Consider the following 57671-nt stretch of genomic DNA (forward strand, 5'->3'; position numbering starts at 1 on the left):
GTCGGTGCCCTGGCGGGGGTGGCCGAGGGCGATACCCGCATCGAGGATGTCTTTGCTTCCGGCAGCGTGGCCGGCGGGGACGACGTGGGCGGCCTTGTGGGTGTGGCCCGGGGCTCCACCGATCTCGAGCGCGTGCACGCCACCACGGAAGTGACGGGCGATGGGAACACCGGCGGCCTCCTGGGACGGGCCGCCGACGAGGTCTCGATCCGGGATGCCTATGCCTCGAACACCGTGAACGGTGGCACGCATACCGGCGGTGTGGCGGGTGCCACTGGCGGAGACGTTGTCGTGGATAACGTGTTCTATGACGCCGAAACCAATGTCGGTGAAATGGATGACGACCATCGGGGTGTCAGCCGGCAGGCTATCCGCCGGGCCCTGGAAGACGTGGGTGGCTGGGACGGTCAGGACTACGACGGCGATGGCGCCGAATGGGAGGGGTATCGTGCGGGCTCGCTACCATCGTTGAGTGCTGTCGATGATGATGACTATGCCATGTCACTGCCGATGGCCACACTGTTTGGCGGAGGCTTTGGCGGCACCGAACATGGCGACGAGACGGCGTACGAGATCGCCCGTACGGATCATCTGCGCAACATCCACGAAGTAGTCGGTGACGGGTATGCGTTCGAATTGGCGAATGACCTGGATCTCGCCGATGAGGCCAACTGGGATCCGATCGGTGACTCCGACGCGCCGTTTGTGGGCCGGTTTGATGGCCAGGGGTATGCGATCCGGAACCTGACCATTGACCGGCCCGACCCGTATGACCTGAAGGCCGGTGGCCTGTTCGGGGTGGCCCTCAACGCCATCCTGCGAGATCTCGTGCTGGAAGGCGTTGATGTCGTTGGAGACTGGCGCGTGGGCGCGCTGGTGGGACGTGCTCGCGCCAGGGACGGAGGCACGATGACGATCTCCGATGTGGTCGTATCCGGAGAGGTGGCAGGCGAGGAGATGATCGGCGGGCTCGTTGGTGAGACCGCTGCGGGCAAGGGCAATGAAGAAGGCGCCAGCGTTGAGTTCGTGAACGTGGAATCGGACGTGAACGTCACCGGTAGTAGTGGCCACGTCGGCGGTTTGCTGGGCATCGTGATTGGTGACGGTGAGGGTGAACAGTCCATTACGGTTACGGATGCCACTGTCAACGGGGACGTCGAGGGGGTATTCTCGAATATCGGGGGCCTCATCGGCGGCATTCATGCGAACGACGCCGGCAACATGATCGCCATCGAGAAAGCACAGGCCTCGGGACAGGTCGCGGGACGTAGCAAGATTGGTGGCCTGGTGGGCCAGGCAAACAATACGGTCGTCAAACATTCCTATGCGAACGGCCCGGTTACGGCGGGGGCCTCGGCCATCGCCGGCGGGCTGATCGGAACGGCCACGGACACCAACCTCACGGAAGTCTACGCCACCGGCTCGGTGGAAGCGGGGGACGACGCCATTGCCGGCGGTCTGCTGGGTGTCATGGAAGATTCCGGCATCGATCGGGCCTACGCCACCGGTGCCGTGACGGTGGGTGATGGCACGGACGCGCATGCCGGAGGTTTCGTGGGTCGTCTCGCCGGGGGTGCCGCTGTGAGTGAAGCCTACTCCGCCGGGCGTGTGGAGGCTGGCGAGGAGGCCGGTATCGGCGGTTTCGCCGGCGATGAGGCCGGCGACGGAAATGATGTCGAGCACAGCTACTGGGACACCGACGCCTCCGGGGTAACCGAGGACGAGGACAGCAGTGGCATCGCCAACGGCCGCAGCACCGAAGCGTTGCAGGACCGGGATACCTTTACCGAGTGGTCGCTCAGCTCCGAGGCCGGCGACGACACCGCCTGGCGGCTGTACGACGGCGCGGCCCGACCGCTGCTGCGGGCCTTCTTCAAGGACGAGGCGGTCATCGAATTTGCCCCCGAGGAAGGCCGGGAGTACGACGGCAGTGCCGTGGTGGAACTGGGGGAAGAGACCCCGTGGAGCGTGGCCGAGGGCGTGGACGAAGGCCTGATCTCGGTCGAGGCGCTGGAGTTGATCCTCGCGGGTGCCGACGCGGGTGAGCGGGATGTGCAGCGCATTCTGGGCGTTGCCTCCCCGCAGCAGGGCTACGACCTGAATATCCAGGGGCTGGAACAGTATCGGGTTGACCCTCGCAGCGTGACCCTGGCGGGTGATTTCGCCGTTGAGGACAAGATCTACGATAGCGCTACTGACGCCCCCGTGGCCGGGCCCGATGGGCTGACACTGGAGAACCTGGTAGCCGGGGAAGATCTCGAGTTGACGGAGCTGGCGGCGGCGTTCGCGAACGCCGACGTCGGAGACAATATCGAAGTGAGCCTGACCGACGGAACGCTGGCGGACGGTGACAATGGTGCCGCCGCCAATTACCGCCTGACCCTGGATGGCGCCCCGACCACTACGGCGACCATCGACCCGCGTGAGCTGACCCTTGGCGGTGAGTTCAGCGTCGAGGATCGGGAGTATGACGGCAGTGTGGAAGCGACGCTGTCCGGCACCGAAGGTTTGACCCTCGAGAATCTGGTAAACGGGGAGGACCTCGCGCTGACGGATCTGGCGGCGGCGTTTGCCGACGCCAATGCCGGTGAGGCCATCACGGTGAACCTCACCGAGGCCGCGCTGGCCGACGGAGACGAAGGCCTGGCCAGCAACTACACCCTGTTAACCACCGACTGGCCGACCACCACGGCGAGTATTGATCCGCGTACCGTGACGCTGGGTGGTGACTTCGGCGCCGAGGACAAGGTCTACGACGGTAGTGCGGAAGCGACGCTGACCGGGGCGGGTGGGCTGACCCTCGAGAGCCTGGTGGACGGGGAAGATCTCGAGTTGACGGATCTGGCGGCGGCCTTCGCGGACGCCGGTGTCGGCGAAGGCATCACGGTGAATCTTGTCGACGGGTCTCTGGCTGACGGCGCCAGCGGTGACGCCGGAAACTACCGCCTGAGTCTGGAGGATGCACCCGTGACCACGGCGACCATTGACCCGCGTGAGCTGACGCTGGGTGGTGAATTCAGCGCCGAGGATAAGGCCTACGATGGCACGGACGTTGCCACCATCGACACCACCGACCTCAGCCTCAACAACCTGGTTGAGGGCGAAGCGCTGAATCTGGAGAGCCTGACGGCGTCTTTCGAGCAATCGGATGTGGGTGAGAATCTGGCCGTCAGTCTCAGCGGCGAGGGGCTCGCGGACGGAGAGGGCGGCAGTGCTGACAACTACATCCTGAGTCTGGATGGCGCGCCGACGACCACGGCGACCATTGATCCGCGTGCCGTGGCGCTGGGTGGTGACTTCGGCGCCGAGGACAAGCTCTACGACGGCCGCGCGGAAGCGACACTGACCGGGACGGGTGGCCTGACCCTCGAGAACCTGGTGGACGGGGAAGACCTCGGGCTGGCGGATCTGGCGGCGGCGTTTGCAGGTGCGGATGCCGGAGACGACATCGAGGTGAGCCTGACCGACGGGTCCCTGACTGACGGCGCCAACGGTGACGCCGCAAACTACCGCCTGAGTCTGGACGGTGCGCCGACCACCACGGCGACCATTGACCCGCGTGAGCTGACGCTGGGTGGCGAGTTCAGCGCCGAGGACAAGGTCTACGACGGCAGTGCGGAAGCGACGCTGACCGGGTCGGGAGATCTGACCCTCGAGAACCTGGTGGCCGGAGAAGATCTGGCGTTGACGGATCTGGCGGCGGCGTTTGCCGGTGCGGATGCCGGAGACGACATCGAGGTGAACCTGACCGACGGGTCCCTGACTGACGGCGCCAACGGTGACGCCGCAAACTACCGCCTGGGCCTGGACGGTGCGCCGACCACCACGGCGACGATTGATCCGCGCACCGTGACGCTGGGTGGCGAGTTCAGCGTCGAGGACAGGGAGTACGACGGTACGACCGAAGCGGCCCTCGACGAGACCGAAGGCCTGATCCTCGAGAACCTGGTGGATGGGGAGGACCTGGGCCTGACGGCATTGAAGGCGGCGTTTGCCGACGCCAATGCTGGCGAGGCCATCACGGTGAACCTCACCGAGGCTGTGCTGGCCGACGGAGATGAAGGTCTGGCCAGCAACTACACCTTGTTGACCACGGACTGGCCGACCACCACGGCGACCATTGATCCGCGTACCGTGACGCCGGGTGGCGACTTCGGCGCCGAGGACAAGGTCTACGACGGTAGTGCGGAAGCGACGCTGACCGGGACGGGAGATCTGACCCTCGAGAACCTGGTGGCCGGAGAAGATCTGGCGTTGACGGATCTGGCGGCGGCGTTTGCCGGTGCGGATGCCGGAGACGACATCGAGGTGAACCTGACCGACGGGTCCCTGACTGACGGCGCCAACGGTGACGCCGCAAACTATCGCCTGGGCCTGGACGGTGCGCCGACCACCACGGCGACCATCGACCCGCGCACCGTGACGCTGGGCGGCGAGTTCAGCGCCGAGGACCGGGAGTACGACGGTACGACCGAAGCGGCCCTTGATGAGACGGATGGCCTGAGCCTCGAGAACCTGGTTGACGGGGAGGACCTGGAGCTGACGGATCTGGCGGCGGCGTTCGCCGAAGCTGGGCCTGGCGAGGACATCGAGGTGTCGCTGACCAATGCGGAACTGGGGGATGGGCAGAACGGCGAGGCCAGTAACTACGTCCTCTCCCCCGAGGACTGGCCCATGACTCACGCGTCCATCGAGCCCGAATCCGAACCTGAGCCCGAGCAGGGGGATGTGTCAGCCGGAGATGCGGGGAGCGTGCTGCGGCGTGCGGATGATTCTGCCGGTGGTGATACGGCCATCGATAACGAAGGACGCGCGGACCCGGCTGCGCCGGACATGGCGGTGGGTCCCATCAGCGGAAGTGCCACGCTGAGCGCGCTCATGCAGAGCGAGATCCTGGTGGATGAGCGCGACCTTTCCGGCCCGGTGGAGTTGGTCGATGATGACGACAGCGAAGAAGGCCAGTGAGGGTCCGGCTGTACCTGCGGTGATGCGATCAGTGCTTCCTTAAGGGGCCGGCCCGTCGGCACGGCCCCGATCCATGTGATGGCAAAACCTCACCTCGATCACCACCTGACCCTGGCCGAGAAGCGGGCGGCGCGTGGTGTGTAATGCGCGAGGATGGAGGCTGTCGCGGGGGGGCCCGTTCCTGCCTCGGTGACCGGGAGCGAAGCTAACAGGATGTCCGGACGCTAACAAAAAAAATGTTAGCGATAGAGAATTATGTTAGCGTTGCCCGACGATGACGCTTGGAAAGGCATTTGCGCGCTACTTCGAGCAGGAGACGGGGCTGCCCGTGACCTGGGGGCGGGCTTTGCCTGCCAATCTGCCCACGTACCTGCGCCAACTGTTCGAGCTGCACGAATGCACGATTGACGGCGAGCGCGTGGTGGCGTTGCTGCTGCGCGACGAGGGCCGAATTCGAGGCACCCGCGCCTTTGTCGCGCAGATTGAGAAGGCCATGGAATTGGCGGGCGAGGCAGACTCGGCGTACTGCCTGGTGGCCGATGCATTGCCCAGCTATCTGCGACGGCGGCTGGTGGGTGTGCGGGTGCCCTTCGTGGTGGTCGGCGAGCAGATCTACTGGCCGCGCCTGGGCCATCTGATGACCAACCAGCGCTCTCAGCGGCGGGGCGCGGCACCCACGGAGCGGCTGAGCCCGGCTACGCAGGCGGTCTTCGTGGCCATGTTGCTCGGCCAGATCGCCATGCCTGCCAGCGCGACCGCGATGGCTGAGCCACTGGGCTATACCGCCATGAGTATGAGCCGTGCAATCAAGGAGCTGGAAGGCAATGGGCTGGTGCGCACCGAGCTCCATGGGCGGGAGCGCGTTGTTGAGCTCGCCGAGCCGCCGAAGGATCTATGGCAGAAGGCGCAGCCCTGGTTGCGCAGCCCGGTACGCGAGACGGTGCGGGTGATGGCGGCGGATATTGCGGAATGGTCGCTGCCGCGTGCGGGCGAGTCGGCGTTGGCTGAGTACTCCCTGCTCGGACCGCCCGCGGAGCCGGTCTATGCCCTGGCCAGCCGCGCCTGGCGGCGGCTTGGTCAGGGCCTGGAGCTGATTCCCGTGCAGGACGACGGCACTTGCCTGGTGGAGCTATGGCGCTATCCGCCGGAAGCGAGTGCGCGCGAGGGCTGTGTGGACCCGCTCTCGCTGGATCTGAGCCTGCGTGACCGCACCGACGAGCGTGTGGAGCAGGCGGTGGCGGAAATGCTGGAAGCCTTGCCATGGTGAGAGGGCTGGAATGGTTCGCCAAGCGCTTTGCCGGCTTCGAAGATTGCTACGTGCTGATCGGCGGGGCAGCGGCTTATCTGGTGCAGGAGGAAGCTGGCCTGGAGCCCCGCGCTACGCGGGATCTCGACATCGTGCTGTGCGTGGAGTCGTTGACTGCCGAGTTCGGACAGCGCATGTGGGATTTCATCGAAGAGGGGGGCTACGAGGTGCGCCAGGCGGGAGAGGCGCCGCGCACGTTCTATCGCTTCAGCAAGCCGAGCGATCCGCATTTCCCGACGATGCTCGAATTTTTCGCCCGCGAGCCGGGGCATCTTCCGCTCGTCGAGGACAGCCACCTGACGCCGGTGCCGATTGACGAGGCGGTAGTCAGCCTGTCGGCTATCCTGCTGGACTCTGACTATTACACGCTCATCCACGCCCAAAAGCGCGAGCTTCTGGGGGTGCCGGTGATCACCGAGTACGCGCTGATCCCGCTGAAGGCGCGCGCCTGGCTGGACTTGAGCAAGCGCAGGGCCGAGGGTGAGCCCATCGATTCCAGGGACGTGAAGAAGCACCGTAGCGATATCCTCCGGCTGTACCGCATGCTCGTGCCAGGCCAGACGGTTGAACTGCCCGAGACCGCGCGGCGTGATCTGCACGAGTTTCTGGATGCGCAGCGAGGGCAACTGGATGCGGGTTACCTGAAAACCCTTGATATCACCGATGAGAGCGGTGACGAGATCCTCGATCGACTGGGGCAGATGTTCGGAGTGCAGGTATGAGTGAGCAGCAGGCCGGTCAACAGTCGCAGACGGTGGCGGAAGCGCTGGTGGCTGCCGTGCGGCGCAGCGCACGTTATAACCCGGATGTGGAGAGCGCGCCGCATTGCATCCTCTGGACGGATCGCGAGCAGCAATGGCAAAGCGTGATCCCGGCACTGCAGGGCGATTTCCCGGACCTGGACCACGATCGCTTCCTGTTCCGCCGTGAGCGTCGTGTGCATCGTCTTCAAACAGGGGTGCCTTCTCTCGCGGTATGCAATCAGGCGAGACCTGGCAAGGTGGTTAGAGCACTACCTCGCCGTGGTCGTTGATGGCCACCGAGGCGTCATCGACATAGCGGAAATCCGAATCGTTCATGCGCCAGGGGCCGCGCCAGGCCTCGCCACGCGCAACTTCGACCGATTCCTCCCAGACTACCGTCGCCGCGCCATCGTCTGCCGGGGCGGGCAGCCCCCACAGGGCCAGGGCCAGTACGCAAAGCGTCCCCAGGGTCTGTCGGTATCGGGCCTGCAGCATGTGACCTCCGGTAACCGTTGTTCCGGGTCGATTCCCGTAAGACCACGTACGGCCGGGCCAGGATCCGTACCCATGTCCCGGCGGGCTGCCGGGGACAGCGGATACCCGTAACATCGGGGCCGGGTGCGTGCCGGGAGCCGCGGATGGATTTCGAAGAATATCGGCGAATGGATGCGATGGCCATGGCGGCGGCCGTCGCTGACGGGCAGACCACGGCGCGGGAACTGCTGGAGTGCGCCCTGGCTCGCACGGATGCCGTGAACCCGGAGCTCAATGCGGTGGTGGCCCGCCGCGATGCCAGAGCTCGCGAGGAGGCGGCCGGTCCGCCGGCCGGGCCGTTCGCCGGCGTTCCGTTCCTGGTGAAGGACCTGTTTCAGGAGCTGGCCGGCGAAGGCAGCGACCGGGGCTGCCGAGCGCTGCGGGATGCCGGCGCGAGTGCGGAGGTCGAAGCCGAAATTACCCGCCGCTGGCGGGCTGCGGGGCTGGTGGTGTTCGGCCGGACCAACACCCCGGAGTTCGGCGCGCGGTCGGTGACGGAGCCCGTGATCCACGGCCCGGCCCGCAACCCGTGGGATCCGGCGCTTTCGCCGGGCGGTTCCAGCGGAGGCGCGGCCGCGGCCGTGGCGGCCGGAATCGTTCCCGTGGCCGGGGCCAACGATGGCGGTGGTTCGATCCGCATCCCCGCCTCGCATTGCGGGCTGTTCGGGTTCAAGCCGGGGCGGGGGCGTACCCCGGCGGGTCCGGCGTTTTCCGAATGGATGCACGGCGCCGCGGTGCATCATGTGATCTCCCGCAGCGTGCGCGACAGCGCGGCACTGCTGGATGCCGCGCTCGGGGGCTCGCCCGCACGGCCGTTTTCCGAGGCGGTGGCGGCCGCACCCGGTTCCTTGCGGATCGGGTATGCGACCCGTTCGCCGATCGGGACGGAGGTGCATCCCGAATGCCGTGCGGCCGTGGAGGGGACGGCCCGCCTGCTGGAGGGGCTGGGTCACCATGTCGAGGAGGCGGAACCGGCGATCGACGGTCAGCAGCTGGCGCGCGACTGGCTGACCCTGTGGTTCGGCCAGGTGGCCGCGATGGTGGAGCGGGTGCGCCAGCGTACCGGTGCGGGTGCCGCGGGTTTCGAGCTCGAGACCCGGGTGATGGCGGCGCTGGGGCGGTCGCTGTCCGCGGCGGATTACGTTGCCGCGCACGAGCGCTGGAACCGGTACCGCCACGCGATGCACGACTTTCACCAGCAATACGACCTGTACCTGACGCCCACGGTCGCACGGCCGCCGCCCCGCATCGGGGAGACCGCACTGCCCGGGTGGCAGCGAACGGCCCTGGAGTTCGTACTGCGGTCGAGGACGCTCCCGCTGCTGTGGGCCTCCGGGCTGGTCGAGCGCCTGGTTCGCGACGAGCTGGGACGGGTCCCGTTCACCCAGCTGGCCAATCTGACCGGCGCCCCGGCGATGTCGGTGCCCCTGCACTGGACCCCGCACAATCTGCCCGGGGGCGTGCAGTTCGTCGCCCCGGTGACCGGCGAGGCGAGGCTGTTCAGCCTTGCCGGTCAGCTCGAGACCGCGTCTCCCTGGTTCGACCGCGTGCCGGCCTTGCCCTGACCGTGCGGGTCGAACCCGTGGCGGCGCAGGATGGTTTTCTCGATCTCGACCAGCACGAACAGGATCACGCCGAAGGCGAGGATGCGCAGCCATTCCTCGAGGCCGATGGCGGCGGTGCCGAACAGGAACTGCAGCGGCGGGGCATAGGTGAACAGGCCCTGCAGCAGGATCAGCACGGCCACCGCGATCAGCACCGCGCGGCTGCCCAGCAGCCCGGCGCGGTTGAACACCGGCTCGAGGATGTAGCGGCTGTTGAACAGGAAGAACAGCTGACCCATGACCAGGGTGTTGATCGCCACCGTGCGGGCGAAGTCGTCGGGGACCCCCTGATGCTCCAGCCACAGGAAGTGGCCGAAGGTACCGGCGACCAGCAGCACGGAGACGAAGGCCACCCGCCACAGCAGGAATCCGGACAGCAGAGGCGTACCCGGCGGTCGAGGCCGGCGCTGCATGACCCCCGGCTCGGTGGGCTCGAAGGCCAGCGCGAGGGCGAGGGTCACCGCGGTGACCATGTTGACCCACAGCACCTGCACCGGGGTCAGGGGCAGGGTCAGTCCGAGCAGGATGGCGGCGACGATGGTGAAGGCCTGGCCGCCGTTGGTGGGGAGCAGGAACAGGATGGCCTTCTTCAGGTTGTCGTAGACCGTGCGGCCTTCCTCCACCGCGTTGGCGATGGAGGCGAAGTTGTCGTCCGCCAGCACCATCTCGGAGGCCTCGCGCGAGGCCTCGGTGCCCTTGATGCCCATGGCCACGCCGACATCGGCGCGCTTGAGCGCCGGGGCGTCATTCACGCCGTCGCCGGTCATCGCGACCACCTGGCCGTTGGCCTGGATGGCGGTGACCAGGCGCAGCTTGTGTTCCGGTGTGGCGCGCGAGAACACGTCCACGTCGCGCACCTGTCGGCGCAGTTCCTCGTCGGAGGCGGCCTCGATCTGTTGCCCGTCCATCGCGCCGCCACGGGCGCGGATGCCCAGCTCGGCGGCGATGGCCTTCGCCGTCACCGCGTGGTCGCCGGTGATCATCTTGACCCGGATGCCGGCGTCGCGGCACTTGCGCACCGCCTCGATCGCCTCGTCGCGGGGCGGATCGATGATGCCGAAGATCCCCACCAGGATCAGTCGCTGGTCTTCCAGATCCGAGTCCTGCAGTGCGGTCTGGCTGGCGTCAGTGGAACGGATCGCCACCGCCAGCAGGCGCTGCCCGCCGCGCGCGATGGCGTCGATCCGTTCGCGCCAGGCACGTTCGTCCAGCGGGCGTTCACCCTCCGGCCCCAGCTCCTTGCCGCACATGGTCAACAGCTTTTCCGGGGCCCCCTTGACGAAGATGCAGCCATTGCCGTGATGGTCGTGATGCAGACTGGCCATGTATTTGTAGGCGGAGTCGAAGGGGATGACGTCGGCACGCGGGTGTTCGGCGCGATGCGACGCCGGGTCCAGTCCGGCCTTGGCCGCCAGGGTCACGAGCGCGCCTTCGGTGGGCGCCCCCTCCATGAACCACTGGCCGTCGCGATGATGGAGTTCGGCGTCGTTACACAAAAGCCCCGCATGGATCGCCCGCGACAGCACCGCGTCCTCCTGCGGGTCGATCTCGGCTTCGTCGCGCGAGAAACCGCCGTCCGGGGCATAGCCGGTGCCGGAGACCGAGGTCACGCTGGTGGTGGTCACGATGGTGCGCACCGTCATCTCGTTGCGCGTGAGGGTCCCGGTCTTGTCCGAGCAGATGGTGGTGACCGATCCCAGGGTCTCCACCGCGGGCAGGCGGCGGATGATGGCGTTGCGCATGGCCATGCGCTGCACGCCGATCGCCAGGGTGATGGTCATGATCGCCGGCAGGCCCTCGGGGATCGCGGCCACCGCCAGGCTGACCGCCGCCAGGAAGGTCTCCACCAGGGCGTAGTCCCGCACCCAGTAGCCGAAGGCGAAGGTCAGCGCCGCGAGGCCCACGATGCCGACCGACAGCCACCGCCCGAACTGCGCGATCTGAGCCAGCAGCGGGGTCGTCAGCTTTTCGACCTCGCCCAGCATGGTGGTGATGTGGCCGATCTCGGTGCGTTCGCCGGTGGCCACCACCACGCCACGGCCCTGCCCGTAGGCGACCATGGTTCCGGAGAAGGCCATGTTGCGGCGATCCCCGAGGTCCGACTTTTCCGGGCCGGGCTCGGTCTCCTTGTCCACCGGCAGGGACTCGCCGGTCAGCACGGCTTCGTCGACACGCAGGTTGTGCACGGAGAACAGGCGGAGGTCCGCCGGCACGCGGTCACCCGCGTTGAGCAGCACGATATCGCCCGGGACCAGCTCCTCGGCGGGGATGGTGCGCCGCTGGCCGTCGCGCAGCACCACCGCCTGAGGCGAGAGCATGTCGCGGATGGCATCCAGGGCCTTTTCCGCCTTGCCCTCCTGCACGAAGCCGATGATGGCGTTGATCAGGACCACCCCGAGGATCACCCAGGTGTCCAGCCAGTGATCCAGCAGCGCAGTGCCCACGGCCGCCGCGATCAGGATATAGATCAGGACATTGTGGAACTGGAGCAGGAAGCGCTTGAGCGGTCCGGTCTGCTCCGCTTCGGGCAGACGATTGGGGCCGTGTTTCTGCAGCCGCTCGCCGGCCTGATCCTGCGACAGCCCGTGGTCCGTGTGGCTCTTCAGCTCATCCGCGACGTCCCGCGCTTCGCGGGCATGCCAGTTCGAGGGCGACTGCTCCGGCTGGTCTTCCAATGCACTTCCCCTGTATGGCCCGTATCTGACCCGGCTCTCATCCTGCCGCGACGCGGGCGGGATGTCACCCGTGCCGGGCCGGCCGCGTCAGCGGAAGTGACGCACCAGTTCAAGCCCGAGGTAACCCCCGGAATCGCCACCGTCGCGGATCTGCTTGTGTCCGGTCTTCACGACCATGTCGAGGCCGGGGCGGACCTCGCGCATCTGCAGGGCCAGTCCGCGATGGACGGCGTCGTAGTCGCGGTCCCCGTGGAACAGTACCTCCGGCCCGAGGTAGTAGCGGCTGTCGCCCAGCCGCCGCATCGCCCGGCCGCGGGTCCAGTAGGCACGGTCGGCCGGGGTGATGCTGACCCCGCCGGTGACGATCCAGCGCTCGTCGATGATGCGCCCGGCATCCATGTCCAGGACCGCGCGCAGCCGTCCGCCGACCACGTCGCTGTCATCGGGCTCGGGGTCCAGTCGGGTGTGGTACCAGGCCGCCCCGACATAGGTACTGAGCCAGCCATCCTGTACCGGGAACTGGTAGCCCAGCGCGGCCGAGGCCCCGGTGGCCCGGCCTTTCACGGTGGTGTCGTTGTCGGGGTATTCGTACTGCGAATAGTCCACGCGATAGCGCTGCGCCCAGCCGTTGCCGAGCTCGCCGTCGTTGGGAATGATCGCCGCGGTATACGCATAGCCGCCGTCGAACAGGCCCTCCACGCCGGCCAGACCCAGCCAGTCGGCCCGTACGGGCAGGGCGAAAATGGCCAGCGGGAGGACCAGGGCAGCGGCCCCGGTCAGGCCGAGACGGCGCTGGTTTCGGCGGGTTGCGGGCATGGAGTGGCTTCCTTTTCGGTCTGGAGCTGATAGAGGTGAACCGGGCCGTCGGCGGTGGCCAGCAGGCGCGAAGGCCCGATGGTGGCCCGCAGTATGCCGGCTCCGGTCTGGTACGGGCGCGTATGGATCTCGATGGCACCGCCCGCGATCAGGGGGCGGTTGACCAGCAGGTACGGGTCGGCCCCCGGCGCGGGGTTCACGGTGACCACGCCGTAGAAGGCCTCCGTGTCGTACTGCACCGGGAACCGACAGGTACAGGCCGTCCAGTAATGCACCGCGGCCAGGTGGCGGGCGAACTCGGCCACCGGCGTTCGTGTTGCGTCGCGGCGCTCGGCCAGGCGCATCAGCGGGGTGCGGGCCTGCTCGCTGTAGCCCTGTACGTGCCACTGCAGGTCGTTGCCATGCAGGAAGGCTTCCAGGCGCTGGTGTGCCGTCTCGTCCGGTGCCTCGAAATGCAGGCCGTGGACCCGGCTGTAGTGTTCGCCGTCGGGGGCGGTCTCGGTGCGAGAGAACCGTACCCGTGCGGTCAGCGCCAGCGGGCCGCCCGGCAGATGCAGGTTGACCTCGAGCGGGGTGTCCTCGTCGGTGCCCGGGGGCAGCGCCCCGTAGGCACGGCAGCCGCCGGGTGACAGGTCGTCCACGGTCAACAGACGCGGGGCCCGGTCCGGGGTGGCGACCGACATCGCCACCGGGATCGGAAAGCGGTAGTCGGCGCGACGGAAACGCTCGTTGCGCGCGGTGTAGCGGAACAATGCCACGGCGATCAGGATCAGCACGCCGGCCCACAGCACGTTGGCGATCAGGGCGTCACCCGGCAGGTGCCCGTACGCCAGGTACAGCGCGATGCCGGTCGGGATCGCGAGGGCGTTGAAGGCCAGGATGAACCATTGCGCCCGCAGCGGCTGCGGGCGATCGTTCCCCGTATGCCGGCTCTTGGGCGTGACGCGGAAGGCAAGGTGCCGGCGGAACAGCCCGAGTGTCGCGCGGGCGAAGATCGCGAAGCGGGCGAAGTTGTACTGCTCGATGATGGTCGTGCGACCGTACCCGCGGGTCAGTTCCTCGAAGGCCCAGAAACTCAGCAGCATGTACGGGATGAACACCATCAGAAACTGCGTCACGGTCACGCTGATGGGCAGCACGCCGGTGACCAGAACGATCGCCGGGATGGTGTAGAAGATCAGGCGCTGCCAGCCGTCAAAGTAGGTGAGCATGCTGGCGAAGTAGTTCATGCGCTGCGGCCAGGTCAGGCCCGGGTTGGTCAGCACCCGCTCCTGACGCCACACCTGCATGGCGCCCTGGCCCCAGCGCAGGCGCTGTTTGAGGAAGCCTTCCGGGTCGATGGCCGCGATGCCGAAGGCCAGCGGCTCCGCGTGATAGATCGAGCGGTAGCCCCGTTCGTGCAGCCGGATCGAGGTGTGCAGGTCCTCGGTGACCGTGCCGGTGGCGAATCCGCCGATCTCGTCCAGGCAGCGACGGCGGGCGATGGCGCAGCTGCCACAGAAAAACGCTGCATTCCAGTAGTCCTTCCCGCGCAGGATGACGCGGAAGAACAGGGACTGTTCGGTCCACAGCTGCTTGCGGTCGGGGTCCAGGCGATGCTGGTACGAATCCAGATTGTAGAAGTCCTGCGGGGTCTGGACGAAGGCCACGCCCTCGTCGGTGAAGTACCCCAGGGTGTTGGTGAGGAAGTGACGGTGCGGTGCATGGTCGGCGTCGAAGATCGCGACGAAGTCGCCCTGCGCGTGGGCCAGGGCATTGTTCAGGTTGCCGGCCTTGGCATCTTCGCGGCTTTCGCGCACGAGATAGCGACAGCCAAGGCGCTCCGCCAGGGTCTTCATCTCCGGTCGGTTGCCGTCGTCCAGCAACCAGGTCTCGTGCGGGTAATCCATGCGCACGCAGGCCAGCAGGGTGCGCCGGACAACGGCCTCGGGCTCGTTGTAGGTCGGGACGAACACGTCCACCTTGAGCCCTTCCGGCGCGGGGGGTGGCGTTCGCACGGTCAGACGCCAGTTCATGATCACGTGCATGACTATGGTCAGCACACCGTAGATCTCGGCGCCGTAGACCAGCCAGGAGAAGGTCAGGGCTTCGGGGTTGAGCGTGGTGAAACGCCAGATCAGGTAGAAGGCGGCAACCGCCAGGTAGAAAAGAATCAGACCCCGCTGCGGGAAAGTCAGCGGTTCGAATTCGCGGGAACGCGGCATGACGTGCCTCAATGCTGTCGGAAGTGCGCGACTGTTGCCCGCGAACGGCCACCCTGGTCGTCCGCCCAACCGCGGTGGATGTCCAACAGCCCTGCATCCGCCTGCCGAGGTTACTGCAATTCCCCGCAGGGAACCCTGGATTCCAGTATCCGCGCTTTACCCCCGGGGTCAATACTTCGTGGCCAACATTGCACGGAATATTTGCATGGTTCACGCGGTCTTCCTGCAAAGGCCCTGCGCCCCGTGTTTCCCGACCATCCCGTTCGACCCATGGAGGCCGTACGCATGCGCAAGAATGTACTCCCGACCCTGACCGCACTGGCCGTTGCCATCGGTCTTTCCCTCCCGGCTGCCGCCGCCGAACGCGTGACCCTGGAACACGACGGCCTGAACCTGGTGGGGCATCTCGCCGAGGGCAGCGGCGCCGCGCCGGAGGACGGCGTGGTGCTGATGCTGCACGGCACCCTGGCCCACGGGCGCATGGAGGTGATGACCGCGGTGCAGGACCTGCTGGCCGAACAGCACGGACTCAACACCCTGTCGATCAATCTCAGCTTCGGCATCGACGAGCGCGAGGGGATGTTCGAATGTGACGCCCCCGTGACCCATGGTCCCGAGGAACACATGGACGAACTGGGGGCGTGGCAGGACTGGCTGGCCGGCCAGGGCTACGGACCGGTCACCCTGATGGGGCACTCCCGCGGCGGCAATCAGATCGCGCGTTATCTGACCGAGCGGGAACCGGACAACATCGCCGGGCTGACCCTGCTGGCACCGGCCACTTTCGACGCCGATGAAACCGCGGCGCAGTTCCTCGAGCAGACCGGCACCAAGCTGGACGAGGCCCTGGAAGCCGCGCGCGAAAAGGCCGGAGCGAACGGGGGCATGCTGGAGGATCACCGCTTCCTGCAGTGCGAGGCGCTGGAGGTCGCGCCGCGGGCATTCATCGGCTACTACGAGCCCGGCCCGCAGCACGACACGCCGAGCGTGATCGACGGCATCGCGACCGAGACCCAGGTGATCATCGGCGAGGAAGACGACGTGGTGCCGGATCTGCCCGAACGCATGGCGGCGCTGGAGGATGATGGTCAAATCCGCGTGGATACGGTGCCCGGTGCCGGGCACTTCTTCCGCGATTTCTTCGCCGACGATGCCGCCGACCTGATCGCGGAGTTCGTGCGCCGCTGACCGGGGCGCAGCCCCGTGCGGCACCGGTCAGGGCGGGAACGCCATGGCCGTGTACAGCCCCAGTAACGACAGAGCGAACAGAAACGCCAGACGTCCCCATCGGGTCATGCGTCGTTCGGCCCATTCCAGCTCATGCCGGGCGATCCTTTGCGCCCGGCGCCACCGGGCCCGCAGGCGCGGGTGGAGGCGAATCTCGCGCAGCGGACTGACCCGGGCATGCAGGCCCTGCGCTGCATGGATCAGCACATTCGCCAGGATCGCCACGTCCCCTTCCGGGACGTGACGGGCCATCCATTCGCGCAGAACCATGCCCCCCAGTGCGCCCAGGGCCAGCCCGGCCAGGACGGGCCACAGCAGGGAAACAGTCGCGAGCTCGGGGAGCGGTACCTCGGGCGAGGCCAGGGCCGTCAGTGCGGCCACTGCGGGCAGGATCAGGGACATCGCCGCAAGCAGCGCCCAGGGCAGCCAGCGCCCCGTAGGCAGCGGGCGTGTCGTCAGCGCCAGATCCTGGCGCAGGCGCCACAGGAAACGCAGCACCAGCAGGGTAGTCCCGATGGCCGCCAGGGTCAGCAGGTTGTAGACCAGTCCCGTGCCGTTCGCGGTCAGCGGCGCCTTCAGCAGGTCCTTGGCCATTGCCCCGCTGGTGAACGGCAGCCCGGCCAGGGAGAAGCCCGGCAGGGCGATCAGGCCGAGCACCGCGTAGCGGTACCGCCACGAGCGGGGGAGCTGTCCGGCGATATCCACCGCGAGAAACAGCGAACCCTTGGCCAGCCCGTGGTGCAGGGCGTACATCGCCACCGCGAACAGCAGCGGTTCGCGCATCGCGGGCAGCAGCAGCGCGAGCCCGACCCCGGTGGTCATCAGGCCCATCTGGCTGATCGACGAATAGGCCAGGATGGTCTTGGGCCGCGCCTGGAAGAGCCCCGCCAGTGCGCCCAGGAACGCCGCCGCCAGCCCCAGGGCGACCAGCACCTCGCCGAGCACGGCGTGGCCCGTGGCATCCAGCGGCAGCAGGCGCAGCCAGCCCAGCAGCCCGGCCTCGATCATGGCTCCTGAAAGCACCGCGCTGGCGGGGATCGGTGCGGCAGGATGGGCCAGTGGCAGCCAGAAGTGCACCCCGAGCATGCCGGCCTTGATGCCCAGTCCCAGCACCAGCAGCACCATCGCCGCGCCCTCGGGCCGTGCCGCAGCGATGGCCGCCAGCGTGGTCTCGCCGCCCGCCTGGTGGATGGCGAGCATAAGACCAGCGAACAGTGCGACCTCGCCGAACACCGACAGCACCAGATACAGCCGTGCGGCCATCCAGGCCTCGGTGCTGCGCTTGTGCACCACCAGGCCCCAGGCCGACAGGCTCATCAGCGAGAAGAACAGGTAGAACGACGCGGCGTCCTGCGCGAGGATCAGCCCCAGGTTGCCCGCCATCGACAGCAGGAAGAACACGAAGAAGCGCTGCCGCGCGGGATCCTCGCCGCGTTCGTGCAGCGCGTGCAGTCCGGCCGCCAGCCACAGCCCGGCAGTCAGCGCGAGGAAAACCCGGCCGATCGGGTCCAGCCCGAGCTCCACCCCGGTCAGCAGCCACGGTAGCGAGGCCTGCTTGCCCTCCGGGCCCAGCGCGGCCAGCAGCAGGGCGGGCAGCGCGGCCCAGGGCACCAGACGCAGTGGCGCGCGGCCCGGCCGCAGCGACAGCGCCGCGGCCAGCAGCAGCGGAAGCAGCGGCACCCCGAGCAGGATGAACGCGTTCATGGCGTCACCCCCGTGCCGTTGTCCATGTCACCGGCTGGCACCAGCACGTAGCCGCGTTCCACGATCAGCTCCACCCAGCCCAGCGGGCTCAGTTCCAGCCCGGCCAGCAGCCCCGGCAGCAGCGCCAGCACCGCCACGAACAGGGTCGGGAACAGCAGCATCCAGTGGGCCTCGAAGCGGGTCTTGTGCGCCGGCGGTCGGGTCACCTCCGGCTCGGCCATCCAGCCGGCGATGATGGGCGGCAGGAAGTAGGCCGCGTTGAGCAGGCTGCTCAGCGCCAGCACGCCCAGGATCCACGCCGCATCGCCCTCCAGCGCGCCCAGCCCCAGATACCACTTGGAGATAAACCCGGCCAGCGGCGGCAGCCCGATCATGCCCAGTCCGCCGACCGTAAACGCGGCCATGGTCAGCGGCATGCGCCGGCCGACCCCGCGCATCTCGCGGATCTCGTGGATGCCCAGGGTCTCGGCGAAGTTGCCGGCACAGAAGAACAGCGTGATCTTGGTCAGGCCCTGATGCACCAGATGTACCAGTCCGCCAATCACGCCCAGCGGTCCGGCGAGCGCCACGCCCAGCGCGATGTAGGAGACCTGACTGACGGTGGAGAAGGCCAGCCGCTGCTTGATGTCCTGAGCCCGGAGCGCCTGGATGGAGCCGTAGATGATGGTCAGCGCGGCCAGCACCAGCAGCACGTCGGTTAGGTGCAGGGTCGCGGCCAGCTCCAGGCCGAACACGTCGTTTAACGTGCGCACGAGACCGAACGCCCCCGCCTTGACCACCGCCACCGCGTGCAGCAGCGCACTGACCGGGGCCGGCGCGACCATGGCCCGCGGCAGCCAGGAATGCAGCGGGATCAGCGCCGCCTTCACCGCGAAGCCGGCGATCAGCGCCAGGCCGATGATCTGCAGGAGACCGTGCAGCTCGCCCGGCAGATGCTGCAGGTAGCCGCCCGACGCGAACGGCTGCGAACCCGCCAGCAGGTTCAGCGCGATCACCGCAAGCAGCAGCACCAGCCCGCTGGTGATCGTGTAGCCCAGATACAGCCGGCCCGCGCGCAGCGCCTCCGGCGTGCCGCGGTGGACCACCAGCGGCCAGGTGGCCAGGGTCAGGATCTCGTAGAAGATCACGAAGGTGATCAGGTTGCCCGACAGGGCGATGCCCACGGTCGCGCTCACGCACAGCGAGAAGAAGCCGAAGAAGCGGCTGCGCCGCGGCGACCCCTCCAGATAGCCGATCGCATACAGGGTGGTCACGAACCACAGGATCGAGGACAGGGTCGCGAACAGCAGTGACAGGGCGTCGGCCGCGAGTACGAAATCCACGCCCGGCAGCAATGTCAGCCCGAACTCGAAGGTCTCGCCCTGCTGCACCCCGAGGAGCAGCACCCCGACCAGTACGAGCTTGATCCCCGCCGCGGTCAGATTCAGCAGGGTGCGCAGCCCGTGGCGCTCTTCCGGCAGGAAGAAGATCACCAGTCCCGGTACCAGCGAGCTGGCCAGGATCGCGAGCAGGAGCAGGCCGCCGTCGGCGTTCATGACACCCCCGCCGTGTGGCCGAGCAGATGCAACAGCGGTGCCCCGGCCAGGCCCATGGCCGCCGCGCCCACGGCCAGTGCCAGCGGCATCCATTCCATGCCGGCGGAGACCGGGACGCCCGGATCACGCTCACCGCGGGCGAAAGCCGGTGCCACCATGCGCAGGATGTACGCAGTGGCCAGCAGGGAGCCCAGCGCGACCATCACCAGCCACAGCGAGGTCCAGATCTGCATGATGGCGGTGGTCTCCGCCGCGCCGTGCAGCCCCGCTTCCAGCAGCAGATACTTGGCCAGGAAGCCGCCGGTCAGCGGCAGCCCCATCAGCGAGATGCCGCCCAGGCCCAGGGCAAACACCGTGCGCCCGCGCGCCCGCAGCACCGGTCCCAGGGCATTCATCCGGTCGTGTCCCGCAGCCTTCTGGAGCGTTCCGGCGCCCATCAGCACCGCGGCCTTGGCCAGACCGTGGGCGAAGGCGAAGAACACCACCACCGGCCAGGCCGCCGGCTGCAGGATCAGGATGGGGAAGGCCAGCGCGATGTAGCCCATCTGCGCCACCGTCGAGTAGGCCGCCACGATCTTGAGTCGGGGCGCGCGCAGTGCCTGCAGCGAGCCCCAGAGGAGAGCCGCGCTGCCCAGCAGTCCCAGCAGCACGGCCAGCGCGGGGGTGCCCAGCGGCGCGAAGATCAGCAGCCACAGCCGCAGGATCAGGTAGAACATCGCCGCCACCACCATGCCCGAGAGCATGCCGCTGACCGGCGCCGGCGCGCTGGCATGCGCGGTGGCCAGCCACACGTGCAGCGGGAACACCGCGGCCTTCATCAGCAGTCCGCCCAGCATCAGCACGGCGGCCATGCGCTCGGTGGGGCCGTCTCCGGCCAGCTCGCCCAGCAGCGTCAGGTCCAGCACGCCGAACTTGCCGTACAGCAGTGCGGCCCCCAGCAGGAACGACAGCGAGCCGAGCAGGTTGATCAGCAGGTATCGCATCGCCCCGGTCACCGCGTCGGTATCGCCGGTAAGGGCCACCAGCGCCACCGCGGAGATGCTGGCGATCTCCAGGGTGATGTACAGGTTGAAGGCATCACCCGACAGCACCAGCAGGTTGAGCCCGCCCCACAGCCACAGCCACAGCGGCCAGAACTGGCGCTCTCCCGCGGTCGAGCGGATGTAGCCGCGGGCGTACAGGCTGCCGGCGAGGGCCACCAGCGCGTTCAGCAGCATCATCGCCAGCGCCAGCCCGTCGAGGTGCAGGGTGACGCCCAGGGGGGCCTCCCAGCCGCCCAGCCCGACCCGCACTGCGGGGCCATCCATTTCCGGCACGGCGTCGAGGAACAGCCCGAGGGTCGCCAGCAGCCCGAGGATCGCCAGCGGCAGACCCAGCAGCCCGATGCGCCGGGCCTGCCACGCCCAGGCGGAGGCGATCAGCGGCAGCCCCAGCGAGACCGCCGCCAGGGCCCCGGTGGCGAACACCAGGGACTCGGGCGTGGCCGCGTTCACGGGTCTTCGGGACGGTCGCCGCGGTGGGTTTTCAGCGGCCCGGGGAGCAGCACCGCATGCCCGGTCAGGCGCGCCAGATGCACGGTCAGCGCGAGGGCGAACGCGGTCGCGCTCACCGCCACCACGATCCCGGTGAGCGTCAGCGCCTGGGCCACCGGATCCGGCGGGGCATCGCTACGCGCGGCGATGCCCAGGAACACCATGAACACCCCGGAGCCCATTATGTTCACTGCCAGGATGCGCAGGATCAGGTGACGCCGGCGGATCAGTCCGTGCAGGCCCAGCGCGAACAGCGCGGCGCCGCCGAAGGGATACAGGGTTCCGGGATCCAGGGATTCGATCATGCATCCTCCCGCGGGGAGCGTCCGCCGATGAACAGGGCGACCAGGGTCAGCGCGATGGACAGGGTCGCGCCGGTCTCGATGATCAGGATCAGGGGATAGGCCAGTTCGCGCGGCCAGCTCAGCAGCGCAGGGCCGGCGAACAGCCCCCAAAGCCCGATGGCGAGGAACAGCAGCGCCCCGGCCGTCACGCCGATACGCAGCAGCCGCGGGTCCGGGTCGGGCAGCGAGTGCGGACGCGCGAGGCTCATCAGTATCCCCGCCGCGCCCAGCACCGCGCCGGCCTGAAAGGCGCCGCCCGGGGCATGGCTCCCGGCCCACAGGAGATACACCCCGGTAACGATGGCCACCGGCAGCAGCAGCCGCACCGCCCCCGGCAGGACCGGGCCCGGCGCCGGGCGGGCGGGCAGCGCGTCATGGCGCCCCAGCGACCAGGCCCCCAGCCCGGCCAGCAGGACCATGGCCAGTTCCAGCAGGGTGTCCCAGGCGCGGAAATTCAGCAGCACCGCAGTGATGCCGTGGTCCACCCCGGAGACGTCCATGTGTGCGGCCACCGCGGGCTGCAGGCCGGAGCCGTGTTCCTGCGTGGCCAGCGTTGCCATCAGCAGCAGGGCCAGGCCGACGGTCACCGCCAGCGTGATCCAGCGTCCGCGTGCCGGGGTCGGGGCACAGCTCAGCGCCACACTGCCGGCACCCGGGTCGCGGGCGTCGCGGGCCTCCGCATCCGCGTTGCCCGTGTCGGATGCCACCGGATCCGGGGGCGGGCTCGGGCCCGCGTCCCCGCGGTGCGGGTTCATGATGTGCTTCAGCCGTTCCAGCGTGACCAGCAGCAGCGCCCCGGTGATGCCGGCCCCGATGGCGGCCTCGGCCAGCGCGATGTCCGGGGCCTCGAGCCGGACCCAGGCGATCGCCAGCAGCAGGCCGAAGGTGATGAACAGCACCACCGCGCGGAACAGGTCGGTGCTCGCCAGGCAGCGCCAGGCCACGCCCAGCAGCCCGGCCAGCAGGACGATGTCGAAGGCCAGCAGTGCCGCGTTCATTCGCGCCGCTCGAACTCGCCGTGGGTCCAGGTGCGCTGGGCGACCATGTGCGCTGCGGTGGCCCCGGCGGCCAGCACCAGCACCCAGATCAGCGCCAGCTTGAGGATCATCGCCGGGCCGTCGGCCTGCAGCATCAGCCCCAGCACCACCAGACCCAGGCCGAGGTTGTCGGCCTTGGTGAGTGCGTGCAGACGGGTATAGACATCGGGAAAACGCAGCAGCCCCAGGGTGCCGGCGGCGAAGAACGCGAGCCCCGCGAGCACCAGCACGGCGGTCAGCAGATCAGCGATCATGCGTCTTCTCCGTCGGGTTATGCCCCGGGTGATGCCCCGGGTCGTGCGGCGGCTCTTCTTCTACCGGGGTTTCGTGCATCGGCGTGCCCGCCGGCTCCGGCAGCCCGTGCTGGCGCACGAACGCGACGGCCGCCACCACCGCCAGCAGGGCGAACACCAGCGCCACGTCCACCAGCGCCGACTGGTCCAGGGCAAAGCCGAGCAGTAGCAGGATGCCGACCCCCGAGGTGCCGAACAGCTGGGCAGTGAGCATCCGATCACCTGAGCCCGGGCCACGCAGCACGCGGATCAGCCCGAACAGGATGGTCAGCAGCAGGAACCCGGCGGCGGTGACCAGCAGCAGGTTCATCGGGCGCTCCCCGGAGAGTCAGGGTCGAGCCCGTAGAGCCGTGCGATGCGCCGCTCGAGTTCCATCAGCGTGGCTGCATTGTCGCTGCGGCCGTCCAGCACGTGCAGGGTCATGCGGCGGCCCTCCAGGCGGACCGCCAGGGTGCCCGGCAGCAGGCTGAGCATGGACATGAACAGGGTCAGCGGCGGTCCGTGCGGCAATTGCACGAAATACGCCTCGAAGTCCGGTTGCAGCGGCAGGCGCGGGTGTACCGCCCGCCAGGCGACATCGACCCCGCCCTGCACCGAGGTGCGCAGGAAGAAACCGAGCAGGCCGGGCAGGGCGGTCGGGTTCAGGCGCAGGGCGCGCCCCGCGGGCAGCGCGAGCACGGCCCCCCCGGTCAGCGCGATGGCGAGCCAGGCGAACGGGTGCGCCAGCGCTGCGCCCCCGGCCAGCACCGCCCACAGCGCGGCCGCGGCAAGCATCGCCAGCAGCGCACGCAGCCACCCGGGCCGGCGGGCGCGCCGTACGGGCGGGTTCGAGCTGGACTGGCGGGTGTCGTTCACGCCGTCATTGTAACGGCGCAGGGCGGCACCGCCAGAAGGTCGTCTCAGAGCCGATTACTGGCCGCAGTGAAGCCCATCAGGGAGACGTCAAAGACCAGCACCTGTTCCGACTGCAGCGGGCGGAAGCCCACGTTGAGTTCGCGGCCCCCGCGCAGTTCAGCCAGCATCTCGTCGGTCAGCTCGGTGGCCGCCACGCAGCCCTGCTGGATGCAGGTGACGAAGCCGGCATTGCGTTCTTCGCCCTCGTCGACCTGCATGACGATGCCCGGACGCAGATCCACGCCCAGCGGCAGCAGCAGTTCCATCACGTGTCGGTCGCCCTCGCGCCGCACCGTGGTCTGCAGATACGGCCCCTGCTGGCCCTGGTCCTCCACCTGCAGGGTCTGCTGCATCTGGCAGAACTCGCCGCCGTCATCCAGTTCCCAGCAAAGGCTTTCCCAGTCCTGGTGGGTGGTCACCTCCGGTTCCTGCTGTACCGGCTGCGGCGCCTGGGCCGGTGCCTGGCCCGGCGCCGGGGCCGGCTGCTGGGCCTGCTGCCCCGTGGCGATGGCGGGCGCCAGTGTCACCAGCGCGCCGAGCATCACTGCGGGGCGAACAAAGGAAAAGAACAACGAAGGATGCGAGGTCGATAACATGCAACGGCTCCTGATTGATTAAGAGGATTTTACGTCATCCAGTAAGGGGCGGCCCGGGCTCATTCCACGGCGAGGGTCATGGAGCCGGCCAGCACCAGGGCGACCAGTTCCGCCTGGCGATGGGTGTCGGTCTTCTGGAACAGGTTGCGCAGGTGGAAGGTGACGGTGGTATTCGACACGTCCATGCGCCGGGCGATGTCGGCGGTGCGCCAGCCGTCCGCCAGGGCCAGGGCGATGCGGGCCTCGGTGGGGGTCAGGTCGAACAGGCGGGCCAGGACGTCTTCCGGCAGGCGGGCGCGCCGTTCGGGGTCGGACAGGAGGATCACGGCCGCGGGTTCCTCCTCCCCGGCCTCCCGCCCGGCCTGATCGCCGCTCCCGGGCAGGGGATAGATCATGACCAGGAGTTCGCGCCGGTGGTCGTCGCTCGGCAGGCGCATGCACTCAATGGCGTCATCGGCGGCCGGGTCCTCGGCAAGGACCCGGCGCAGGGCCTCGCGCAGGCGTCGGTCGTCCTCGGAGTGTACCGGCTCCGGCGGGCGTCCTTCCTGCAAGGTCAGTGCGTCGCCGGCCATGCGCCGCGCCGCGCGGTTGGCCAGCAGCACGCGGTTGCCGTGGTCGAGCAGGACGACCCCGGGAGCGACCGGATCCAGGGCGCGCGCCGCGAACTCCAGGCTGCGGCGTCCCTGATCCCGGCTCTGGCCGAGTCCACCGAGGGTACGGCGCAGTTCGGCGAACTCGTCCTCTTTCTTCTGGCGCATGCGCCGCACCTGGCGCAGGCGGGCCTCCACGGTCGCCAGCAGCAGGTCGAAGTCCACCGGCTTGACCAGATAGTCGTCGGCGCCCGCGCGCTTGCCATCGACCACCTCGCGCGGGTCGGACAGCGCGGTGAGGAACACGAACGGGGTGTCCGCCAGTTCCGGGCCACGTTCGCGCACCGCGGCCAGCAGTTCGTAGCCATTCATGCCCGGCATGTTGATGTCGCACAGGATCAGGTCGGGGTGTACGGCGTCGATCTGCTCCAGGGCTTCGTCGCCATGGGCCGCCTCGATGGCGACATGACCCGCCTCGCTCAGTTCTTCGCAGATGTCCCGGCGCAGCAGGGCTTCATCCTCGGCGCAGAGGATGCGTGCGGCCGGGACGGCGGCATCATTCGGTGTGCTGTGGTTCATCCGGATCCTGTCCTCGCGGGAGTTCCAGCGTGAATGTAGACCCTTCCCCTTCGCGGGAACGGACGGTCAGGTCGCCGCCCTGGGTGCGCGCGAGCTGGCGGGCGATGCCCAGGCCCAGACCGATGCCGGTATGGCGGGCGGCATTGCGGGCACGGAAGAAGCGGTCGAACAGCCGCGCCTGGTCTTCCTCGGGGATGCCGATCCCGTGGTCCGTGACGTGGCAGGTGATCTTCTCCGGTTCGGCGCGCAGCTCAACCTCGATGGACGCGGTCTCGGACGAGTATTTTCCCGCATTCGACAGCAGGTTGGCGAGGATCTGCTCGACCAGCGCGCGATCGCAGCGCGCCATGACCGGTCCATCCGGGGTGACGCTCAGATGCATCGGATTGTCCGGGGTGATCTGCCGCTGGGTTTCGATCGCCTGCTCCACCAGCGGGCGCAGGTCGCAGGGACGGGTGGATGCCGATACGTGGCCGCCCTCGAGGCGTGCCGAGGTCAGCGCGTTCTCGATCAGCCGGGTCATGTGGGCGACGGTGTCGCGCAGCTGACGGTAGCGCCCCTCGCGGGTTTCGCGGTCCATGGACTCCCCGCGCCGCAGCAGGCGCTGCAGGCCCGAGTCGATGATCGCCAGCGGGGTGCGGAACTGGTGCGAGGCCATGGCCGCAAAGCTGCGGTAGAACTCGCTGACGCCGCGTTCGCGCTCCAGCGAATGCTCGAGACTGCGCGCGGCGTCCTTGTAGCTGGTGATGTCGGCCAGACGCAGCACCTGGCCACCGTCATCGGTGCGGCGCAGGGTCATCTGGACCCAGCCGCGGCCGGGGACCTCCAGATCGTACTGCGCACCGTCGTCCGCGGTGATCTCCTCCGGGTTGCCGTGTTCGGTGTCCGGTCGCGTGACGGCGCGGATGCGGTCGAGCAGGGTGTCCAGCGTCTGCCCCTCGTCCAGGGCCCCGTCCGGCAGCGGCAGCAGGCCGGCGAACTGCGGGTTGACCAGGATCAGGCGGTCATCGGAATCGAACGCGGCAAAGCCGTCGGGTGCGGTGTCGATGGCGTCCACCACGCGCCGGCGCTCGGCTTCCAGGTCGCGGGTGCGGTTGCGGACCTCGATCTCCAGCCGGTCGCGGTGTGCGGCCAGCGCCTCCTGTGCGTGGCGCCGCTGCCGCAGGGCATTCATCAGGAGGGCGGTCAGCAGGATCCCGGTGACCAGGATGCCGATCATCATCACAATGGCCTGGATCAGGCTGGCGCGGTGTTGATCCAGGCGTTCCCCCGTGCTCTCCCATTCCTCGATCATCACCGCGTTGGCGATGCGGTTGAGTGCCGACATCAGGGGCTTGAGTTCGGCATGGATCGCGTGGGCCGCCTCGACGTTGTCGGGGGCGACGTCGTCGATCATCGGCTCGATGCGCTCCAGCTGCTCGAAGGTGCCGTCCAGTGTTTCTTCCAGCCCGATGTCCTTGACGTAGCGCCGCTGTGGCCCGGCATCCAGCAGGACCAGGCGGCTGGTGAGGACGTCGTAACGCAGGCCGGGTCGGGCATCCGCGTCCCCCAGGGTCCGTCGGTGGACTTCCTCGTCCAGACGGTGACTGGCGACCTGCGCCTGGGCGGTGACCCACAGCATGTTCTCGTCCACATTGCTGCGCATGTCCTGTTCCACGTCGTGCAGGCGCATCAGCGACACCGTCAGGAAGATCGCGAAGGTAAGGACCGCGAGCACCGGCAGGACATACGTCGAGACGCGGCGCAGGCTGGGGACGGCCGAGGGATCCGGGGCATGGCCACGCTCGGGTGCGGACTCGCGGGTCGGGCGCGCGATCATCGCACCTCCAGGTGCTCCAGCTGCCAGACCCAGCGGTAGTCGTAGCGGATGTCGTCCAGCTCCGCGTGATCGTCCCGCGGGTAGACGATCCACAGCGGACCCTTGTCGCGCGGGGTCAGGGCCTCGCCATCCCGGGTATGCGCGACGACCACGTCATAGTCGTGGAAGTCCTCCATCGGGATGTCGACGATGTAGTCGTTCAGGGCCGTGGCCACCACCTCGTCACCCTCCGCACCGAGAGCCTCCAGCAGGTCGCGCATCAAAAAGCCCTCGAAGTGGTTGACCCCGTCGGTGACCACCGTGGAGGTCTCCAGTTCACGCTCCGGGAGGCGGTCCAGCATCGCCCGGTCCAGCAGGGCCCGGTCTCCGTCGTTCGCATGTTCGATGGCCCCCTCGACCCGCAGAATCACCTCGCCCTCGGGTTCGGCTCCCGGATCGAACCCCGGAGCGGAATCCCCGGGAGCCGCAGCAGTCGCACTGAAGGGCAGGGTCAGCAGCATGGCCACCAGGGCGGCAAGAAGGCCGGGCGCATGCGCGCCGGGCGGATGAATTCGGACGACGGACATGACAAACCTCCGGACGGATGGTAACCACCAGTTCGAAGGCAGTGTCGCGCGAAATCCTGCCCCATGGAAGAAGGGGGAAATCGCGCGCTGGAAACAGTGTGCCGGAACGTGGCCCGGGACACCCCCTCCGGATGGAGGGGGTGCGGCCTGCGGGGACCTTACCAGTTGCGCCGGAAGGTCAGGCCAATGGCGTGGAGATCGTCGGACGAGGCGATTTCGCCCTGGTAGCCGACGTTGAGGAAGGAATCCTCGTTGAGGCGGGCGTCCAGACCGGCGGCGACCCGCACGCGATCCCGGCTGAGGCGCGGGCCCTCGATGGTGAAGCGCGTGGACGTATCGGCCGCGAAGGCGGTGTCCATGCGGCTGGAGCGGTCGCCGTGCTCGTGCACCCAGGCGGCTTCGGCGTAGGGGGCGACCCAGCCGCCGGTGGTCTCGAACGCCTGATCGAAGCGCACGCCGGCCTGGCTTCGCAGCGAGTACTCGCTTTCGCGGTTCACATCCAGGTTGGCGGCCCCGGCTCCGGATTCCGAGAACCCGCTGCGGCGCAGGTGTTCGTAGTCCAGCCCGCCGAACGGGGTCAGTCGTGCCGTGTCCCCGACCTCGAAGGCGTACCCACCCTCGGCCCGCATGCCCACGCCGCGTGCGGAGTAATCGGCCTCGGCATTGCGCTCGACCGTGTCGACGAAGCGTTCGGTATCGATGCTGTGATAGGCCAAGCCGACGCTGCCGCGGGCGTAGAGTGCATCGCGCTGCCAACCGCCGTAAGCAGCCAGATGGTAGGAATCTACGTCGATGTCTCCGCTGGCGGAGTCGCCGCGGTTGCGGGTGTAACCCACGGCCGCGCCGAGATGGAACTCGTTCGAAACCGGGGCATCAAAGCCGATCGTCAGCCCGGTGAAGCGATAGTCGGCGCCGGTGGCGTTGGTGGTGTCGTCGATGTCACCACGACCGCCCTCGGCGTTGACCCACCAACCGCGGGAGGCGTCCGCGGCCTCGTCGAGCAGTCCGCGAGGTTGCCCGGCGGAGGCGAGCTGGAGACCGGCGAGCTGTTCCAGGCTGGCGGTTTCGCGCGGCGCCTGTGCGCCCCCGGGCCCGGGCATCCGGCCGGTGAGGCCGGCGCGGAAACGCTGGGCGCCGCGCAGCCCGATCTGCTGGGTATGGGTATGGTCCACACCCGAAAGATCGTCCAGCGCTGCCCGGGCGTTGTCCTCGTCCATCATCACGACCGCGCCGGTGATATCACTCAGGGCCTCACCGTCCACCTGCTCGTCCAGCGTGCTGGCCACCGCCCGCTGGTTGGAGGTTTGGGCGACATTGGCAAGGTCGGCGACCTGTGTGAGGGTCAGGAATACAGCGTCCTCGCCGTAATCCAGGGAGGTGGACAGGAAGGCGAAATCGTCGGTCACTTCGCCGAACTCGCCTTCCACCCCACCGTTTTCTGCGCTGAGGATGGTGTAAGTGGTTTCTGGCGCAAAGGTTGACCCGTCATCGGTGTCGTGTTCCGAGGTTACGTGGAGGGAGGCTTGCTCCTCAATGTCGATGTTGCCCCCAACCGAGACGTGATCGTTATTTACCCCTGCCTCGTCGCCACCGTCATTAACCTCGACGCGGTAGATAGAGCCATCTTCCAGAGTGAGATCGCTGAGATCGCCGTCATCTTCTATCGCAAGGCTGCCGATCGAGTTCCCCGGGGCGAGTGTTCCCTGCACGGAAACGTCCCCTCGTACCACGCCATCACCGGCAAGAACGCCTCCCGAACCCACTTCGACGCCACCACCGCTGCGCAACTCACCATTGACCACCACGGTGCCTGACGAACCATCATTTTCCGCGATGGAGGTGGTTCCACTCACATCGACTTTGCCGCCTTTGTCAATATGCAGCAGGCCAGAGCCTTGCCCGCCTCCAATTGCGCTCGACCGTCCCCCGCCTACGTTCAAGCGTCCGACGTCGTCGACGGTTGCACCGTCACCGATGAGCAACTCGCCAGTGCCGCGTTTGCCGACCGTAATACCACCAAAGCTATCCAGACTGGACTCGTTGCCTTCCAAGACCACGGAGCCCGATGAGGAGTGTTCTTCAGCTATGGTAAGTGTTCGGTTGCCGTTTATGCTGCCGTCAAAAACGCGCCCGCCGTCTTCGATCCTGAGCGTGGCTTGTCCCTCTTCCCCCACGACCGCGTCTCTAACAATCCTCCAGCGGCTGTTGTCACCGGTCACTATAACAGTGCCTTGGGAGCTTGAATCCCCTGCGCCGATACGAGCGCCAGTTTCTGCTGATGTTGTGCTATTGACGAATCCGCCATCCCGGATCTCGAGCTTCCCAATGCCTTCCTCATTAAGTCCAATAGTAATTCCCAGCGAATTTTGGAGCTCGGAGTCGTTCCCTTCTACTAGAATCCTGGCCGCTTCCTTGTCCGGGGTGTCCAGTCGGTTGCTGATGGTGGTGACGCCACTGCGGACTTCCCCGCCATCGAGTATCTCCAGGTCGGCTCGACCGCGCAGGTTCGCGCCGAAGGATGTTTCCAACCGGGAATCTTCACCGGAGACTACGACCCTGGCTGAGGATCCTTCCTCTTCCAGGTCCGTGAGGCCGAGTACCGATTCGATGTTCATTGTGGCACCGTCAAGGACGTGAAGCTCGCCATCACCGGCCACACCAATTTCGGCGCTGCCGCCAACGTCGACTTCGGAATCCTCACCCTCGATGCGAATCACACCCGATGCGCCTGGGTTACCGGCAACCTCCAGGTCGTTATCCATCGAAGCCTCGCCGCCGGAATCCACGATGAGGTCACCATCGCCGTTCCAGCCCACCGTGAGGTTGTTAGAGTCCCAACGACTCTCTGGGCCCGAAACGCGTACGGCGCCGTCTCCAAGGTCGTTGAAACCGATCCAGCCATCGGTACTGCTGACCGATCCGCCGTCCGTGATCTCCAGGTCGGCCTCCCCGGAGTTGCCGATACGCAGGCTGCCGCTGATCAGGCGGGAGTCATTGCCGTCAACGGTGATCGAGACTTTGGAGCCCTCTTGCACGGCGGCGAATGCAAGTCCGTCACTCTCTACCCGGGCGCCTTCCAGAATGTTGAGTTCCGCGTCCCCCCGGTTGCCAATGCGCAAGGTCTCGGACTCCCAGGAGGACTCGTCGCCGGTGACCGTGACGATTCCGGCACCGAACTGTTCACGACCGAGGTAGGAGTCGCCACTGGTCGCGAGTCCTCCATCTTGAATAGTCAGTTCACCGGAGCCTTCTCCCCCAACCTCGAGTTCGCCCTCAATGTCCAGAGTTGAGTCGGACCCCGCCACCGTGACTTCGCCATCCGATGCTGGCTCTCCCCCTGATTCACCCAGCTCGCCGATTACTCCGTCCCCGCCGACCATGACCGAGGCGCCGTCTTCGATCTGCATGAGGCCATCGCCATTGTCGCCACCAACGGTCATATCTCCGTCAACATCGATCTCAGAGTCTGATCCTGAGACTTCAACAAAACCATCTGCGCGTCCTGTCAGAAATCCGTCATTGCCACCAACGAGCAGGTCATTTGTCACAAAGGTTCCGCCGTCACTGACCGTCAGAGTTCCCTCACTTTGTTGACCGATGACCGCGTCGCCGGAGGTCACATTCAGGCTGCTGTCCTCACCGGTCACATTTACCGTTCCTTCCCCAGATTCCGTTGCAACACCTGCAACACGCAATCCGGTAGATCCACCGATCTCTGCTGTGCCTCCATCCTCAATGATGAGTTCGCCGGCATTGAAGGTCCCGACAGTCACTCCGAGAGCACCGGTATGGTTCCAGCTTGCATTCCCGCCAGAAACCTGGAGGCGCCCTCCGTTGGTGCCGTCGGCGATTCGCACTCGGCCGTTGGAGGTGAGGCTCCCATCCCCTTCAACCAATAATTCGCTGAAGAAGCTGTTGGAGTCGTTAATCGTCAGATTGCCGGTTACAGCTGATCCCTCGTCTACAACGGCGTTTGATTTTCCCGAATTCTCACGGCGAATGACCACTTCCGTATTGGCTTCTGGAAGGCCTTCGTCCCAGTTGTCTGCGTCAAACCAGTCACTGTTTTCTTCACCCGTCCAGGTAGTCGAGTCATTGGCACCAACACCATGTGCGCCGACCAGCAGGATGGCTGGTGCGAGCATGCCGCCTGCTAGCCACCGTCGTGATAGCGGTCCCGCATTGCGTCGAACGTGACGAAGGGCCAGGTAAATGGGGTTACGGCGAAAGGCGGTCATACGGTTACTCCTCGAGAAAGCCAGGGCTTGGGTAATGGTTCCAGTGACCCCCTGGAGGGGATGCCGGGCTTGAAGATGCCATTGGCAATCGCAGGATGCCCCCTCCAAATAGACGGGGAAGCCAAAAAAGGATGGCCGGGTGGGGAGCTAGTGGTTCGCGGAAGTTGCGTAGCGCTCGCGGAAGGCGCAGCGGCCTTCGGGGAGCCAGGCGGGGATGTCGTAGTAGCGTTCGCGGACCGGGCGCAGGACGTCCTCGTGGTAGGCGGCGTAGTCGAAGCCGTGGCCTTCGGCGACCTGCCAGGGGATGCCGCTGGCCTCGCCGGTGCGGATCTCGACGCGGTCGAAGAACGGTGCCAGTTCTTCGCGGTCGATCTCGCCACGGCGCGGGATGAACACGAAGTTCTCGCCGTCGAGGGCACGGAAATCGGTGATCAGGTCGTCCTGGCGGCCGTAGTGCGAGCCTTCGCCGAAGACCCCGAAGTAATGCCCGGAGTAATGGCTCAGCAAGGCCGAGCGCGAGTAGCTGCGGGTGAAGAAATGCCAGTCTTCCTCGGACCGGTCCGCGTCGGCGTAGGGCTCGGTCAGCGCGGCGACCTCCTCGGGCGCGAGGTAGAACACCGCACTGGCGTGGTCGCCGTGGCCGCGCAGCCAGTCCACCGGCAGGGTGGCGATGGCCAGCAGCAACAGCGCGTGCAGCAGGGCCAGCAGGCCGGAGAGCCAGACCGAGATCCGCAGGGCGCGGGTGGTGAGGAACAGCGCGGGCACCAGCAGCAGCGGGGCGAACACTGCCAGCCAGTGCAGCCCGATCCCGGCGAACGGCGAGAGCAGGGCGAACAGGCCCAGCGGGATCAGCCCGGCGGAGACGAACACCCCCAGGCGGTGTTCGCGCACCCCCTGCACCACGGCCCGGCGCTGGCGTGCGAGGAACCACAGCAGCCAGGGCGTGAACAGGTACACCAGCAGGGCGGCATAGGTCAGGGTGCCGCCGGGGTCGAAGCCGTCCCCGCCGTGGCGGTTCACCACGTTGAACATCACGTTGTACCAGCAGTTGTCCCAGTTCCAGTACAGGTTGAGGGCCACCGCCGGCAGCACGCCGAGGATGATCAGCAGCAGGCCGCGCCAGTGCTCGCGGGCGAACAGCAGGATGTGCAGGCCGATGGCCACGCCCAGCAGCACGGCGAAGTATTTCGACAGGAACGCCAGCCCCAGCGCGACCCCGCCGAGGAAGAAGGCCAGCGCCGCCACGCCCGGGCGCGGTTCCCGCAGCGCGTACCACACCAGGCCGGTGGCCAGCAGGCCGAACAGGATCAGCGGGGTGTCGGTGGCCACCAGCACGGCGATGAACAGCAGCGGCATGAACAGTGCCAGCAGCGAGACCAGGCGCGCCCGCACCGGGTCGTGCCGGTGCCACAGGGCGAGGATCAGCAGCGCCGGGGCCACGGACACCAGGATGCCGGGGATGCGGATCACCAGCGGGTGTTCGGACACTGCGGTGACCGCGCTCAGCCACCAGCCGATCATCGGCGGGTGGTCGTAGTAGCCGAGATCCGGATGGGCGGCCCATATCAGGAAATAGGCCTCGTCGCCGGTGATCGGCAGCAGCGTGGCGATCAGCGCCTTCAGCGCGATCACCGCGAGCAGCACCGCCGGGTAGTGGCGGGCGGGCCAGGGGGCGTCGGCGGGCAGGCTCACAGCCGCAGATGCCGGAACAGCGGGTCGGGGATGGCGCGGATGATCGTCATGATCACCCGCCAGAACCACGGCAGATAGGCCACCGCGCGGCCCCGGCGCAGCGCGCGCAGGATGCCGCGGGCCACGGTGTCGGGCGAGACCCAGAGCGGTCCCGAGCGGTCGAAGCCCTCGGTCATCGGGGTGTTCACGAAGCCCGGCTTGAGGGTGACCACGTCGACGCCGGCCGGTGCGAGGCGATGGCGCAGGCCCTGCAGATAGGTGGCCAGCATGCCTTTGGCGGTGCCGTAGACGTAGTTGCTCTGGCGGCCGCGGTCGCCGGCGACCGAGCCGATGGCGCCGATCACGCCATGGCCCTGCGCCTCGAAGTCGGGGGCGATGCGGGTGAGCAGGGCGACGGCGCTGGTGCCGTTGATGCGCAGCGCCTCCTGGGTGGCCTCCACCGAGTCGTGGCAGGTGGCGGGATCGGGCAGGCTGCCCCAGGCCAGCAGCGCGGCATCCACCTCGCCCAGGTGTTCGCGGGCGGCGGTCCAGGCGTTCTCGTGGGTGGCCGGGTCGGCGGGATCGGCGGCCAGGCCGCGGATGCGCTCGCCCGCCGGGTCGTCGCCGCGCACCCGCAGGTCGGCCAGCAGGCTTTCCAGCCGTTCGGCATTGCGCGCCACGCAGAACAGGTGCGCGCCATCGGCGGCCAGGCGGCGGGCGACGGCGGTGGCGATGGCGGAGGTCGCTCCGAAGATCACGACGTGGTTGAGCGGATTCATGCGGTCACCCGGCGCCAGAAGCTGGAGGAGAATTGAGGGTCGGTCAACTTAGCGAACTCGATCCATTCAGGAAACCCGGCACGGAACATCGCGCCGGACATGCGCGCGTCCTTGGCCGGGTACAGCGCCCCGTGCGCCTCGCGCACCACACGATCCAGTCGCTCGAACAGCGCATGGGTCGCCGCCCCGCGATCGGGGAAATCCAGCGCCAGGGTGGTGCCCGGGCGCGGGAACGACAGCATCCCGGCCGGCGACTGGCGGCCGAAGGTCTTGAGCACCGCGAGGAACGAGCCCTGGCCGCTGCGCGCGATCTGGCGCAGCAGCTCGGCGACGGCGTCGCGCGCGGTGCGTTCGGGGAGCACGCACTGGTACTGGTAGAAGCCCCGGCGGCCGTAGATGCGGTTCCAGTCGCGGATCCCGTCCAGCGGGAACAGCCAGCCGCGATGATGCGCCGGATGCGGACTGCGGCGCAGCGGCTGGCGGAAATACAGCTCGTTGAACGCGCGCAGGCCGGGGCCGTTGATCAGCGAGAACGGCGGGTCCACCGGCACCCGCCGCCGGGATTCGCGGAAGCGGGCGCGCGGGGGAGGGGTGACCGCGTGGCGCCCGGCGGAATAGATCCCGCGTCCGGCGGGCTGGCGGTGCCCGTCGGCCAGGCAGTCGATCCAGGCCACGGTGTAGGGCCATTCGCGGCGCGCGCGGGCATCCAGGGCCCAGAAATCGTCCAGGCTGTGAAAGCGTTCCGACCATACCGACATCCAGGCCGAGGACACCGGCACGAGCTGCAGGGTCACGGTCTCGATCAGCCCGGTCAGACCCAGCCCGCCGATGGTGGCGGCGAACCAGCGCGGGTTGTGCTCGGGGCTGGCCTCGACGCGGCCGGCATCGCTGCGGTGCAGGGTCAGGCGCTGCACGTGCGCACCGAAGCTGCCGGCGACGTGATGGTTCTTGCCGTGCACGTCGTTGGCCACCGCGCCGCCCAGGGTCACGAAGCGGGTCCCGGGGACCACCGGCGGGAACCAGCCGCGCGGCACGCTCAGTTCCAGCAGTTCGTCCAGCGTGACCCCGGCCTCGGCGGTGATTGCTCCAGTGTCGGTGTCGAACTCGACGAAGCGGTCCAGCCCGCGGGTGTGCAGCAGATGGCCGCCGGCGTTGAGGCAGCAGTCGCCGTAGGAACGCCCCATGCCGTGGGCCAGCAGCGGCCCGTCCGGCAGCCGGTCCGGGCGGAACGCCGGTGCGCTGTGCGCAGCGTGTTCCACCCGGGGAATCCGGTTCCAGCCGCTGGTCGTCATGCCGGTCTCCCGGTGCCCTTTCCGTCCTCGTCATTGCGAGGCCCCGCAGGGGCCGTGGCAATCGCCGAGGGCCGCCCGGGGTTCGGAGCGTGCGGCTGGGTCGCGAGATTGCTTCGCTGCGCTCGCAATGACGGGGTGATATGTGACGTGTTGTTGTTCGGGTCGGGCATGGAACGCCTACGCATGGTGCTCGTCCGGGAGTTCGCGGCCACGGGCTTCGGGGTTGGTGCTCAGCGCGATCAGGCCCAGCAGCACCGCGAACCACAGGGTGGTCAGGCGGATCAGCGTGGTCGCCGCCACCGCGTCCGCCGCCGGCATGTCGTGCAGCAGGAGCAGGCCGATCATTACCGCCTCGGTGCCGCCCAGCCCGCCGGGCAGGAAGCTCAGCGCCCCGGCCAGCATGGCGAGGGCGAACACGAAGGCGGCAAACGCGAATCCGGCCTCGAAGCCCATCGCATTGAGGATCCACCAGAAGGCCAGCGCCTCGGCGCTCCAGGCCACCACGCTGAGGGCCGTCGCGCCGGCGAGCAGGCCCGGTGCGTGGCAGCGCCGCGCCTGCAGCAGGATGGTGGCGGCGTGATGCAGGCCGCGCCACAGCCGCCGGCCGGGGCGGTCCGCGTGGCGTTGCAGGGCCTCCAGCGGTCGGCGTTGCGACAGCACCAGCAGGCCCGTGGCGACGGCCGCCACGCCGGCCAGGATCAGCGAGGTCCCTTGAGTCACCAGCGTGAGCCCCAGCAGCGACAGCAGCACGACCGCCACCAGATCCGACAGCCGTTCGCTGACGAACGCAGCGAAGCTGTCCGGATAGGGGACACCCCGGCGCTTGAGCAGTACGCCGCGCAGGGCCTCGCCGGCCTTGCCCGGGGTGGTGGTCAGGGCAAAGCCGGCGAGGTAGATGTGCAGGCTGGCGGGCGCGGCGACGTGATGCGCCAGCGCCCGCAGGTACAGCTGCCAGCGGGCGAACCGCAGGCTGTAGTTGACCAGCGACAGCGACAGGGCCAGCAGCAGGCCGAACGGGCCGACCTGCACCAGCGCGTGCCAGACCTCTTCCGCACCGGCCCAGATGGCGATGCCCAGATACGCCGCGGCGGCCACGATCACCGACAGGATCAGCCCGCGCAGGCGCCAGCCGGTCAGGACCGGGTTCCCGCTCACGACAGCACCGCGAGAGTCACGCCCAGCCAGGCCACCACCGTCACCAGCAGATGGGCATCGGTGAACAGGTCGCGCGAGGTGTCGCCGCCGCGCCCGCGAAAATGCAGCAGGTACAGGTAGCGGAAGATCCCGTAGATCACGAACGGCAGGGTGTAGATCAGCTCATCGGTGCCGTGCAGGGCGATGACCTCCGGGCTGACGGTGTACAGCCCGTAGGCGATCACCGTGCAGGCCGCGCTGATGGCGATGAACTGGTCCAGCAGCGCGGTGGAATAGTCGTCCAGCACGCGCCGCGTGTCGCCCCGCGTGTCGCCCCGAGTGTCGCCCCGGCTGTCGTCCCGGGATTCGGGGGCGGGGTCCGCGGGAGCCGGGCCGGCGGTCACGGCGGTTTCCGCCAGCTCCGAGCGGCGCTTGGCGAAGCCCAGGAACAGGGTCAGCATCAGGCCGCACAGCAGCAGCCACTGCGAGGGTTCGATTCCCAGGCCCAGGGTTCCGGCCAGGATGCGCAGCATGAAGCCGCCGGCGATGCTGAAGACGTCCAGGATGACGACATGCTTGAGCGCCGCCGAATAGGCGATGTTCAGCGCCAGATAGCCCGCCAGCAGGCCGGTGACCCAGGCGCTGACCAGCAGGCCCAGGGCCAGCGCCAGCACCACCAGCACGCTCAGGATGACCCGCGCAGCCGGGATGCCGATGGCCCCGCTGGCCAGCGGGCGGCGGCACTTGGTCGGGTGCCGGCGGTCGGCTTCGACGTCGAGGATGTCGTTGAGCACGTACACCGCGCTCGCCATCGCGCAGAAGGCGAGGAAAGCGAGCGTGGCCGCCAGCAGGGTCTCGCCCTCCCAGGCATGCGCGAACACCGGTCCGAGGAACACGAACCCGTTCTTGATGTACTGGTGCGGACGCAGCAGTTTGAAAATCGGCTGGAGCATCGGTGCGTGCGGAAAGGCCGGCGGAACGGGCTGGCAGTGTAGGCAAATGCGCCGTCCGGTGCACCCGCGAAGATGGGCACGTGCCCGGTTTCGCAGTGTGCGCGGGTGCGATCGGTTACCATCCGGGACGTTTCTTCGATCAATCCGCTGTCACCGGGAGTCTGTCATGCAAGCACTGTCCGTCCTGAAGAAAACCGTGGTCCTGTCCGCCGGCCTGGGTCTGCTGCTGGCCGCCGCGCCGGGGGCCGCCGATCTGTCCGAGGGCGACGCCTTCCCCGACGTCACCCTCAACGACCAGCACGGGGAGCCGCTGGAGCTGCCCGGCGATGCGCGCGTGGTGCTGATGACCGTGGAGATGGCCCCGGCCGACATCACCAATGATGTCCTCGGGGACATGGGGCCCGAGGCGATCGAGGAGGCCGGCATCCGCTACGTAGCCGATACCCACGGCATGCCGCCGTTCGTGCTGGAGAACGTGGTCATGCCGCGCATGCAGGAGCGTCCCTATCGCACCGGTGTGACCGAGGGACCCGATGACATGGGCTTCATGCCGCATCAGCGCGATCACGTGAGCGTGGTGTTCCTGGATGGCGAGGGAACGGTGACCGGCACCGGCGCGGCCGCCAGCGAGGCCGCCCTGCGGCAGATGCTGGAGGGCGCCGGCGACTGACATGGCCTTTTTGCTGGGCCTGCTGACCGCGCTGGGGTACGGCGCGGGGGATTTTCTCGGCGGCCTGGCCTCGCGGCGGGTTTCGGCGCTGGTGGTGGCATGCTATTCGCAGCTGCTGGTCACCGCGCCGCTGCTGGTGCTGGCATTGCTGGTGGCGGGGTTGCCCGGGGAAGCGGCCCTGTTGTGGGGCGGCGGCTCCGGCGTGGCGATGGCGCTGGGCCTGCTGGCCTATTACCGCGGACTGGCCGAAGGCTACATGGGGCTGGTCGCGGCGGTGACCGGGGTGCTCTCGGCGCTGGTGCCGCTGGCGGCGGGGCTGGCCCTTGGCGAACGCCCGGGATGGTTGTCGCTGGCGGGGATCGTGGCCATCGTGGTCGCGATCGCGCTGGTGTCGGGCGGGGCCCGGGAGGCCAGTCCGCGTGACCCGGACGCGCCGGTGCGGGGGGCGGATGGCCACGGTCACCGCGGGCCGCATCCGCTGCTGGGGGTGTTCGACGGCGTGCTTGCCGGGGTCGCCTTCGGCCTGGTGTTCGTGTTCCTTGACCAGGCCAGCGAGGGGTCGGCCCTGTGGCCGGTGGTCATGGCCGGCGGCGTGGGCGGTCTGGTGCTGCTGGGCGTGATGCTGCTGCATCGCCCCGAGCGACACATGGCCCGCAGCACGCTGGTGCTGGTCGCGCTGGCGGGCCTGCTGCAGGGGCTCGCCACCCTGGCCTTCGTGGTGGCCGTACGCATCGGGCTGTTGTCGGTGATCGCGGTGGCCGGGGCCCTGTCGCCGGCGCCCACCGCACTGCTGGCGCGGTTCTTTCAGGCCGAGCGCATGAGCCGCTTGCAGCTGGCCGGGTTCGGCTTTGCGCTGGCCGGCATCGTACTGATCGTGCTGGGCGGGGCAGGGTGAGCCGGGAAGGCATGGGGGCTTCGGCAAGCGCCGTATTCGCGTGCAAGCACGCTCCCACAATCAGGCACCGGGATGACCCGCAGGAGCGCGCTCGCGCGCGAATGCAGCAATCGGAGAAGGAGAGAGGCATGGAAACGGAACTGGCGAATGAACCCCGCACCGAGCGCACGTTCGTGACGATCATCTACGTGCTGTACTTCGTTGGCTTCTTTGTCGCCATCACGGCCCTGGTCGGGGTGATCATGGCGCATGTGAAGCGCAGCGATGCGGATGCGATCAGCGAGACCCACCTGCAGTATCAGATCCGGACCTTCTGGATCGGTCTGCTGATGGCCGTGCTGGCGACCCTGACCGCGGCGATCGGGATCGGCCTGATCATCGGGCTGCTGTTCCTGGTGTGGGTGCTGGTGCGGTGCATCAAGGGCGTGATCCGCAACAGCGACGACCGGGCCATCGAGGACCCGGCCACCTGGCTCTGGTAAGCCCCGTAGTGCGGGGCTCCGGGCGGGGTCTCAGCGCTCCAGGTACTGCAGCTTGCCCTCGACGCCGTCCCACTCTTCCGCGTCTTCCGGCGGGTCCTTGCGCGCGGTGATCACCGGCCAGGTGCGCGCCAGTTCGGCATTGAGCTCGATCATGTGCACCTGATCCTCGGGCACGTCATCCTCGGGGACGATCGCCTCGGCCGGGCACTCCGGCTCGCACAGGGTGCAGTCGATGCATTCGTCGGGGTCGATGGTGAGGAAGTTGGGCCCCTCGTGGAAGCAGTCCACCGGGCAGACTTCGACGCAATCGGTGTACTTGCACCGGATGCAGTTCTCCAGAACGATGAAAGCCATTGCGCTTCTCCATTGGTCGTGTTGCGACGCCACGGCTCCTGTGTGCCGTCGCTCGGTCCGTTCGGCGTATTGTAACCGCTCCTCCCGAGCGGCCGGGAATCCCGGCTGCTGCGGCTGTTATTCCGCGACTCCCCGTTCCAGCGTGTCCTTGAGCCGGTAGAGCGCGTCCAGCGCCTCGCGCGGGGTCAGGCCGTCCGGATCGAGTTCCGCCAGGGCCCGCGCGACGTCCCGCGCCGGCTCGGGTACTTCGGGTGCCGGCGGGGCGGGTTCTTCCGGCGCCGCGGGTGCGGGCGGCTCCGGCGGGAACAGCCCCAGCTGGGGCGAGTCGCTGTCCCGGGCGCGGCTTTCCAGATCGGCCAGGTGGGTGCGGGCACGCTGCAGCACGTCGGCCGGCACCCCCGCCAGCGAGGCTACCTGCAGCCCGTAGCTCTGGTTGGCCGGCCCCTCACGGACCTGATGCAGGAACACGATGTCGTGGCCGTGTTCCACCGCGTCGGTGTGGATGTTGGCCACCGCCGGTTCGCGTTCGGCCAGCGCGGTCAGCTCGAAGTAGTGCGTGGCGAACAGGGTCAGCGCGCGGTTCTCCCGCGCCAGGCGCTCGGCACAGGCCAGCGCCAGCGCCAGGCCGTCGAAGGTGGAGGTGCCGCGCCCGATCTCGTCCATCAGCACCAGGCTGCGCTCGCCGGCGTTGTGCAGGATGCTGGCGGCCTCGGTCATCTCCACCATGAAGGTCGAGCGCCCGGAGGTCAGGTCGTCGGAGGCGCCGATGCGGGTGAAGATGCGGTCCACCGGCCCGATGCGGGCCACGTCCGCGGGCACGAAACTGCCCATGCAGGCCAGCAGCACGATCAGCGCGGTCTGGCGCATGTAGGTGGACTTGCCCCCCATATTGGGCCCGGTGATGACCAGCAGCCGGCGGCTCTCGGGATCCAGTCGGGTGTCGTTGGCCACGAACGGGGTGTCCAGGCTGGCCTCCACCACCGGGTGGCGACCCTGCTCGATGTGGACGCCGGTCTCGGGCACCAGTTCGGGGCGGCTCCAGTCGAGCCGTCGGGCGCGTTCGGCGAGGGTGGCCAGCACGTCCAGCCGGGCCACCGCGTCGGCGATCGCGCGCAGGCGGTCGGCGTGCCCCTGCAGGCCGGCGAGCAGGTCGTCGAACAGCTGGCGTTCGCGCGCCAGGGCCTGTTCCCGTGCGGACAGGATCTCGTCCTCGAAGCGCTTGAGTTCCTCGGTGGTGTAGCGCTCGGCGTTCTTCAGGGTCTGGCGGCGCATGAAGCGCCCGGGCAGCTCCTCCGATCGCGAGCGGCCCACCTCGATGTAGTAGCCGTGCACCCGGTTGTAGGCGACCTTGAGCGTGGCGATGCCGGTGGCCTCGCGTTCGCGCGCCTCCAGGTCTCGCAGGAAGCCGTCGGCGTTGTGTTCCAGATCGCGCAGGCGGTCGAGTTCGGGGTCGAAGCCGGGACGGATCAGGCCGCCGTCGGTGACCCGGATCGGCGGCTCGTCGACCAGCGCGCGGGCCAGGGTTTCGCTCAGTTCCGTCTCCGGCGCGAGTTCGTCGCGCAGGGCGGCGAGGGTGTCGGCCTCGTCTGCGGCGGGCTGCAGTGCCGCGTGCAGGCCGGGCAGGCGTTCCAGCGCCGCCTGCAGCGCGACCAGATCGCGCGGCCGTGCGGAGCCCAGGCTGATACGCGAGACGATGCGTTCGACGTCGGCCATGCCGGTCAGGGCCTCGCGCAGGCCTTGTTCGGCCGCGTGGTCCAGCAGCGTGGCGATGCCCTGCTGGCGTTCGCGCAGCAGGGCGCGGTCGGCCAGCGGCTGGTGCAGCCACTGCGAAAGCAGCCGGGCGCCCATGGGTGTGCGGCTGGTGTCCAGCAGGTCGAACAGCGAGCCGCGGCGCTCCCCGCTCAGGGTGCGGGTCAGCTCCAGGTTGCGCCGGGTCGCCGGGTCCAGCATCAGCATCTGGCCGCGGTGTTCGCGCCCGAGCCCGGTGATATGGGCAAGGTTGCCGCGATGCTGCGCCTGCACGTAGGCCAGCAGCGCGCCCGCGGCGGCCAGGCCCAGCACCAGGTCGTCGCAGCCGAAGCCGGCCAGGTCGGTGGTGCCGAAATGCCGGGTCAGGGTGCGCTGCGCGGAGATCGCGTCGAAATGCCAGTCGGCATGATGCCGCGGGGCCCAGGCCTCGATCCCGGGGATCGCCGGGGCCGGGTCGGGGACCAGGCATTCCACCGGGTCGAGACGCGCCAGTTCGGCCTCCAGTTCGGTCGCGTCGGCGACCTCCAGCACCCGGAAACGGCCGCTGGCGAACTCCAGGCTGGCGATGCCGTAGCCTTCGTTGCGGCCGCGCACGGCGGCGCTGGCGGCCGGGCACACGGCGACCATGCGATTGACCTGGCGCGCCTCCAGCAGGGCGTCTTCGGTGACCGTGCCCGGGGTCACGATGCGCACCACTTCGCGTTGCACCGGTCCCTTGTTCTCGCCCACCTGTCCGGTCTGTTCGCAGATCGCCGCGCTCTCGCCCAGCTTCAGCAGCCGCGCGAGGTAGCTCTCCAGGGTGTGCACCGGGATCCCGGCCATGGGGATCGGCTCGCCGGCCGACTCGCCGCGGCGGGTGAGGGTGATGTCCAGCAGCCCGGCGGCGCGCTCGGCGTCGTCGTAGAACAGCTCGTAGAAATCCCCCATGCGGTAGAGCAGCAGGGTCTGCGGGTACTCCGCCTTGATCCGCAGGTATTGCTGCATCATGGGGGTATGTTTTGACAGGGCGTCCGCGTCGCTCACTGGCCGTTCCTGCTGTTCGGGGGGCGTCGGTGGCCGGATTGTAACGGGTCCGGCGGGGGGTGCGGGGGGTTATGTGACGCAATCGCCGGAATGTACGGGGGCCGCGGGACTTCCCTTGCTCAAGGATAAGAGGGTGCTTATATTAGAAAACACTAAATAACAGGAAAGGAGAGCCCGCATGATTCGGAAGAACCTCGGGGAAGAATACAGCCCGATGTATTTCCTGGGCGCACTGGGGGCCGGTGGCACGGCCGTTACGTTTTTCATGTTCCTGATGTTCATGACGCCCTATGACACCCCGATCCCCACATACGAGGCCATGATGGCGCTGATGGCGGGCGAGGGCCCGCTGATCGCCGTGCTGGTGGGTGCGGCCATGGCCGGCATCCTGTTCTTCGTGGCGCTGCATCTGCGCCTGCTGGTGTGGAACATCCGCGAATACCGGCAGTTTCGCCGGACCGAGGCCTTCACCCGGCTGCGCCGTTCCAACCAGGAAGTGGCCCTGATGGCGATCCCGCTGACCCTGGCCATGACCATCAACGCCGGCTTCATCGTCGGCGCGGTGTTCGTGCCGGGGCTGTGGAACGTGGTCGAGTACCTGTTCCCGCTGGCCATGCTGGCCTTCCTGGCGGTTGGCGCCTTCGCGCTGGTGATCTATTCGCGCTTCCTGGCACGGCTGTTCACCGAGGGGGATTTCGATTTCACCGGCAACAACAACCTCAGCCAGCTGCTGGCGGTGTTCGCGTTCGCGATGATCGCCGTGGGTCTGGCGGCGCCGGGCGCGATGAGCGAGAACCTGGCGATCAACGCCGCGGGGATCTTCTTCTCGCTGACGTTTGCCGCGCTGGCGCTGGTGCTGGGGCTGGTGATGTTCGTGCTGGGCTTCAAATCGACGCTGCGCTACGGCATCGCGGAGGCGGCCAGCCCGAGCCTGTGGATCGCGATCCCGATCCTGACCCTGCTGGGCATTGCCTTCATCCGTCATCAGATGGGGCTGCACCACGGTTTTGGCGCTCCGCTGAACGAAGCGATGCTGTTCGTGTTCACCTCGCTGGTGCTGGGCGCTCAGCTGGTGTTCGGCCTGATCGGCTACGTGGTGATGAAGAAGCTGGGCTACTTCCGTGACTACATCCACGGCGAGAAGAAGAGCCCGGTCAGCTACGCGCTGATCTGCCCGGGGGTGGCCCTGGTGGTCTTCTCCTGGTTCTTCATCAATCTGGGACTGGTGTCCAACGGGGTCGTCGAGCAGTTCAGCGTGGCGTATTTCGCCCTGCTGGCCCCGGTGGTCTATCTGCAGGTGGTGACGATCGCCACGCTGTTCCGGCTGAACCGCAAGCTGCTGCGGGCGGAACCGGCGACCGAGGGCGCCTCCCAGCAGGCGTGATCGCGCCGCTCGTTCGGTGCCAGACGGGCGGTGTCCGGGGTTTCCCGGGCGCCGCCTTTTTTTGTCCGGTCAGGCGGTGGCGGCGGGGCGTTCTTCGCGGCCCTCGCGCGACCCGGTATACCGCCAGGCCTTGCGGAAGGTGGTGCGCAGGGGCGATTCGAGATGCGCGCGGGCGCGTGCCGGGGCGATGCCGTGGTCGCGGCAGAACAGGGCCAGGGCCCAGGCGAGTTCGTCGCGGCCGAGGTCGGCGTCGCGATCGGCCGACGGGCCCTTGCACGCCCCGCAGCCGTTGACCCGCACGCGGAACGCGGTGTTGGCCAGAAAGATGCCGAAGCCCATGCGCGTGGCCACCAGCTCGGCAATGGCGTCGGCATTGCCCTCGGCGGCCGGGGCGGGTTCGCGGATGCCCTCCACCCACCAGGCCGCCAGTTCCTGCGCGAAGGTGCCGACCAGGGCCTGGCGATTCCCGATCAGCTGCGGGTCGTAATGGAAGATGCGCTCGCCGCCGGTGCTGGCCGCGCCCAGCGCGATGACCGGCTGCGGTGCCAGTCCTCCGGGTTCGGCCAGGCGGGCCGCGCGCTGCTCCAGGCCCGCATGCCGGCGGACGCTGGCGAACACCTGCTCGGCCATGCCGTGCGGGCTGTCCGCCTCGCCCGGGAAGTGTTCACGGATGGGCTGCACCAGGGTCGGCGGGTCGAAGGGCCGGTCGGCGGCGGGCTGACGGTCCACCCACGCAAACACCGCGCGGATCCACTCGCGGGTGTCGACATCAAGGACCGGATCGGGCTGGAACAGGCGTGCAAGCATGGCGGGCGCGTTTCTGGAGGTGGTTGATCCATGGTATGCCATTCCGTCCCGTCGCGGCAGCCCCTGCTGCAAGCGCACCGGAATGTGTCAGACTCGGAGTCCGAATCCCCAGGGGCAAGGATGGAGACATGTTTGGCGAGGAGGACCGGCGACGGGATCGTCGCATCCCCGTGGGCGTGACCGGGGAGGCGTACTGGACCGGTTCGGGGCAGACCACGCGGGTGGAAATCCATGACCTGGCCGCCGGCGGCTGTGCGCTGATGACCGGCTTCGAGGTGGATGCCGGGGTGGGGGTGATGGTGACGGTGCCGAGCCCCGATCCGCGCATCGAGAACCTGCAGCGGCGGGGTCGGGTGCTGCGCTGTGACAGCGCGGATCCCGACCGTGAGGGCCGGCGCCGATGGCGCCTCGCGGTGGCCTTTGAAGAAGAACCCACGGGAGACGCGACACCATGACCGAATTGCGCAAGGCGGATGTCACCGGGCTGTCGGCCCTGGTCTATGACCTGGGCGAGCGGATGACTGCGCGCGGGCTGGTCATGGCCACGGTGGAATCCTGCACCGGGGGCGGGATTGCCCAGGCACTGACCGATGTGCCCGGCAGTTCCGCCTGGTTCGAGTGTGGCTGGGTGACCTACAGCAACGCGGCCAAGACCCGTCTGGTGGGCGTGGACCCGGCGTTGCTGGAGGCCCATGGCGCCGTGAGCGAAGAGGTGGCGGCCGCGATGGCCACGGGCGGCCTGACGCACAGTGGCGCCGACCTGTCCCTGTCGGTCACCGGCGTCGCCGGGCCGGCCGGCGGTTCACCGGACAAGCCGGTGGGCATGGTGTGCTTCGGCTGGCAGGCGCGCTACGGAGCCGTGCGCACCGAGACGCGGCACTTCGACGGCGAGCGTCATGAGGTGCGTCGCCAGGCCATGCTGCACGCCCTGGCCTCGCTGCTGGAGCACGAACTGGGCTGAAGCACGCTCCCGCGGAGCGGACCGCGGTGCGCGGAGGCCTACTTCGGTCCGAGCAGCAGCCAGGCGATCAGCCCCAGTAGGGGCAGGAACAGCAGGATCAGGATCCACAGGACCTTCACCACCGGGCCGGCGGGACTCTGTGCGGTCCGGACAATCGCCCAGATGATGATCAGCAGCCAGACAAGGCCCAGAATGCCGGTGATTTCAATGCCCATGCGGTGCTCCGGTAGCGGCGTGTATCGCGTCGAACGCACGGATATCACGTGCAGGGCCGGAACACCAGCCCGCCGGGGCGATGGTCTATACGTAAAAGTTACTGAAGGGTGCCGGCGGCACGGGAGGTATGGTCATGCAGAGGATTCCCGCAACGTCGGGTTCGGGTGCTCCCCCGGATCCGGGCACTCCGACGGGGCGGCCGGAAGAGTGCGACAGCGAGACCGGCGCCGAGGGCACGCCGACGGCCGCCGCCCGGAGTCCGAGCATGCACGAAGGCGTGGAGGTCTGGTGCGACTGCTGCTCCTGCGAGGCCGAGCCCTACTGGCTTGCGGTGGCTGCGGACCTGGGAATCGATCCGGACTGAGGCGTCCGAACTGCCGCGAGGGAACCATGATAAAGGGGTCAGTGACCGACCGAGGGTCCCGCGTGCCCGTCCGTCGGATGTCGGGGCAGGCGAGGGCATCGGCATGAAGATCTGGGTGGACGCGGACGCCTGTCCGGCGGTCATCAAGGAGATCCTGTTCCGGGCCGCGAAGCGCACCGGGGTGGCGATGACCCTGGTGGCCAATCAGCCGGTGCGCACGCCGCCGTCGAAGCTGATCGACTCGATCCGGGTGGGCAGTGGCTTCGACGTGGCGGATAACGAGATCGTGCGGCGGCTCGAGGCGGGTGATCTGGTGATCACCGCGGACATCCCGCTGGCGTCCGATGTGATCGAAAAGGGCGGCGAGGCGCTCAACCCGCGGGGCGAGCTCTATACCCGCGACAATATCCGCGAGCGCCTGAGCATGCGCGACTTCATGGACACTCTGCGCTCCAGCGGGGTCGACACCGGCGGGCCGGCGGCACTGGGCCCGCGCGACCGTCAGGCCTTCGGCAATGCCCTGGACCGCTGGCTGGCGCGTAACACCTAGGGCAGTTCCAGCTGGGTGTATGGTCCGTGTTCGACGATCCCGTCGTCGTCGAACTCGAAGGGCGGTCCGGGCGTCTTCGTTCCAGTGCAGAACCAGCCGAGTGTTGGAGGGCATGCGATGATGTGGAAAGTACTGGCGGTGTTCGCGGGCCTGGCGCTGGTCTGCGCCCCGGTGGCGGCCTCGGACCGCGAGGATCCGGCGGAGCTCGACGGGGTCGCTGTCGAGGAGGTGGTGGAGGAGGATGACGGCGAGGAGGACGCGCTGTCGTTCGACCAGCGTCGGGCGGTGGAGCTGCTGGGCGAAGCGAGCCGGCACTTCGACGAGCTGACCGAGCTGCCGGAAAGCCGCTGGCTGAGGCGCGATCAGCAGAGCGCCCGGGAGGACATCGACGACCTGATCGATGACGCGCTGGAGGTCATGGACGTGCCCGAGATCGTGTCCATGCGCCGCCAGTACCGGGAGCTGGAAGACCGGATCATGACCGAGCAGGAACGTCGGGCCGATCTGCGCGAGGAGCGGATGTTCGCGCCGGATACGGATGCCAGCACGCTCGCTCGGTTCACGCCCACCGAGACCCTGCGCGAGATGACCGCCCGCACCCGGGGTGACTTCGACCGCCTGATCGAGGCACGCGAGCGCAACATCGCCGCCTACGAGGAGGAACTGGAGGCGCTCAAGGGCGAGATGGCCACGGCGCTGGAAGGCGTGGGGCTGTCCATGCCGCCGGACCAGCTGGAACTGTGGATGAGCTCGGCGATCGGCGACGACGTGGTGTCCATGGCGGTGGTGTTCCGCAGCATCCGCACGCTGACGCAGCGTCTCGAGGAGCTCACCCGCGAGAGCGGAGAAAACCTCAATGTGGCCGGTCGTTACTACGGCATGGTGGTGATCCTGCATCGGCTGGTGGTGACCATGCAGGAGCGCTTTGTCGAACGGGTGGACGAGGAGATCGTGCCGCGCCTGGAGGCCTACCGCGAAGAGGCCGACGAGATCATCGCCGAGTCGCGGGAACTGATCCGCGAGGGCGGGCACCGCGACAGCCTGGAGTCCAATATCGCGGCCAACGAGCTGACCCGACAGGCGATCGACCTGTACCTGGAGGTGGTGACCGGCCAGCGCGAACAGGTGGCCGAGGCGCTGGAGATCAGCCGTTACGAGAAGCAGGTAGCGGTCAATACCTACCGGACCGTGCAGCTCAGCGCCAACGTGGCGGATCTGATCCGCGATGGCCTGGACACCTTCGAGACCCTGTCCGAGCTGCAGGTCCCGGAAACCGCGGAATTCCGCAACGACAAGATCCGCGAGGAATTCCGCCGTCTGACCGAAAGGCTGGAACGGTGAGCGGCAGGAAGACCTCCCCGACGCGCAACGCGTCCTGACCCTGTCCCGTCCCCTCAGCCTCGCGGCTGCTGGCGCACCCACAGGTGGGTGGCGCCGATCACTGCCGCCGGGACCAGCAGCAGGTTGACCACCGGCACCATCGCCAGGAGGGTCGTTCCGGCGCCGAACGCGAGGGTCTCCGGACGGCGCCGGCCCAGGCCCTTGCGGATCTCGGCAAAGGTCAACCCGTCGTTGGCCAGCGGCGGCTCCTGGAACTCCACCGCCAGAACCCAGCTGCCGAACACGAACCAGGCGAGCGAGGCCAGCAGGTTGAGGCCGGGTATCACGGTAATCAGCAGCACCGGGATGAACAGCAGCGCGTAGTAGCCGAACTTGCGCAGGGCGGTGGCCGTGGCGTGGCCCATCTCGCCCGCCAGCGAGCGCGCGGACTGGCGCGGTTCGTGGCCGAGGCCCCGGGCGGTGCGGTAGGCCAGCGGTCCGGAGAAAGGGCTGGCGATGATCGCGGCCAGGGCCACCGCGGAGACCCCGAAGCCCACCAGCAGGGTCAGCACGAACAGCGGCCAGAGCAACCAGGCGAGCCAGTCCCAGCCGGCCGGCAGCCAGGTGTCCAGCAGGATCTCGAAGCCGAATCCGGCGGCGACACCGATCCCGACGATGACCCCGATATTGATCAGCAAGGGCCCGATGACGAGGCCGCGCAGCCCCGGGTCGAACACGCGCGCCAGCCCGCGAAACGGCGCGAGGAACGCGAACAGGGCGTTCATCCCGCCTGCCACTGGGCCAGCCATTGGGGAATCTCTGCGGCGGGCATCGGGCGTGCGATGCCGTAGCCCTGGACGACCTCGCAGCCGAGTTCCCGCAGGCGCTCGCCCTGCTCGGGGGTTTCCATGCCTTCGGCGATGATCTGGCGCTGGAACACCTGGGCGAGCTGGATGATGCCTTCCAGCAGGGCGAGGTCGTCGGGGTCCTCGAGCATGTCGCCGACAAAGCTGCGGTCGATCTTGACCACCTGCACCGGGATGCGCTTGAGGTAGGACAGCGACGAGTAGCCGGTGCCGAAGTCGTCCAGCGAGAACTGCACGCCCAGCGCGGCGCAGCGTTCGATCACGCGCGAGACGTGGGCGAGGCTGGCGAGGGCGCTGGATTCGAGGATCTCCAGTTCCAGGCTGTTGGCGGGCAGATCGGGGAAACGTCCGAGCAGTTCGGCGATCTGCTCGAAGAAATCCGGCTCCTGCAGGTGCTCGGCCGGCACGTTCACGCTGACCGGCAGGTGGATGCCGCTGGCCTGCCAGGCACTGACCTGCGTGAGGGCCTGTTCCATCACCCAGCGGCTGACATCCACTTCCAGCGGCTGTTCCAGCAGGTCGTCGAGGAAGGCGCCCGGGGGCAGCAGTCCGCGTTCGGGATGTTGCCAGCGGATCAGGGCCTCCGCGCCGATGACCTCGCGGGTGCGCAGGTTCACCTTGGGCTGGTAGAACAGCACGAACTCCTCGCGTTCCAGCGCGAGCTTCAGCCGTTCGAGGGTCTCGTGGCGATCGCGCAGGCGACGATCCCCGGCGGCGTCGAAGAAGTACGGCCGGTTCTTGCCCTGCAGCTTGGCCTGGTAAAGGGCCTGGTCGGCCTGACGCAGCAACTGTTCGCCGTCCACGTCCTCGTCGGCCTGCGGATAGGTGGTCACGCCGATGCTGGCATTGCAGCTCAGGTTCTGCCCGTCGATCCGCATCGGCCGCTGCAGCGTGCGCAGCAGCTCGTCGATCAGGGCGCGGCACTGCTCGTCGCTGTCGAGGTTGACCAGGACCAGGACGAATTCGTCGCCGGCCAGCCGGGCCACGGTGTCGCCCTCGCGGCGACCGGCCTCCAGCCGCCGGGCGAGTTCCAGCAGCATCCGGTCACCGGTCGCGTGTCCCCACTGCTCGTTGATGTCCTTGAAGTCGTCCAGGTCCAGGTAGGCCACGCACACCCGGCGGCTTTCGCGCGTGGCGAGCTGCATGGCCTGGCGCAGACGGTCGAGCAGCAGGACGCGGTTCGGGAGTTCGGTCAGCGGGTCGTAATGCGCGAGGAATTCGAGCCTCTCCTGGTATTCGCGGCGTTCGGTGATGTCGGAGAACAGGCCCACGTAGTGCAGCAGCTCTCCGTGTTCGTCGCGTACCGCGCTGATGGTGCCCAGCTGCAGGTAGAGCTCGCCGTTCTTGCGCCGGTTCCACAGTTCGCCGTGCCAGTAGTCGTTTTCCCGCAGGTCCTGCCACATCCGGCGATAGAACGCTGCGTCCTGGCGTCCGGAACCGAGGATCGACGGGTTGTGACCCTCGACCTCTTCCGGTGTGTACCCGGTCAGCCGGGTGAAGGCCTCGTTGACCATCAGGATCCGGGACTGCGGGTCGGTGATGATGATCGCCTCGTTGGCGCTGGTGAACACGCTGGCGGCCAGTTTCTGTCGTTCCCGCGCCCGCTTGTGTTCGCTGATGTCGCGGAACAGGGTGACCGCGCCGGTCCGGACCCCTTCCTGGTACAGCGGCCGGCTGGACACCTCCACCGGGATCGGGCGGCCGTCCTGATGGCGGAAGGCTTCCTCGCCCTCGAAAACCTGCCCCGTGGTCACGCGCTGGCGGATGGGGCAGTCGCGCTCATCGGGGTACAGGTTGCCGGCGTGCCGATGGAACCGGGTGTGGGCGTCCTTGCCCAGCAGGTCCTCCGGCCGATATCCCAGGATCTCGCTGGCTGCGGGGTTGATGAAGGTGATGCGGCCGGCCTCGTCCTGGGCATACAGGCCTTCGGCCATGGTGTTGGTGATGGCCTGCTGGTAGGCGCGCTGGTTGCGCAGACGTTCACGGGAAGTCACCAGCCGCAGCAGCAGGAGCAGGGCCAGGCCGATCAGCAGCGTGGCGCCCAGCGCGGCGGCGGCGAATTCGCGCCGGAACACGCCGGTCAGCGGGTCCGGGGTGTAGGCGACCACATAGGCCACGCGGTCCCCGGCCGGATCGGTGATCGGCAGCAGGTTGGCCGCCCAGGTCGCGCCCTCCAGCTCGACGGAGAGCACCCCCCGCGCCCCCGCATCGATCGCCTCGGCGGTGCCCGGGTCATCGGCCAGCTGCTGGCTGATCACACGGATCTCTTCCGACGGCGGCCGCGGCGAGTCGGGGAACACCAGACTGGTGTCCTCGAGGACGTAATCCGGGTGCAGGCAGGAGGTCTCGTGCAGCGAGAGGAAACCCGGCGGCACCTTGTCCTCCACTGCGTCGCGCCGCAGGATCAGCTGGAACTCCCGGGTTTCGTCCAGCTCGTTCATCATCTCGCGGACGTAGCGAAACGGGATGCTGAACTCCACGCTGCCGACGAATTCGTCCCCGTCGTGCAGCGGATAGACATAGCGAAAACCGGACAGCGAGCGCCCGGTCTCGAACCCGGCCGCCGGTTCGCGGGTGCGGTGAACTTCGCGGATCAGTGGTCGCGTCGCGTACAGATCATCACCGAGGTATTCCGGCGAGAAAAAGCGCAGAAAGCTGATTCCCTCGGCGGTGTGGAAATGCAGTTGCCGCAGTTCGCCTTCGCGCAGGCGGTCATAGGTTGGCCACAGGGTGCGATACAGCCGCCCGCGCAGGCGGGCGCGCTCCGCCTCGTCCTCGGCCTGCTGGCCCGCGCGCAGCAGTTCCACGACCTCGGTGCGATTGACCGCTTCGCGGAAGTACGCCTGCGCGGCGAGGTCAAAACTGTTGACCGCGGCCTGGTAGGCGGTGTCGAGCGTCGCGGTCTGGCGCTGTTCGTGCATGCCTGCCTTGTCCTGCCAGTTCAGATACAAAAACAGCAGGACGAGCACCCAGGCCGCCGCGGCCAGCAGCCAGATGATACGACGGTCCAGGGTCATGGTGCGGGGGCCGTCAGGTCGGGGAGCCCGAGCTCGGGAATCGCGACCTCGCCGTGCAGCCGCCGTACCGCCGCGTAATCCTCATCGTCGACCGCCTGCGCGCCGTAGCGCAGGCTTTCGCCCCATTCGGCCATGCGTTCGGCGTCCTCGTCCGATTCTGCGGGCCGCAGACGAACCAGCGCCTCGCGCAGTTCCTGCAGCCGTGCGTCGCTGACGGTATCGCGATTGGCGACCAGAGCGAAGCCGGGCAGCGGTTCGCTCTCGGCCACCGTCACCAGGCCCAGGTGCGCATAATTGCGCGCGATGTGGGTCTTCAGCCGGCCGGCCAGGGCCTCGCCGCGCACCACGGCGAGGGCCACGTCGTCGTGGTGGCCGAGGTAGCGGTAGTCGGTGGCCGCGAGCCGGATGCCGCCGTCGCGCAGCAGGTGCGCGGTGGCCAGATAGCCGCAGGTGGACAGGGGCTGGGTCAGTGCCACCGGCTGGTCGGTCAGATCGTCCAGCGGGCGGCGTTCGTCGGCGAACATCACCACCGAGCAGGTGTACTGCGCCTCACCTCCGGGTTCGCGGAAGGCCACCACCGGTGTGGCCTCGGGGTAGCGGGCGCGCAGCGAGACATAGGGCAGGGGACCCAGATAGGCCAGGTCCACCGTGCCGTTGTGGAAACGTTCGAGGATCTCGTCGTAGTCCGTGGCGTAGCGGATCTCGAAATCGACCTCCAGTTCCTGGCTCAGGTACTCGAGCATCGGCTGCGTCTCGCGCATCACCGTTTCCGGATCCTGCATCGGCAGCGGGGCAAACTGCAGGGTCCCGGCGAAGGCCAGACCGGGCAGCAGCCCGCACACCAGAAGCGGGATCCGGAAAAGTCGTGCGTTCAGCATGGACACAGGCTAACACTACTTCGGCGATGCGACGGCCAGGCAGGCGGCGCGTGCCCCGTGGCGTTGGATCACGGTCCATTCCTCGATGTACAGACCGGCGGCATCCAGCTGGGCGCGAAAGTCTTCCTCGTAGGTGACGCGGCCGAAGTCGATGCTGGTAAGCCTGCGCAGGGCGGGCTTGAGCCGCTCCAGCACCGGCGATCGGCGCTGCTGGATGGTCTGGGTGAAGTAGATCCGCCCGCCCGGGCGCAGCAGGCCGATGCAGTGGCGCAGGGCCCCGACCGGGTCGGGCAGCAGCATGAAACTCCCGGAGAAATACACCGCGTCGCAGGGCTCGCCGTTGTGGTCGTACACCGACCGCCAATGCACCGTGACCCGGTCGGACAGCGCCGCTGCCGCGACCTGCCGGCGGGCACGGTCGATGTAGTCGGCGTCGATGTCGATGCCGGTCACGGTGAGGTTCTTCTGCCTGACGGTGTCCGTATTGGCCAGCAGCGCGCCGGCGGTGCCGATGCCGACGTCCAGCAGGTGCGCGCCCGGCGGCAGACGCTCGAGGACCGCGGCGTACCAGCGCGCGGTCATGCGCAGAATCAGGCTGTCGTAGACCAGGCTGCGGAACATGCGGGCAGGATACCGGATCGGTTGTGGCGGCGCGGCCCCCTGCATATGGAGGGGTTGCCGGGGCGGGGGACCGTTTAAGCTTCCGGGCGGCGGGCCATGACGGCCCGCGAACTTCCTGCCGGAGTGCTTGCATGCGTGATCGGGTACTGGTGACTTCCCTTCTGCTGGTCGCCGTGAACGGCCTTCCACTGGCCGGCGTGGTGTTCTTTGACTGGACGGTCTACGAGGTCCTGCTGCTGTTCTGGGCAGAGAACCTGGTGATCGGCCTGTTCACCGTGACCCGGTTCGTGACCCTCGCACGCCGCAAGGGCGAGAACCGCGCATGGTTCATGGCGCCGTTCTTCCTGTTCCATTACGGCATGTTCACCATGGTCCACGGCATTTTCGTGGTGACGATGTTCCGGCCCGATGACCATGCTGCGTCCGACTTCGGCCTGATGATCCCGTTTCTGGCGCTGCTGCTGAGCCACGGCACGTCCTATGTGCTGAACTTCATCGGCCGGCGCGAGTACGAGAGCGTGACCGCCAACGAGGTGATGGTCGCGCCGTACAAGCGGATCGTCGTCCTGCATGTCACCATCCTCGCCGGCGGCGGACTGGTTACGTATCTGGGGTCGCCCATGGCGGCGCTGGCCCTGCTGGTGGTGCTCAAGACCGCGATCGACGTGTTCACGCATGTGCGCGAGCACCGCAGAAAGCGTGCCGCCGAACGCCGCGAGCGCGAGACCGGCCGCGCCGACAGCCACGTGTTCCGCCTGTGGGAGAGCCCGCCCGCGGCCACCGAAACCACCGCGCGCCCGGCCACCGCCGATCCCGATGATCTGGTCGCGGAGCTGCGCCCCCAGCTGCAGGAGCTGGAACAGACCCGCCGCTCACTGCGACGGGGCGCCATCCTGCGCCTGATCGCGATCGTTCTGGTGCTGCTGGTGGGCGTGAACGGCCCGATCTATCTGCTGGGTGGGGCCTCGAGGAAGGACTGGAGGCCGTGCAGCCGTTTCTGGCTTTCGCCAGCACCGCCGCGGTGATGGTGCTGTTCGTCCTGAGCTTTGCCCTGTTTCGCCGGGCGCAGCAGAAATGGGAAAGCGAGGCCTGTACGGCACTGGTCCCCCGGATTGCCGAGGCGACCGGCCGGGGGCTGGATTACCGCATCGACGTCAACGCTCGGGAATGGGTGCAACCGTGGGTGACCCTGGGTCTGATCCGGCACTGGAATTCGGGCGGGGCGCAGCATCGGTTCTCGGGGGGTCGCCAGGGTCTGCAGTTCGAGGCGGTTCACGCCGATCTCAAGTACCGCAGTGGCGGGAAGAACAGCAGTACGGAACAGGTCTTCAGCGGGTTGCTGTTCCGCGTGCGCACCGATGGCGACGTCAACCCGGGGGTGGCGGTAAACCCCAACTCCTCCGTGCTGGCGCGTGCGCTGAGCGGGCAGACGGTCCCCACCGGGGACGAACGCTTTGATGAGGCCTTCCTGGTGGGGCCGGAGGAGGGGGCCAGTGTCGATGCCGGACACGTGCGCGCGACCCTGCCCCGGGAGCTGCGCGAGGCCCTGCTGACCCTGCGCGAAGTGGATGACAAGGTGATCGCAGTCAGCGTCGGGCTCAAGTACGACGCGCTTTATCTGGCCCTCTGGCTGAGCGAGGAACGCCGCGTGCTGGGCCCGTTGCGGGTCATGCAGGGTGCGCGGTTCCTGGACGTGGGCCATGTGATGAGCGGGCAGTCGCGGCTGGACTCGGGCGTGCGCGCGATGCTCGCCGACATGGAGCTGATCGACCGCGTGCTTGCGCATCTGCAACCGGCACTGCAGGGCACGGGACCTCGCTCCGCCTGACGCCCGTTTTTCCTTCCCCCGTTCCCCAAGCACCCCGAAACCCTGCACCGCAATGGTTCAGGGCGCGGGGTGTTGCCCCCTGATGTCGCAGCGTGGCGCCGGGTCTTTGAAGACGCGGGGCCCTCTTGTGATTTAAGTTTCATTTTTCCGGGACGTTAAATCCGTCACGACAATCAAAGTATTCCGGCTCACAAGGGGGAATCGCCATGCAATGGCTCGCCAATCTCAAGCTGCGCACCAAACTGGGGCTCGCCTTTGGCGTGGTCCTGCTGCTGATGCTGGTAATGGCGGTCACCAGTCTTACCGGTGATCGCCATACCACGGCGCAGTATGAGGCCGCGATGGAACGCATGGAGGACGTGCAGTTCCAGATTCAGATGGAAAGCCAGCATGTCAAATGGGCGCTGGATCTGTCGCAGTCGTTGCTGACGGGCAGCGAGTTCACCGGCGAACTGGATCATACCCAGTGCAACTTCGGCCAGTGGTATTACGACTTCCAGGATTCCGAGGCCTACGAGATGGCCAGTCCGGAGTTTCAGAGGGTCTTCGACCGCCTGGAGCAGCCGCATTACAACCTGCATGCCAGCGCGCACGCGATCACCGATGCGGTCCGTGACGGCGATGACAGCGAGGCGGAGGCGACCTACAGCCGCCAGACCCTGGCCCATCTGGAGACCATGGAAGAAGGTCTGCAGGACATGCAGCGGGTCCTGACCGCGGAAAGCGAGGCAATGACCGAGGCGGCCCGCAGCGCGCAGGTTCGTGCAGCGGGCATCATGATCGGCACCTCGGGGGTGGCCATCCTCGCCGGGGTGCTGATGGCGGTGCTGCTGGCCGGTTACCTGGTGCGTGCGATCGATGCCCTGCGGGCGCGGGCGGTGGAAATGGCGGACGGCGACCTGCGCGGCGATCCGCTGCCGGTCAAGGGGTGTGACGAGATCGGCGTGGCCACTGAGGCCTTCAATACCATGACGCAGGACATGCAGATGCTGGTCCGTCAGGTGGTGGACTCCGGCGAGCAGGTGGCCTCGGCGACCGATCAGCTGGCCGCGGTGGCCGAGCAGACCCGCAACGGCGTGGCCAGCCAGAAGGAGGAGACCGATCAGGTCGCCACGGCGATGAACGAGATGTCGGCGACGGTGGCCGAGGTGGCCAGCAATACGCAATCGGCGGCGGATGCGGCGGGGGCCGGCGATCAGGCGGCGACCGAGGCCAACGCGACCACGCGCCAGACCGCCGATGCGGTGGATCGCCTGTCGTCCGAGATCCATTCCTCGGCGGATGCGGTGCGCGAGGTGGCCGAGAAGAGCGAGGAGATCGGCCAGATCCTGAACATGATTCAGGAGATCACCGAGCAGACCAATCTGCTGGCCCTGAACGCGGCGATCGAGGCGGCGCGGGCCGGCGAGGCCGGACGGGGCTTCGCGGTGGTGGCCGACGAGGTGCGCGTGCTGGCCGGTCGTACCCACGAATCCACCGAACGGATCGGGTCGATCATTACCGGCCTGCAGAAGGGCGTGAAGAACGCAGTGGGCGCGATGGAGACCAACGAGAACAGTGCCCGCAGCGTGGTCGAGGAAGTCCACGGTGTGCGCGATCGCCTGGAGCAGCTGAGCCAGTCCATCCGCACGATTGACGAGATGACCACCCAGATCGCCAGCGCGGCCGAGGAGCAGAGCACCGTCTCCGAGGAGATCAACCGCAACGTGCAGAACATCAGCACCGTGGCGGACGAGAGCTTCAGCGCCTCCAGCCAGGTGGCCACGGCCAGCGAGCAGCTTTCGCGACTGGCGTCCGAATTGCGCCAGCGCGTGGAGCGTTTTCGGGTGTAGGATAAGACGGGTCGAACGGTGGAAGGCCGGAGGCCCGCATGCCCACAGCAGGGAACGCCAGGGAACGGATCCGGAGAAGGCCCGCGGCCACATGGGTGGTCGCGGGCTTTTTTGTGCTTGCGGGATGCGGCGTCGATGCGCCGCAGGACGAGCGGACCGTGCTGCATGTCGGGCTGTACGAGAACGAGCCCAAGATCTACACCGATGCCGAGGGGCAGCCGGCC

General features: G+C 68.0%; 48 protein-coding genes and 1 pseudogene (1 of these 49 running past the window's edge). 19 read left to right on the plus strand and 30 right to left on the minus strand.

Translation table 11 applies throughout. From position 1 onward, the window contains the following. The 4 genes from F573_RS0109540 to F573_RS15405 all read left to right on the plus strand — a co-directional run. The coding region (locus F573_RS0109540; protein WP_019022397.1) for a YDG domain-containing protein at positions 1-4965 on the plus strand (4965 nt) is incomplete at its 5' end. Between the two features lie 274 nt (positions 4966-5239). After that, complete coding sequence (locus tag F573_RS0109545; protein WP_231384408.1) at positions 5240-6232, plus strand: hypothetical protein; 993 nt, start codon at positions 5240-5242, stop codon at positions 6230-6232. After that, complete coding sequence (locus F573_RS0109550) at positions 6226-6993, plus strand: hypothetical protein (protein ID WP_019022399.1); 768 nt, start codon at positions 6226-6228, stop codon at positions 6991-6993. Before F573_RS0109545 ends, F573_RS0109550 begins: the two co-directional genes overlap by 7 nt. Next, positions 6990-7304 carry a hypothetical protein gene (locus F573_RS15405; protein ID WP_231384409.1) on the plus strand — a complete coding sequence of 105 codons (315 nt, stop codon included), beginning with the start codon at positions 6990-6992 and terminating at the stop codon, positions 7302-7304. Before F573_RS0109550 ends, F573_RS15405 begins: the two co-directional genes overlap by 4 nt. Here the strand turns inward: F573_RS15405 and F573_RS0109555 are convergent. Further along, positions 7279-7509 (minus strand): annotated as a pseudogene (locus tag F573_RS0109555) (exo-alpha-sialidase); the annotation flags it as partial. The gene F573_RS15405 and the pseudogene F573_RS0109555 sit on opposite strands and share 26 nt — an antisense overlap. Before the next feature lie 143 nt (positions 7510-7652). Between F573_RS0109555 and F573_RS0109560 the strand changes: the two are divergent. Continuing rightward, positions 7653-9113 (plus strand): amidase, encoded by a 1461-nt coding sequence (locus F573_RS0109560; RefSeq protein ID WP_019022401.1) that lies wholly within the window; start codon positions 7653-7655, stop codon positions 9111-9113. Here F573_RS0109560 and F573_RS0109565 read toward each other — a convergent pair. The 3 genes from F573_RS0109565 to F573_RS0109575 all read right to left on the minus strand — a co-directional run bounded on the left by F573_RS0109565 (position 9062) and on the right by F573_RS0109575 (position 14847). Beyond that, the gene (locus F573_RS0109565) at positions 9062-11827 is read right to left on the minus strand and encodes a cation-transporting P-type ATPase (protein WP_019022402.1); all 2766 of its coding nucleotides are present in this window, start codon (positions 11825-11827) and stop codon (positions 9062-9064) included. The two genes, F573_RS0109560 and F573_RS0109565, sit on opposite strands and share 52 nt — an antisense overlap. An 87-nt stretch (positions 11828-11914) precedes the next feature. Further along, on the minus strand, positions 11915-12643 hold the full coding sequence (gene bcsS / locus F573_RS0109570; RefSeq protein WP_018870492.1) for a cellulose biosynthesis protein BcsS: 729 nt from the start codon (positions 12641-12643) through the stop codon (positions 11915-11917). Next, positions 12604-14847: a glycosyltransferase gene (locus F573_RS0109575; RefSeq protein ID WP_019022403.1), complete on the minus strand. Its 2244-nt coding sequence runs from the start codon at positions 14845-14847 to the stop codon at positions 12604-12606. Before F573_RS0109575 ends, bcsS begins: the two co-directional genes overlap by 40 nt. Positions 14848-15132: 285 nt before the next feature. Here F573_RS0109575 and F573_RS0109580 point away from each other — a divergent pair, with 285 nt between their 5' ends. After that, complete coding sequence (locus tag F573_RS0109580) at positions 15133-16035, plus strand: alpha/beta hydrolase (RefSeq protein ID WP_019022404.1); 903 nt, start codon at positions 15133-15135, stop codon at positions 16033-16035. Positions 16036-16062: 27 nt separating this feature from the next. Here F573_RS0109580 and F573_RS0109585 read toward each other — a convergent pair whose 3' ends face one another. The 18 genes from F573_RS0109585 to F573_RS0109680 form a co-directional block, all read right to left on the minus strand. Next, positions 16063-17778 (minus strand): complex I subunit 5 family protein, encoded by a 1716-nt coding sequence (locus F573_RS0109585; RefSeq protein WP_019022405.1) that lies wholly within the window; start codon positions 17776-17778, stop codon positions 16063-16065. After that, entirely contained in the window at positions 17775-19313 is a 1539-nt protein-coding gene (locus F573_RS0109590) for a complex I subunit 5 family protein (RefSeq protein ID WP_019022406.1), read from the minus strand. Before F573_RS0109590 ends, F573_RS0109585 begins: the two co-directional genes overlap by 4 nt. After that, a complete protein-coding gene (locus F573_RS0109595) occupies positions 19310-20806 on the minus strand; it encodes a complex I subunit 5 family protein (protein ID WP_019022407.1) in 1497 nt (498 codons plus the stop codon). The genes F573_RS0109590 and F573_RS0109595 overlap by 4 nt, the downstream gene beginning before the upstream one ends. Beyond that, entirely contained in the window at positions 20803-21150 is a 348-nt protein-coding gene (locus F573_RS0109600) for an NADH-quinone oxidoreductase subunit K (protein WP_019022408.1), read from the minus strand. Before F573_RS0109600 ends, F573_RS0109595 begins: the two co-directional genes overlap by 4 nt. After that, complete coding sequence (locus F573_RS0109605; RefSeq protein WP_019022409.1) at positions 21147-22187, minus strand: hydrogenase subunit MbhD domain-containing protein; 1041 nt, start codon at positions 22185-22187, stop codon at positions 21147-21149. Before F573_RS0109605 ends, F573_RS0109600 begins: the two co-directional genes overlap by 4 nt. Beyond that, positions 22184-22480 carry a monovalent cation/H(+) antiporter subunit G gene (locus F573_RS0109610; protein WP_019022410.1) on the minus strand — a complete coding sequence of 99 codons (297 nt, stop codon included), beginning with the start codon at positions 22478-22480 and terminating at the stop codon, positions 22184-22186. The genes F573_RS0109605 and F573_RS0109610 overlap by 4 nt, the downstream gene beginning before the upstream one ends. Continuing rightward, complete coding sequence (locus F573_RS0109615) at positions 22470-22829, minus strand: monovalent cation/H+ antiporter complex subunit F (protein WP_018870483.1); 360 nt, start codon at positions 22827-22829, stop codon at positions 22470-22472. Before F573_RS0109615 ends, F573_RS0109610 begins: the two co-directional genes overlap by 11 nt. Next, complete coding sequence (locus F573_RS0109620; protein WP_018870482.1) at positions 22826-23374, minus strand: Na+/H+ antiporter subunit E; 549 nt, start codon at positions 23372-23374, stop codon at positions 22826-22828. The genes F573_RS0109615 and F573_RS0109620 overlap by 4 nt, the downstream gene beginning before the upstream one ends. Positions 23375-23418: 44 nt before the next feature. After that, positions 23419-24009 (minus strand): invasion associated locus B family protein, encoded by a 591-nt coding sequence (locus tag F573_RS0109625; RefSeq protein ID WP_051075380.1) that lies wholly within the window; start codon positions 24007-24009, stop codon positions 23419-23421. A 59-nt stretch (positions 24010-24068) separates the two neighbouring features. Then, positions 24069-25178 (minus strand): response regulator, encoded by a 1110-nt coding sequence (locus F573_RS0109630; protein WP_019022412.1) that lies wholly within the window; start codon positions 25176-25178, stop codon positions 24069-24071. Further along, positions 25156-26997: a PAS domain-containing sensor histidine kinase gene (locus F573_RS0109635; RefSeq protein ID WP_019022413.1), complete on the minus strand. Its 1842-nt coding sequence runs from the start codon at positions 26995-26997 to the stop codon at positions 25156-25158. Before F573_RS0109635 ends, F573_RS0109630 begins: the two co-directional genes overlap by 23 nt. After that, a complete protein-coding gene (locus tag F573_RS0109640; RefSeq protein WP_019022414.1) occupies positions 26994-27563 on the minus strand; it encodes a molybdopterin-dependent oxidoreductase in 570 nt (189 codons plus the stop codon). Before F573_RS0109640 ends, F573_RS0109635 begins: the two co-directional genes overlap by 4 nt. 158 nt (positions 27564-27721) lie before the next feature. Continuing rightward, the gene (locus tag F573_RS14870) at positions 27722-31708 is read right to left on the minus strand and encodes an autotransporter domain-containing protein (protein ID WP_196801796.1); all 3987 of its coding nucleotides are present in this window, start codon (positions 31706-31708) and stop codon (positions 27722-27724) included. A gap of 240 nt (positions 31709-31948) precedes the next feature. After that, positions 31949-33493 carry a glycosyltransferase family 39 protein gene (locus F573_RS0109660; RefSeq protein WP_019022418.1) on the minus strand — a complete coding sequence of 515 codons (1545 nt, stop codon included), beginning with the start codon at positions 33491-33493 and terminating at the stop codon, positions 31949-31951. Next, the gene (locus F573_RS0109665) at positions 33490-34251 is read right to left on the minus strand and encodes an SDR family oxidoreductase (protein ID WP_019022419.1); all 762 of its coding nucleotides are present in this window, start codon (positions 34249-34251) and stop codon (positions 33490-33492) included. Before F573_RS0109665 ends, F573_RS0109660 begins: the two co-directional genes overlap by 4 nt. Then, positions 34248-35543 (minus strand): FAD-binding oxidoreductase, encoded by a 1296-nt coding sequence (locus F573_RS0109670; protein ID WP_019022420.1) that lies wholly within the window; start codon positions 35541-35543, stop codon positions 34248-34250. Before F573_RS0109670 ends, F573_RS0109665 begins: the two co-directional genes overlap by 4 nt. Before the next feature lie 177 nt (positions 35544-35720). Beyond that, positions 35721-36698, minus strand: coding sequence for a lysylphosphatidylglycerol synthase transmembrane domain-containing protein (locus tag F573_RS0109675; RefSeq protein WP_019022421.1), 978 nt, complete (start codon positions 36696-36698; stop codon positions 35721-35723). After that, entirely contained in the window at positions 36695-37630 is a 936-nt protein-coding gene (locus F573_RS0109680; RefSeq protein ID WP_019022422.1) for a UbiA prenyltransferase family protein, read from the minus strand. Before F573_RS0109680 ends, F573_RS0109675 begins: the two co-directional genes overlap by 4 nt. A gap of 166 nt (positions 37631-37796) precedes the next feature. Here F573_RS0109680 and F573_RS0109685 point away from each other — a divergent pair, with 166 nt between their 5' ends. The 3 genes from F573_RS0109685 to F573_RS0109695 all read left to right on the plus strand — a co-directional run bounded on the left by F573_RS0109685 (position 37797) and on the right by F573_RS0109695 (position 39677). Then, positions 37797-38300, plus strand: a complete 504-nt coding sequence (locus F573_RS0109685) for a hypothetical protein (RefSeq protein WP_019022423.1) — start codon at positions 37797-37799, stop codon at positions 38298-38300. A gap of 1 nt (position 38301) precedes the next feature. After that, a complete protein-coding gene (locus tag F573_RS0109690; protein WP_019022424.1) occupies positions 38302-39195 on the plus strand; it encodes a DMT family transporter in 894 nt (297 codons plus the stop codon). 128 nt (positions 39196-39323) lie between these two features. Next, complete coding sequence (locus tag F573_RS0109695; protein WP_018945588.1) at positions 39324-39677, plus strand: DUF4870 domain-containing protein; 354 nt, start codon at positions 39324-39326, stop codon at positions 39675-39677. A 30-nt stretch (positions 39678-39707) separates the two neighbouring features. Here the strand turns inward: F573_RS0109695 and fdxA are convergent, their stop codons facing one another. Together fdxA and mutS are read right to left on the minus strand one after the other, a co-directional pair. After that, entirely contained in the window at positions 39708-40031 is a 324-nt protein-coding gene (gene fdxA, locus F573_RS0109700) for a ferredoxin FdxA (protein WP_018870469.1), read from the minus strand. Positions 40032-40148: 117 nt separating this feature from the next. Continuing rightward, positions 40149-42803: a DNA mismatch repair protein MutS gene (gene mutS / locus F573_RS0109705; RefSeq protein WP_019022425.1), complete on the minus strand. Its 2655-nt coding sequence runs from the start codon at positions 42801-42803 to the stop codon at positions 40149-40151. A gap of 178 nt (positions 42804-42981) precedes the next feature. Between mutS and F573_RS0109710 the strand changes: the two genes are divergently transcribed. After that, entirely contained in the window at positions 42982-44187 is a 1206-nt protein-coding gene (locus F573_RS0109710; protein ID WP_019022426.1) for a hypothetical protein, read from the plus strand. 69 nt (positions 44188-44256) lie between these two features. Here the strand turns inward: F573_RS0109710 and F573_RS0109715 are convergent, their stop codons facing one another. Next, positions 44257-44994, minus strand: coding sequence for a hypothetical protein (locus tag F573_RS0109715; protein WP_019022427.1), 738 nt, complete (start codon positions 44992-44994; stop codon positions 44257-44259). 128 nt (positions 44995-45122) lie between these two features. On the opposite strand from F573_RS0109715, the gene F573_RS0109720 reads away from it, so the two are divergent. Then, positions 45123-45449 (plus strand): PilZ domain-containing protein, encoded by a 327-nt coding sequence (locus F573_RS0109720; RefSeq protein ID WP_019022428.1) that lies wholly within the window; start codon positions 45123-45125, stop codon positions 45447-45449. After that, positions 45446-45955, plus strand: coding sequence for a CinA family protein (locus tag F573_RS0109725; RefSeq protein WP_019022429.1), 510 nt, complete (start codon positions 45446-45448; stop codon positions 45953-45955). Before F573_RS0109720 ends, F573_RS0109725 begins: the two co-directional genes overlap by 4 nt. Positions 45956-45993: 38 nt before the next feature. Here the strand turns inward: F573_RS0109725 and F573_RS14875 are convergent, their stop codons facing one another. Beyond that, positions 45994-46170 carry a PLDc N-terminal domain-containing protein gene (locus F573_RS14875; RefSeq protein ID WP_018870463.1) on the minus strand — a complete coding sequence of 59 codons (177 nt, stop codon included), beginning with the start codon at positions 46168-46170 and terminating at the stop codon, positions 45994-45996. 134 nt (positions 46171-46304) lie between these two features. Between F573_RS14875 and F573_RS15060 the strand changes: the two genes are divergently transcribed. The 3 genes from F573_RS15060 to F573_RS0109745 all read left to right on the plus strand — a co-directional run bounded on the left by F573_RS15060 (position 46305) and on the right by F573_RS0109745 (position 48426). Beyond that, on the plus strand, positions 46305-46535 hold the full coding sequence (locus F573_RS15060; protein ID WP_155986652.1) for a hypothetical protein: 231 nt from the start codon (positions 46305-46307) through the stop codon (positions 46533-46535). 103 nt (positions 46536-46638) lie between these two features. Next, positions 46639-47085 carry a YaiI/YqxD family protein gene (locus F573_RS0109740; RefSeq protein ID WP_019022430.1) on the plus strand — a complete coding sequence of 149 codons (447 nt, stop codon included), beginning with the start codon at positions 46639-46641 and terminating at the stop codon, positions 47083-47085. Positions 47086-47202: 117 nt separating this feature from the next. Then, positions 47203-48426, plus strand: a complete 1224-nt coding sequence (locus F573_RS0109745) for a hypothetical protein (RefSeq protein WP_019022431.1) — start codon at positions 47203-47205, stop codon at positions 48424-48426. Between the two features lie 53 nt (positions 48427-48479). On the opposite strand, the gene cysZ is transcribed toward F573_RS0109745, so the two are convergent. From cysZ to F573_RS0109765, 4 genes are read right to left on the minus strand one after another with little or no spacing between them, the layout of a single operon-like run. Beyond that, a complete protein-coding gene (gene cysZ / locus F573_RS0109750) occupies positions 48480-49190 on the minus strand; it encodes a sulfate transporter CysZ (protein ID WP_019022432.1) in 711 nt (236 codons plus the stop codon). Then, positions 49187-52288 carry an EAL domain-containing protein gene (locus F573_RS0109755; RefSeq protein WP_019022433.1) on the minus strand — a complete coding sequence of 1034 codons (3102 nt, stop codon included), beginning with the start codon at positions 52286-52288 and terminating at the stop codon, positions 49187-49189. Before F573_RS0109755 ends, cysZ begins: the two co-directional genes overlap by 4 nt. Beyond that, positions 52285-53166, minus strand: a complete 882-nt coding sequence (locus F573_RS0109760; protein WP_019022434.1) for a PhnD/SsuA/transferrin family substrate-binding protein — start codon at positions 53164-53166, stop codon at positions 52285-52287. The genes F573_RS0109755 and F573_RS0109760 overlap by 4 nt, the downstream gene beginning before the upstream one ends. A 15-nt stretch (positions 53167-53181) precedes the next feature. Next, positions 53182-53787, minus strand: a complete 606-nt coding sequence (locus F573_RS0109765) for a bifunctional 2-polyprenyl-6-hydroxyphenol methylase/3-demethylubiquinol 3-O-methyltransferase UbiG (protein WP_019022435.1) — start codon at positions 53785-53787, stop codon at positions 53182-53184. 131 nt (positions 53788-53918) lie between these two features. On the opposite strand from F573_RS0109765, the gene F573_RS15410 reads away from it, so the two are divergent. The 4 genes from F573_RS15410 to F573_RS0109780 all read left to right on the plus strand — a co-directional run. Continuing rightward, positions 53919-54812 carry a DUF6498-containing protein gene (locus F573_RS15410; RefSeq protein ID WP_019022436.1) on the plus strand — a complete coding sequence of 298 codons (894 nt, stop codon included), beginning with the start codon at positions 53919-53921 and terminating at the stop codon, positions 54810-54812. Then, positions 54773-55615: a hypothetical protein gene (locus F573_RS15415; protein WP_019022437.1), complete on the plus strand. Its 843-nt coding sequence runs from the start codon at positions 54773-54775 to the stop codon at positions 55613-55615. Before F573_RS15410 ends, F573_RS15415 begins: the two co-directional genes overlap by 40 nt. A 206-nt stretch (positions 55616-55821) precedes the next feature. Next, on the plus strand, positions 55822-57447 hold the full coding sequence (locus F573_RS0109775) for a methyl-accepting chemotaxis protein (protein WP_019022438.1): 1626 nt from the start codon (positions 55822-55824) through the stop codon (positions 57445-57447). A gap of 95 nt (positions 57448-57542) precedes the next feature. Then, positions 57543-57671, plus strand: partial view of an EAL domain-containing protein gene (locus F573_RS0109780; RefSeq protein ID WP_019022439.1) — the 5' end (the start) only. It continues 2391 nt past the right edge of the window; only the first 129 of its 2520 coding nucleotides appear in the window; the start codon lies at positions 57543-57545; its stop codon lies beyond the right edge, outside the window.

Origin of the sequence: Thioalkalivibrio sp. ALE23 (assembly GCF_000378545.1) — a bacterium.
GTDB lineage: Bacteria > Pseudomonadota > Gammaproteobacteria > Ectothiorhodospirales > Ectothiorhodospiraceae > Thioalkalivibrio.

Coding starts and splice junctions, on each gene's coding strand:
- F573_RS0109600 (WP_019022408.1), bottom strand. CDS start 21,150: ATGATCGAATCCCTGGATCCCGGAACCCTGTATCCCTTCGGCGGCGCC.
- F573_RS15410 (WP_019022436.1), top strand. CDS start 53,919: ATGCGTGATCGGGTACTGGTGACTTCCCTTCTGCTGGTCGCCGTGAAC.
- F573_RS0109585 (WP_019022405.1), bottom strand. CDS start 17,778: ATGAACGCGTTCATCCTGCTCGGGGTGCCGCTGCTTCCGCTGCTGCTG.
- F573_RS0109685 (WP_019022423.1), top strand. CDS start 37,797: ATGCAAGCACTGTCCGTCCTGAAGAAAACCGTGGTCCTGTCCGCCGGC.
- F573_RS0109625 (WP_051075380.1), bottom strand. CDS start 24,009: ATGTTATCGACCTCGCATCCTTCGTTGTTCTTTTCCTTTGTTCGCCCC.
- F573_RS0109670 (WP_019022420.1), bottom strand. CDS start 35,543: ATGACGACCAGCGGCTGGAACCGGATTCCCCGGGTGGAACACGCTGCG.
- F573_RS0109580 (WP_019022404.1), top strand. CDS start 15,133: ATGCGCAAGAATGTACTCCCGACCCTGACCGCACTGGCCGTTGCCATC.
- F573_RS0109550 (WP_019022399.1), top strand. CDS start 6,226: ATGGTGAGAGGGCTGGAATGGTTCGCCAAGCGCTTTGCCGGCTTCGAA.
- F573_RS14870 (WP_196801796.1), bottom strand. CDS start 31,708: ATGCTCGCACCAGCCATCCTGCTGGTCGGCGCACATGGTGTTGGTGCC.
- F573_RS0109690 (WP_019022424.1), top strand. CDS start 38,302: ATGGCCTTTTTGCTGGGCCTGCTGACCGCGCTGGGGTACGGCGCGGGG.
- F573_RS0109610 (WP_019022410.1), bottom strand. CDS start 22,480: ATGATCGCTGATCTGCTGACCGCCGTGCTGGTGCTCGCGGGGCTCGCG.
- F573_RS0109710 (WP_019022426.1), top strand. CDS start 42,982: ATGATTCGGAAGAACCTCGGGGAAGAATACAGCCCGATGTATTTCCTG.
- F573_RS0109715 (WP_019022427.1), bottom strand. CDS start 44,994: ATGCTTGCACGCCTGTTCCAGCCCGATCCGGTCCTTGATGTCGACACC.
- F573_RS0109640 (WP_019022414.1), bottom strand. CDS start 27,563: ATGTCCGTCGTCCGAATTCATCCGCCCGGCGCGCATGCGCCCGGCCTT.
- F573_RS0109590 (WP_019022406.1), bottom strand. CDS start 19,313: ATGAACGCCGACGGCGGCCTGCTCCTGCTCGCGATCCTGGCCAGCTCG.
- F573_RS0109745 (WP_019022431.1), top strand. CDS start 47,203: ATGATGTGGAAAGTACTGGCGGTGTTCGCGGGCCTGGCGCTGGTCTGC.
- F573_RS0109720 (WP_019022428.1), top strand. CDS start 45,123: ATGTTTGGCGAGGAGGACCGGCGACGGGATCGTCGCATCCCCGTGGGC.
- cysZ (WP_019022432.1), bottom strand. CDS start 49,190: ATGAACGCCCTGTTCGCGTTCCTCGCGCCGTTTCGCGGGCTGGCGCGC.
- F573_RS0109635 (WP_019022413.1), bottom strand. CDS start 26,997: ATGATCGCGCGCCCGACCCGCGAGTCCGCACCCGAGCGTGGCCATGCC.
- F573_RS0109725 (WP_019022429.1), top strand. CDS start 45,446: ATGACCGAATTGCGCAAGGCGGATGTCACCGGGCTGTCGGCCCTGGTC.
- F573_RS0109680 (WP_019022422.1), bottom strand. CDS start 37,630: ATGCTCCAGCCGATTTTCAAACTGCTGCGTCCGCACCAGTACATCAAG.
- bcsS (WP_018870492.1), bottom strand. CDS start 12,643: ATGCCCGCAACCCGCCGAAACCAGCGCCGTCTCGGCCTGACCGGGGCC.
- F573_RS0109755 (WP_019022433.1), bottom strand. CDS start 52,288: ATGACCCTGGACCGTCGTATCATCTGGCTGCTGGCCGCGGCGGCCTGG.
- F573_RS0109545 (WP_231384408.1), top strand. CDS start 5,240: ATGACGCTTGGAAAGGCATTTGCGCGCTACTTCGAGCAGGAGACGGGG.
- F573_RS0109665 (WP_019022419.1), bottom strand. CDS start 34,251: ATGAATCCGCTCAACCACGTCGTGATCTTCGGAGCGACCTCCGCCATC.
- F573_RS0109775 (WP_019022438.1), top strand. CDS start 55,822: ATGCAATGGCTCGCCAATCTCAAGCTGCGCACCAAACTGGGGCTCGCC.
- F573_RS14875 (WP_018870463.1), bottom strand. CDS start 46,170: ATGGGCATTGAAATCACCGGCATTCTGGGCCTTGTCTGGCTGCTGATC.
- F573_RS0109605 (WP_019022409.1), bottom strand. CDS start 22,187: ATGAACGCGGCACTGCTGGCCTTCGACATCGTCCTGCTGGCCGGGCTG.
- F573_RS0109695 (WP_018945588.1), top strand. CDS start 39,324: ATGGAAACGGAACTGGCGAATGAACCCCGCACCGAGCGCACGTTCGTG.
- F573_RS0109630 (WP_019022412.1), bottom strand. CDS start 25,178: ATGAACCACAGCACACCGAATGATGCCGCCGTCCCGGCCGCACGCATC.
- F573_RS0109615 (WP_018870483.1), bottom strand. CDS start 22,829: ATGAACCTGCTGCTGGTCACCGCCGCCGGGTTCCTGCTGCTGACCATC.
- F573_RS0109765 (WP_019022435.1), bottom strand. CDS start 53,787: ATGTTCCGCAGCCTGGTCTACGACAGCCTGATTCTGCGCATGACCGCG.
- F573_RS0109560 (WP_019022401.1), top strand. CDS start 7,653: ATGGATTTCGAAGAATATCGGCGAATGGATGCGATGGCCATGGCGGCG.
- F573_RS0109740 (WP_019022430.1), top strand. CDS start 46,639: ATGAAGATCTGGGTGGACGCGGACGCCTGTCCGGCGGTCATCAAGGAG.
- fdxA (WP_018870469.1), bottom strand. CDS start 40,031: ATGGCTTTCATCGTTCTGGAGAACTGCATCCGGTGCAAGTACACCGAT.
- F573_RS15405 (WP_231384409.1), top strand. CDS start 6,990: ATGAGTGAGCAGCAGGCCGGTCAACAGTCGCAGACGGTGGCGGAAGCG.
- F573_RS15060 (WP_155986652.1), top strand. CDS start 46,305: ATGCAGAGGATTCCCGCAACGTCGGGTTCGGGTGCTCCCCCGGATCCG.
- F573_RS0109760 (WP_019022434.1), bottom strand. CDS start 53,166: ATGCTGAACGCACGACTTTTCCGGATCCCGCTTCTGGTGTGCGGGCTG.
- F573_RS0109575 (WP_019022403.1), bottom strand. CDS start 14,847: ATGCCGCGTTCCCGCGAATTCGAACCGCTGACTTTCCCGCAGCGGGGT.